Origin of the sequence: Oceanospirillum sanctuarii (genome assembly GCF_002150805.1) — a bacterium.
Classification (GTDB): domain Bacteria; phylum Pseudomonadota; class Gammaproteobacteria; order Pseudomonadales; family Halomonadaceae; genus Oceanospirillum; species Oceanospirillum sanctuarii.
In genome coordinates, this window is sequence record NZ_MTBA01000010.1 from 1 (window position 1) to 57,671 (window position 57,671).

Annotated in this window: 46 protein-coding genes and 1 pseudogene (1 of these 47 running past the window's edge); 30 read left to right on the forward strand and 17 right to left on the reverse strand. The window is 49.5% G+C overall.

Going from position 1 to position 57,671, the window contains the following annotated elements; all coding sequences use genetic code 11:
* Window positions 1-177 precede the first annotated feature (177 nt).
* The 3 genes and pseudogenes from BV405_RS14780 to epmB form a co-directional block, all read right to left on the reverse strand.
* Window positions 178-1,250 (reverse strand): annotated as a pseudogene (locus BV405_RS14780) (IS3 family transposase).
* A gap of 79 nt (window positions 1,251-1,329) precedes the next feature.
* Entirely contained in the window at window positions 1,330-2,442 is a 1,113-nt protein-coding gene (locus tag BV405_RS14785) for a hypothetical protein (RefSeq protein WP_086481669.1), read from the reverse strand.
* A gap of 12 nt (window positions 2,443-2,454) precedes the next feature.
* A complete protein-coding gene (epmB, locus tag BV405_RS14790; RefSeq protein WP_245832347.1) occupies window positions 2,455-3,438 on the reverse strand; it encodes an EF-P beta-lysylation protein EpmB in 984 nt (327 codons plus the stop codon).
* Window positions 3,439-3,571: 133 nt separating this feature from the next.
* Between epmB and efp the strand changes: the two genes are divergently transcribed.
* Together efp and epmA are read left to right on the forward strand one after the other, a co-directional pair.
* On the forward strand, window positions 3,572-4,138 hold the full coding sequence (efp, locus tag BV405_RS14795; RefSeq protein WP_086481671.1) for an elongation factor P: 567 nt from the start codon (window positions 3,572-3,574) through the stop codon (window positions 4,136-4,138).
* Between the two features lie 90 nt (window positions 4,139-4,228).
* Window positions 4,229-5,209 carry an EF-P lysine aminoacylase EpmA gene (epmA, locus tag BV405_RS14800; RefSeq protein ID WP_086481672.1) on the forward strand — a complete coding sequence of 327 codons (981 nt, stop codon included), beginning with the start codon at window positions 4,229-4,231 and terminating at the stop codon, window positions 5,207-5,209.
* An 82-nt stretch (window positions 5,210-5,291) separates the two neighbouring features.
* On the opposite strand, the gene asd is transcribed toward epmA, so the two are convergent.
* The gene (gene asd / locus BV405_RS14805) at window positions 5,292-6,206 is read right to left on the reverse strand and encodes an archaetidylserine decarboxylase (RefSeq protein ID WP_086481673.1); all 915 of its coding nucleotides are present in this window, start codon (window positions 6,204-6,206) and stop codon (window positions 5,292-5,294) included.
* Window positions 6,207-6,215: 9 nt separating this feature from the next.
* Window positions 6,216-7,046, reverse strand: a complete 831-nt coding sequence (locus tag BV405_RS14810; protein ID WP_086481674.1) for a sulfurtransferase — start codon at window positions 7,044-7,046, stop codon at window positions 6,216-6,218.
* A gap of 257 nt (window positions 7,047-7,303) precedes the next feature.
* On the opposite strand from BV405_RS14810, the gene motA reads away from it, so the two are divergent.
* The gene (gene motA / locus BV405_RS14815) at window positions 7,304-8,155 is read left to right on the forward strand and encodes a flagellar motor stator protein MotA (protein ID WP_086481675.1); all 852 of its coding nucleotides are present in this window, start codon (window positions 7,304-7,306) and stop codon (window positions 8,153-8,155) included.
* Between the two features lie 11 nt (window positions 8,156-8,166).
* Complete coding sequence (motB, locus tag BV405_RS14820) at window positions 8,167-9,345, forward strand: flagellar motor protein MotB (protein WP_086481676.1); 1,179 nt, start codon at window positions 8,167-8,169, stop codon at window positions 9,343-9,345.
* Between the two features lie 111 nt (window positions 9,346-9,456).
* Here the strand turns inward: motB and BV405_RS14825 are convergent, their stop codons facing one another.
* From BV405_RS14825 to BV405_RS14835, 3 genes are all read right to left on the reverse strand, one after another.
* A complete protein-coding gene (locus BV405_RS14825) occupies window positions 9,457-10,296 on the reverse strand; it encodes an NAD-dependent protein deacetylase (protein ID WP_086481677.1) in 840 nt (279 codons plus the stop codon).
* A 21-nt stretch (window positions 10,297-10,317) separates the two neighbouring features.
* Entirely contained in the window at window positions 10,318-11,343 is a 1,026-nt protein-coding gene (gene rsgA / locus BV405_RS14830) for a small ribosomal subunit biogenesis GTPase RsgA (RefSeq protein ID WP_086481678.1), read from the reverse strand.
* 123 nt (window positions 11,344-11,466) lie between these two features.
* Window positions 11,467-11,994: a hypothetical protein gene (locus BV405_RS14835; protein WP_086481679.1), complete on the reverse strand. Its 528-nt coding sequence runs from the start codon at window positions 11,992-11,994 to the stop codon at window positions 11,467-11,469.
* Between the two features lie 411 nt (window positions 11,995-12,405).
* On the opposite strand from BV405_RS14835, the gene BV405_RS14840 reads away from it, so the two are divergent.
* The 4 genes from BV405_RS14840 to orn all read left to right on the forward strand — a co-directional run bounded on the left by BV405_RS14840 (window position 12,406) and on the right by orn (window position 22,719).
* Window positions 12,406-17,931, forward strand: a complete 5,526-nt coding sequence (locus BV405_RS14840; RefSeq protein WP_140054632.1) for a DUF7151 family protein — start codon at window positions 12,406-12,408, stop codon at window positions 17,929-17,931.
* A gap of 60 nt (window positions 17,932-17,991) precedes the next feature.
* Window positions 17,992-20,586 carry a DUF7151 family protein gene (locus BV405_RS14845; RefSeq protein ID WP_086481681.1) on the forward strand — a complete coding sequence of 865 codons (2,595 nt, stop codon included), beginning with the start codon at window positions 17,992-17,994 and terminating at the stop codon, window positions 20,584-20,586.
* 40 nt (window positions 20,587-20,626) lie between these two features.
* Window positions 20,627-21,991: a hypothetical protein gene (locus BV405_RS14850; protein WP_086481682.1), complete on the forward strand. Its 1,365-nt coding sequence runs from the start codon at window positions 20,627-20,629 to the stop codon at window positions 21,989-21,991.
* A gap of 170 nt (window positions 21,992-22,161) precedes the next feature.
* Window positions 22,162-22,719 carry an oligoribonuclease gene (gene orn, locus BV405_RS14855; RefSeq protein ID WP_086481683.1) on the forward strand — a complete coding sequence of 186 codons (558 nt, stop codon included), beginning with the start codon at window positions 22,162-22,164 and terminating at the stop codon, window positions 22,717-22,719.
* Window positions 22,720-22,762: 43 nt separating this feature from the next.
* On the opposite strand, the gene BV405_RS14860 is transcribed toward orn, so the two are convergent.
* The 5 genes from BV405_RS14860 to BV405_RS14880 all read right to left on the reverse strand — a co-directional run bounded on the left by BV405_RS14860 (window position 22,763) and on the right by BV405_RS14880 (window position 28,185).
* Entirely contained in the window at window positions 22,763-23,332 is a 570-nt protein-coding gene (locus BV405_RS14860; protein WP_086481684.1) for a hypothetical protein, read from the reverse strand.
* 213 nt (window positions 23,333-23,545) lie between these two features.
* Window positions 23,546-23,926, reverse strand: coding sequence for a RidA family protein (locus BV405_RS14865; RefSeq protein WP_086481685.1), 381 nt, complete (start codon window positions 23,924-23,926; stop codon window positions 23,546-23,548).
* Window positions 23,927-24,007: 81 nt separating this feature from the next.
* Window positions 24,008-25,570 (reverse strand): BCCT family transporter, encoded by a 1,563-nt coding sequence (locus tag BV405_RS14870; protein ID WP_086481686.1) that lies wholly within the window; start codon window positions 25,568-25,570, stop codon window positions 24,008-24,010.
* A 137-nt stretch (window positions 25,571-25,707) separates the two neighbouring features.
* On the reverse strand, window positions 25,708-26,724 hold the full coding sequence (locus BV405_RS14875) for a dipeptidase (protein WP_425435141.1): 1,017 nt from the start codon (window positions 26,722-26,724) through the stop codon (window positions 25,708-25,710).
* Window positions 26,725-26,739: 15 nt separating this feature from the next.
* A complete protein-coding gene (locus tag BV405_RS14880) occupies window positions 26,740-28,185 on the reverse strand; it encodes an aldehyde dehydrogenase family protein (RefSeq protein WP_086481687.1) in 1,446 nt (481 codons plus the stop codon).
* Window positions 28,186-28,314: 129 nt separating this feature from the next.
* Between BV405_RS14880 and BV405_RS14885 the strand changes: the two genes are divergently transcribed.
* The 4 genes from BV405_RS14885 to BV405_RS14900 all read left to right on the forward strand — a co-directional run bounded on the left by BV405_RS14885 (window position 28,315) and on the right by BV405_RS14900 (window position 32,979).
* Window positions 28,315-29,211: a LysR family transcriptional regulator gene (locus BV405_RS14885; protein WP_086481688.1), complete on the forward strand. Its 897-nt coding sequence runs from the start codon at window positions 28,315-28,317 to the stop codon at window positions 29,209-29,211.
* A 407-nt stretch (window positions 29,212-29,618) separates the two neighbouring features.
* Window positions 29,619-31,361: a hypothetical protein gene (locus BV405_RS14890; RefSeq protein WP_086481689.1), complete on the forward strand. Its 1,743-nt coding sequence runs from the start codon at window positions 29,619-29,621 to the stop codon at window positions 31,359-31,361.
* 13 nt (window positions 31,362-31,374) lie between these two features.
* Complete coding sequence (locus BV405_RS14895) at window positions 31,375-32,118, forward strand: DUF3726 domain-containing protein (RefSeq protein WP_086481690.1); 744 nt, start codon at window positions 31,375-31,377, stop codon at window positions 32,116-32,118.
* A 132-nt stretch (window positions 32,119-32,250) separates the two neighbouring features.
* The gene (locus BV405_RS14900) at window positions 32,251-32,979 is read left to right on the forward strand and encodes a sulfite exporter TauE/SafE family protein (protein ID WP_086481691.1); all 729 of its coding nucleotides are present in this window, start codon (window positions 32,251-32,253) and stop codon (window positions 32,977-32,979) included.
* Between the two features lie 14 nt (window positions 32,980-32,993).
* Here the strand turns inward: BV405_RS14900 and ohr are convergent, their stop codons facing one another.
* Window positions 32,994-33,416 carry an organic hydroperoxide reductase Ohr gene (gene ohr / locus BV405_RS14905; RefSeq protein ID WP_086481692.1) on the reverse strand — a complete coding sequence of 141 codons (423 nt, stop codon included), beginning with the start codon at window positions 33,414-33,416 and terminating at the stop codon, window positions 32,994-32,996.
* A gap of 129 nt (window positions 33,417-33,545) precedes the next feature.
* On the opposite strand from ohr, the gene ohrR reads away from it, so the two are divergent.
* Window positions 33,546-34,001, forward strand: a complete 456-nt coding sequence (ohrR, locus tag BV405_RS14910) for a transcriptional regulator OhrR (RefSeq protein ID WP_086481693.1) — start codon at window positions 33,546-33,548, stop codon at window positions 33,999-34,001.
* Window positions 34,002-34,144: 143 nt separating this feature from the next.
* A complete protein-coding gene (trhO, locus tag BV405_RS14915) occupies window positions 34,145-35,131 on the forward strand; it encodes an oxygen-dependent tRNA uridine(34) hydroxylase TrhO (protein WP_086481694.1) in 987 nt (328 codons plus the stop codon).
* Between the two features lie 30 nt (window positions 35,132-35,161).
* Here trhO and BV405_RS14920 read toward each other — a convergent pair whose 3' ends face one another.
* The 3 genes from BV405_RS14920 to queG form a co-directional block, all read right to left on the reverse strand.
* The gene (locus tag BV405_RS14920) at window positions 35,162-35,809 is read right to left on the reverse strand and encodes a DNA-3-methyladenine glycosylase I (RefSeq protein ID WP_086481695.1); all 648 of its coding nucleotides are present in this window, start codon (window positions 35,807-35,809) and stop codon (window positions 35,162-35,164) included.
* A gap of 51 nt (window positions 35,810-35,860) precedes the next feature.
* The gene (locus BV405_RS14925) at window positions 35,861-37,762 is read right to left on the reverse strand and encodes a FecR family protein (RefSeq protein WP_140054634.1); all 1,902 of its coding nucleotides are present in this window, start codon (window positions 37,760-37,762) and stop codon (window positions 35,861-35,863) included.
* A gap of 94 nt (window positions 37,763-37,856) precedes the next feature.
* On the reverse strand, window positions 37,857-39,005 hold the full coding sequence (queG, locus tag BV405_RS14930) for a tRNA epoxyqueuosine(34) reductase QueG (RefSeq protein WP_425435142.1): 1,149 nt from the start codon (window positions 39,003-39,005) through the stop codon (window positions 37,857-37,859).
* Window positions 39,006-39,218: 213 nt separating this feature from the next.
* On the opposite strand from queG, the gene BV405_RS14935 reads away from it, so the two are divergent.
* The 16 genes from BV405_RS14935 to BV405_RS15010 all read left to right on the forward strand — a co-directional run.
* Window positions 39,219-40,739, forward strand: a complete 1,521-nt coding sequence (locus BV405_RS14935; RefSeq protein WP_086481697.1) for an NAD(P)H-hydrate dehydratase — start codon at window positions 39,219-39,221, stop codon at window positions 40,737-40,739.
* Window positions 40,729-41,238: a tRNA (adenosine(37)-N6)-threonylcarbamoyltransferase complex ATPase subunit type 1 TsaE gene (gene tsaE, locus BV405_RS14940; RefSeq protein ID WP_086481698.1), complete on the forward strand. Its 510-nt coding sequence runs from the start codon at window positions 40,729-40,731 to the stop codon at window positions 41,236-41,238. The genes BV405_RS14935 and tsaE overlap by 11 nt, the downstream gene beginning before the upstream one ends.
* Window positions 41,239-41,289: 51 nt before the next feature.
* Window positions 41,290-42,675, forward strand: a complete 1,386-nt coding sequence (locus tag BV405_RS14945) for an N-acetylmuramoyl-L-alanine amidase (protein ID WP_281251701.1) — start codon at window positions 41,290-41,292, stop codon at window positions 42,673-42,675.
* Window positions 42,676-42,834: 159 nt separating this feature from the next.
* On the forward strand, window positions 42,835-44,829 hold the full coding sequence (gene mutL, locus BV405_RS14950; protein WP_086481699.1) for a DNA mismatch repair endonuclease MutL: 1,995 nt from the start codon (window positions 42,835-42,837) through the stop codon (window positions 44,827-44,829).
* Window positions 44,830-44,931: 102 nt separating this feature from the next.
* A complete protein-coding gene (gene miaA, locus BV405_RS14955; protein ID WP_086481700.1) occupies window positions 44,932-45,906 on the forward strand; it encodes a tRNA (adenosine(37)-N6)-dimethylallyltransferase MiaA in 975 nt (324 codons plus the stop codon).
* Between the two features lie 169 nt (window positions 45,907-46,075).
* Complete coding sequence (hfq, locus tag BV405_RS14960) at window positions 46,076-46,327, forward strand: RNA chaperone Hfq (protein WP_086481701.1); 252 nt, start codon at window positions 46,076-46,078, stop codon at window positions 46,325-46,327.
* A gap of 15 nt (window positions 46,328-46,342) precedes the next feature.
* Window positions 46,343-47,677: a ribosome rescue GTPase HflX gene (gene hflX / locus BV405_RS14965; RefSeq protein WP_086481702.1), complete on the forward strand. Its 1,335-nt coding sequence runs from the start codon at window positions 46,343-46,345 to the stop codon at window positions 47,675-47,677.
* A 126-nt stretch (window positions 47,678-47,803) separates the two neighbouring features.
* Window positions 47,804-49,054 (forward strand): FtsH protease activity modulator HflK, encoded by a 1,251-nt coding sequence (gene hflK / locus BV405_RS14970; RefSeq protein ID WP_086481703.1) that lies wholly within the window; start codon window positions 47,804-47,806, stop codon window positions 49,052-49,054.
* The gene (hflC, locus tag BV405_RS14975) at window positions 49,054-49,920 is read left to right on the forward strand and encodes a protease modulator HflC (RefSeq protein WP_086481704.1); all 867 of its coding nucleotides are present in this window, start codon (window positions 49,054-49,056) and stop codon (window positions 49,918-49,920) included. Before hflK ends, hflC begins: the two co-directional genes overlap by 1 nt.
* Window positions 49,921-50,161: 241 nt before the next feature.
* Window positions 50,162-50,353 carry a DUF2065 domain-containing protein gene (locus tag BV405_RS14980; protein WP_086481705.1) on the forward strand — a complete coding sequence of 64 codons (192 nt, stop codon included), beginning with the start codon at window positions 50,162-50,164 and terminating at the stop codon, window positions 50,351-50,353.
* 150 nt (window positions 50,354-50,503) lie between these two features.
* Complete coding sequence (locus BV405_RS14985; RefSeq protein WP_086481706.1) at window positions 50,504-51,703, forward strand: ATP phosphoribosyltransferase regulatory subunit; 1,200 nt, start codon at window positions 50,504-50,506, stop codon at window positions 51,701-51,703.
* A gap of 58 nt (window positions 51,704-51,761) precedes the next feature.
* Window positions 51,762-53,057, forward strand: a complete 1,296-nt coding sequence (locus tag BV405_RS14990; protein ID WP_086481707.1) for an adenylosuccinate synthase — start codon at window positions 51,762-51,764, stop codon at window positions 53,055-53,057.
* A gap of 167 nt (window positions 53,058-53,224) precedes the next feature.
* Window positions 53,225-54,169 carry a LysR substrate-binding domain-containing protein gene (locus tag BV405_RS14995; RefSeq protein WP_086481708.1) on the forward strand — a complete coding sequence of 315 codons (945 nt, stop codon included), beginning with the start codon at window positions 53,225-53,227 and terminating at the stop codon, window positions 54,167-54,169.
* 199 nt (window positions 54,170-54,368) lie between these two features.
* Window positions 54,369-55,196: a DUF1338 domain-containing protein gene (locus BV405_RS15000; RefSeq protein WP_086481709.1), complete on the forward strand. Its 828-nt coding sequence runs from the start codon at window positions 54,369-54,371 to the stop codon at window positions 55,194-55,196.
* Between the two features lie 229 nt (window positions 55,197-55,425).
* A complete protein-coding gene (locus tag BV405_RS15005; RefSeq protein WP_086481710.1) occupies window positions 55,426-55,989 on the forward strand; it encodes a hypothetical protein in 564 nt (187 codons plus the stop codon).
* A 167-nt stretch (window positions 55,990-56,156) separates the two neighbouring features.
* Window positions 56,157-57,671, forward strand: partial view of a GMC family oxidoreductase gene (locus BV405_RS15010; RefSeq protein ID WP_245832348.1) — the 5' portion only. It continues 123 nt past the right edge of the window; only the first 1,515 of its 1,638 coding nucleotides appear in the window; it begins with the start codon at window positions 56,157-56,159; its stop codon lies beyond the right edge, outside the window.

The following is a 57,671-nucleotide window of genomic DNA, read 5'->3' on the forward strand; positions in this document are numbered from 1 at the left end:
ATGTGAGAGTAGGACATCGTCAAGCGCCTAATACGAAAACCCCGCTTCTAACGAAGCGGGGTTTTTTTATGCATGAAATTTGCGAAAACCCAGTCTTCTTATGAGAAATGGAATGAATCTAGCGTTAGCGTTTACTGATTGTAATCCCCCATTTTTAGTCGGAGCTAAAAGTAGAGATTAGGCAGCCTTCATAGGTGGGCGACCTCCATTTGCTTTGTGGGGGCGCTCATGATTGTAAAACAAAGCCAGCGTGTTGCATAATCCGTACCTCTTCTAAAGTCTCAAACAGATGTTTGCTGACCCAGCTGTATCGTGCCGTCCTGTTAAAACGCCCGATATAAGCATTCTGTTGAGGCTTTACTGGTTGAATATACTCAATGCGGATTGAGTGCTTATGAGCCCACGCCGTAAACTCACGACTGATGAACTCAGGGCCGTTGTCACAGCGGATAACACTCGGCTTGCCTCGCCACTCGATGAGTTGGCTCAGAGCCCTGATCACTCTTATCGTCGGCAGTGAAAAGCCTGCTTCCATTGCTAAGCCTTCGCGTCTGTAATCATCAAGTACATTGAAAAGGCGGTATGTCCGCCCATCCGATAGCTGATCATGCATAAAGTCCATCGACCACACTTGATTCTGTCGCAGAGGTTGTTTCAGCGGTTCAGGCTTATGTCGCTTCAATCGTCTACGAGGCCGTATCCTGAGGTTTAGCGACAGTTCACAATAAATCCGATAGACGCGCTTGTGGTTCCAGGTAAACCCCTTCTCATTGCGAAGATAATCAAAACACAGTCCAAAGCCCCAGTCTGACTCCTCTTCCGTCAGCAGGATCAGCCAGTTCACGATCTCCTCATTCTCAGAATGAAGTCTTGGTTAATATCGGTAACAAGTCTCACTGATTCCAAAGGCTGGCAGGCCAGTTTGATGCTCACCCTTTGTGTGGCGACGGCTTGCTGTGCCATCTCTTTACGGCGAGACGGCTTTACCACTTTTTTTGCAAGGCCTCTTGGACGATCTCGGCCTTCAGTCGCTCTTCAGCGTACATCTTCTTTAAACGGCGATTTTCTTCCTCAAGCTCCTTCATACGAGCCATCAAAGAGGCATCCATCCCACCATATTTAGCCCGCCATTTATAAAATGAAGCAGAACTCATGCCATGCTCACGGCATAGTTCAGGAACGGGCGTACCCGCTTCAGCTTGTTTCAAAATCGCCATAATCTGGCTATCGGAATAACGTGACTTTTTCATGCAAAATCTCCTGCGTATAGATTACGAGAAAATTCTACTTTTGAGCACCGCTAATTTTCGGGGGGGATTACCTGATAATTTATGCATTATAGATTTTTTCTAATACAGAGTATTTCTCTTTGAATCGCTTGTTCATGATATCTTTATTATTTTCTAGGTCTAAACTTGATCTTTTAAAGTTTTTAGCAAGTTTTTCGAAACTGTCATAACTCAAAACATCTACTCTTTCCGCTTCTGTTAGTTCAATGTGGTTTGGTGAACCGGCTTTAACATGAACAGCTCCTCTCCCCATGGCTATATAGCTTCTTGCGGTAGACATACTGCCTCTGCCCTGCAATATAAGGTTGTTGCAGGACATAATAATCGCATTGTACGTAAATACATTTGATGTAGTTGGATATGCTGCATCGATATTTTTTTTCTTAATGTGCCTGAGGTAGCCGAGGTATATATCAATGAAAACCCTAAAATATTTCTTTCTTTTATTAGTAAATATCAATATCTTATGTTCCGGTATAACATTTTCAGAAACAAGCGCTTTAATAATATTCAAAGTATCTTTTAGCCCAATTGCTCCTTGTTTTGCACCTATACAAATTGTTCTCTCAGCTCGTGACTCGTTTTTGTTTTTTTGGTATATGCTTGCTACTTGATCCCAAAGTTGGCTTTTCATAGACTTAAACGCATCCCTGCAGTCATGAAAAACAAAGTTTTGATCTGGTACCAATTTTTCCAGCGCGTTTGAAAAGTATGGTTTCGGTGCGATAATATTTTTTACCTTATGTAGAGCATAGATACAATTTTCATCTAAAAAATTATTTTTCGCAGGAATTAAATTGCCGTATTTATTTTTCGTTTTTAGCCATCTATCTACCTCATCATCTGTTAGATGGATATACGTCCTATCCTGAATGCCATAGTTATCTATTAAGTATCGTAAGGCTGCTGAATTCTTGTTATGTAGTGATATAATGGTAATGGTGTTACATTTTTGAATTTCACTAGGTTCTATATCTTTGTAATGAATAGCCTTAACTGATAACTTTTTTTCTGCAATCAAATTTTGATCATCAAAAGAGGCAACTATGATATTTTCAGAATCAATGCCGCACTTTTTTGTAAGGGTGTCGATATATAGTTCGGTAAATATGTTTTCTACTGAGGCAATGATAATATTTTTCATATTGTTCATATTTATTCCTTTTTAATACAACAGCATTGTTTTATGTTCTCGCTTTGGCTCTTCCCGAACCAGCTTAGGCACGAGAAAACCGGGGAGCTCTTTCTGAAGTTCATGCCAGAGTTCAATCGCTTCCTGATCACTCACGTCAAAATGGCTTGCACCCTTTACTGGGTCAAAAGCATGCAGATAGTAAGGAAGGATTCCGGTATCAAAAAGAGTTTCGCTCAATTGAGTTAAAGCGCTCAACGAATCGTTTACGCCTTTTAAAATGACAGATTGGTTTAATACTGTCATGCCTTGTTCTGTAAGCTGTTTTACTGCATTCTGAACTGCAGTATCAATCTCATTAGCATGATTGATATGCATAACCCATATCACTTTGAAACGGGATTCAGAAAGCATCTCAAGAAGTTCGTCGGTAATGCGTTGTGGAATTACAACGGGCAGACGCGTGTGGATGCGTAGCCGCTTGAGGTGGCGAACCTCGGCAAGTTTCCCGATAAGATTACGTAAACGGTTGTCTGGAGTTGCTAGAGGATCTCCACCGCTAAGGATGACCTCGTTAATTGCAGGTTGTCCCTGTAGGTACTCAACAACCTGTTCAATTCGCTCGTTAGAGAGCCCGTTATCAGCGTATGGAAAGTGTCTTCTAAAGCAATAACGGCAGTTAATAGCACAGGCCCCTGATCCAACCAAAAGAACCCGGCTTTTATATTTGTGAATAAGGCCGGGGATCGGGTTACTTCCACTTTCTTCCAATGGATCCTGTACATACCCTGGAACATCAAGGGTTTCCTGCTGGAGAGGCAGTACCTGCATCAGAAGAGGGTCATATGGATTACCTTTCTGCATACGGTCGCGGTAAGGCTTGGGTACTCGAAGGCTAAACAGCTGATGCCCTGCTTTTGCACCTTCCAGATACGTTTCCGGCAGTTCCAGCTCTTTGATCAAAGCTTCTGGAGAGATCTGACTCTCCTTTAGTAAAATCTGCCAGCTGTTTTCCATAGAGTTTTCGTGTGTTTTATCGGCAGGTAACTGCACAGAGGATTCAGAAACAGGTATCATTGGCAACCAGATATTGTTGATCAGGAAAGGTCGTTTGCCTTTCCGACTAATTAAGAGATATTGGTGATATTTTATGGCGAACTATTCTACCAACGAATTCAAGTCGGGTCTTAAGGTAATGCTTGAGGGCGACCCTTGCTCCATTCTGGAGAACGAATACGTTAAGCCTGGTAAAGGTCAGGCCTTTAACCGCGTTAAGCTGCGTAACCTGAACACCGGCCGTGTTTGGGAACGTACCTTTAAGTCCGGTGAAAGCCTGGAAGGTGCTGATGTTATGGAATATGACATGGAGTATCTGTACACCGATGGTGAGTTCTGGCACTTCATGTCTACTGACGGTTCTTTCGAACAGCACGCTGCAGACGAGAAGGCTGTAGGTGAAACCGTTAAGTGGCTGAAAGAGCAGGAAACTTATGCTGTGACTCTGTTCAATGGTTCTCCTATTTCTGTTACTCCACCGAACTTCATCGTTCTGGAAGTGACTGAAACGGACCCAGGTCTGAAAGGTGATACTGCTCAGGGTGGTTCTAAGCCAGCAACTCTGACAACAGGTGCTATGGTTCGTGTTCCTCTGTTCGTGAACATTGGCGATAACCTGAAAATTGATACCCGTACTGGTGACTACGTAAGCCGCGCTTAAGTCGCTTACCTCTCCAGTTAAAAGAACCGGCTCAGGCCGGTTTTTTTCTTTCTGTTTATAGCGTTGAGAGAATGATTCTCGAGGTTAAGCATGTCCCTTGATAAAGACCTTTGGTGCCCTTCAGCCAGTATAGAAAACCTCAGGCTAAGGGCTGAATTGCTCAAGCAAGTTCGAAACTTTTTTGACGAGTGCGGCGTTCTTGAGGTGCAGACGCCAGTGTTGGGCCGGGCAGGGAGCACAGATGCTTACCTGAACTCTATGACAAGTCACTGCTCTGGCGGAGGTGTCAGCGAACCATTAGACCTTTATCTTCAGACATCGCCTGAATTTCATATGAAGCGTCTTTTGGCGGCGGGTAGTGGCGCTATATGGCAGCTGGCTATAAGTTTTCGCAATGGTGAATACAGTGAACGCCATAATCCTGAGTTTGCCATGCTGGAGTGGTATCAGCCAGGTTACGATCTTAATGATTTGATGGCGGAAGTGCAGTCGCTGATTTCAGAGGTGCTTGAAGTCGATAACTTTAGCTGTCAAAGCTACCGCTCTCTGTTCAGGGCGCATCTGGATGTTGATCCTTTCAGCTCCGAATTGTCAGAGCTACAAGCGTTATCCCATACAAAAACCGGGATTACGGCTGATGATCTGGATCGTGATGGTTGCTGTGATCTGTTAATGAGTGCCTGTATTGAGCCATTACTGGGCAGGGATGAAATTACCTTTGTAATCGACTACCCGGCTTCACAGGCGGCTCTTGCCAAGGTAAAGCAGGATTATGAGGGCGATCTTGTTGCAGCGCGTTTTGAATGCTATTACCGAGGGATAGAGTTAGCTAACGGCTATCATGAGCTGACTGATGCAGAGGAACAGGCTAAGCGCTTTGCCGCTGATAATGAGCAAAGGCGAGAGCTTGGTTTACCTGAAGTAGCGGCAGATCAGCATCTTGTAAACGCATTGGCATCGGGTATTCCTGAATGTGCGGGTGTCGCGCTGGGTTTTGACCGTTTACTGATGCTTAAAGCGGGTGCTGATCGCTTATCCGATGTGATCAGTTTTAGTATTGATAGGGCGTAAAAGTCTTATCAATAATGATGCGTAAGCATAAAAAAAGCGTAGCCGATGCTACGCTTTTTTGTCTTTCACTCAAAGCTTCGGATCATTCTTCTTCAGAAGCTTTTGTTTCTGCGTTTTCACCTGATGAGTCATCAGTATCGGTCAGAAACTGACCAAAGTACTCACCCATACGGGTCGGAGAGCCGGCTTCAAAGCGATCCAGAAACTCAGCCATCTCAGGGCCATACAACATAACGATGGTTGAACCCAGTTTGAAGCGACCCAGTTCCGCACCCTTCTCGAGAGTAATCGCCTGAGGCTGCTCAGAATAGTTGCTGACAGCGACTTCACGATTCAGAGGCGTTACCTGACCACTCCAGACGGTTTCAATACTGGCAACGATCATCGCACCGACAAGAACCATCGCCATAGGGCCATGTTCAGTGTCGAAAATGGCGACAACGCGTTCGTTACGGGCAAACAGACCATCAACGTTTTCTGTGGTTGCCGGATTCACCGAGAACAGGCGACCCGGAACATGGATCATCTGACGCAGGGTGCCCGTCACTGGCATGTGAATGCGGTGATAGTCCTTAGGCGACAGATAGATGGTTGCAAACTGACCGCCCATAAAAGGCGCAGCACGCTCAACATCGCCACCCAGTAGTTCCAGTACCGAGTAGCTGTGCCCTTTAGCCTGAAAAATTCGACCGTAATCAATCGGCCCCAGTTGGCTAACGGTACCGTCTACCGGGCAAGCCATGCTGTTTTCCAGAGAAACAACCGGGCGCACGCCTTCTTTCAGCGGGCGGGTGAAGAACTCATTAAAGTTCTCATACGCCTTAGGGTTTGGCTGTGCAGCCTCTTCCATGTCGACTTTGAATGCTTTAATAAACTGGCCAATCAGCAAATTTTTCAGCCAGCCAATGCGGCTTTGGGCCAGAAAGCCCACCAGTCTGGAGATCAGATGGTGGGGGAGTGGATACTGTATCGCTGCAAACAGCTTCTTTTTATTCACGTATGAACCTTAGGTTTCAATCGGTGTGTCGGAGCGGTTGCCCCATTCGTTCCAGGAACCGTCATAAGCGCGAACCTGCTTAAAGCCGAGTATTTTACCTAATAACCAGGTAAAACCCGAGCGGTGATGAGACTGACAGTAGGTTGCAATCTCCTGATCCATTGTCAGGCCCTTCGTTTGCAGCTCTGTGATGATCTCAGCCATGTCGCGAATACGCAGTTCGTTCTCTTTATCCATCGCTTCAGTCCACTCATAGTGAACTGCCGTTGGGATATGACCGGCACGCTCTGCTTTAGAAGCCGTACCTTCATACTCGCCACGGGAGCGGGAATCCCAAACGGCAAAGTTCTCAGTGCTGATTTTAGACTTCAGCTCATCCATCTCAATGCGCTCATTAAGATTGATATGGTCGGCCTTGTAGTCTGTTACAACAGGTAGGGCTTCTTCCTGCTGTTGAGGTTTGCCATCCGCACGCCAGGCCAGAATACCGCCATTCAGATAGGAGTAACGGGAATGCCCCATCACTTCTAACGTCCACATCAAACGACCTGCCCAACCGCCACCTTCATCATCGTAGGCCACGACATGGGTATCACGACTCAGACCTAGCTCAGAGAACAAGGTGGTCAGCTGTTCAGTGGTTGGTAACTTGTTAGGTACAGGCGCTGAGCCGGTAAACAGACGACGGTAGTCCAGAAAGATTGCCCCGGGCACATGTCCCTGGTCATAACACTCACGGGTGCAGGATACATCGATAATCAGCAGGTCTTCGCTGCCGAGCTTGGCCTCCAGCTGATCAGAGTCGATCAGCAGAGGTAACAGGTTGTTTTCAGAGCTCATTTTCTTCTCCCAAGAGGAAGTGACATTAGTGCCTTGATACCACTCCGGTTACAAAAAATAAAGTTTCATAAAAAATGTTTCTTTAATCTCAAAGCTACGGGGTGCACAATAAATTTCAACTTCTCTGAATATAGAATAAACAGAAAATCAGGCTGTTGCCCTGAGTCAGGGGGATTACACTGCTTAAAGTAATTGCCCTTGCGGACGATAGTTAAAGGCAGACTGCAGCAGTAAACACCAAGTTTAAGGATATCGATATGTTATTGATTATTGGTGCATTAATCGTTTTAGCCAGTGTCGGGGGCGGTTATGTACTGTCTCACGGTTACCTACCGATGCTTTGGCAGCCCTATGAGCTGATCATTATCTGTGGTGCGGCTTTTGGTGCCTTTGTTATCGCCAACAGCAAGCACACTATTGTTGAAGTTCTGAAGAGCGCGCCGAAACTGATCGCAGGTTCTGGCATTAACCGCGCTTTTTACATGGATCTGCTCAGCCTAATGCACGATCTTTTCGCCAAGATCCGTAAGGAAGGCATCATTGCCATTGAAGAGGATATTGAAGACCCGGAGCAAAGTCCGATCTTTACCGGGTACCCTGCTATTGCCAAGCATAAAGAACTGGTGGAGTTTATCTGTGATTACGTTCGCCTGATCAGTTCCGGCAATATGCAATCCCATGAACTGGAAAGTTTGATGGATGCTGAAATTGAAACCATTCAGCATGAGATGGCTGAGCCTGCACATGCGGTGACCAGTGTTGGTGACGCTTTACCGGGTTTTGGTATTGTTGCTGCGGTACTGGGTATCACCATTACCATGAAAGATATTGCCGCTCCGCCCGAAGTCCTTGGGTTGCACATTGCAGCGGCGCTTGTAGGCACCTTCCTAGGTATTTTGCTTTCTTATGGTTTTGTGGGGCCTATGGCAAATGCCATGAACAATGAAGTACATGAGAAGATTAAAGCATTCGAATGTATTAAGGCGTGTCTGATCGCCAACATGAATGGTCTGGCACCTCAGATGTCTATCGAATTTGGCCGTAAGATGTTGTTTTCCAGTGTTCGTCCAAGCTTTAACGAGCTGGAAGAACATGTACGTTCCCGCTAACGGAGTCCGGCATGGAAGAAAAAAATAACATCGTCATTAAGCGGGTTAAAAAGGTCGCAGCAGGTCACCATGGCGGTTCCTGGAAGATTGCTATGGCGGACTTTGCCATTGCCATGATGGCTTTCTTTCTGTTGATGTGGCTGTTGGCAAATACCACCAAAGAGCAAAAAATCGAGCTGGAACAGTTCTTTTCTGATCCTGTTGGCTATATGGATAAGGTTGGGCGATTAAACCCGATTGATCTGGGTGGTTCACCATCTCTGATCCGTCAGATGAATACCAGTGCGGACTCGGATCAGATTGAGCAGGCACAGATGCTAAATAAGGATGATCCAGAACAACTGGCGGCCAGTGTTGAAACTAACAAAGAGGTGATGGACTCGCTGCAAAGTACCCTGATTCAGACCATCAGTCAGAGTGAAACCCTGCAGCAGTTTAAAGATCAGCTTTCCATCGATATTCGCCCGGACGGTCTGCATATCCAGATTGTGGATAACAAGCTACGGCCTATGTTTGATCCGGGCAGCGATAAGATCAAAAACTACTTTGCGGAGATCCTGTTGCAGCTGGCACCGGTTATCTCACAGGTGAACAATAAGATCAGTGTCAGCGGTCATACCGATGCCCAGGCCTTTGGTGATACCGACTATTACAGCAACTGGGAGCTTTCCTCTGAGCGGGCAAATGCCGCACGCCGTATGCTGATCGAAGGAGGTTTACCGGAGAACCATGTGGCGCAGGTGGTTGGTTATGCCAGCTCTCAGCTTTATCAGCCGGAAAACCCTTTTGATCCGATTAACCGCCGGATTGAGATTGTAGTGCTGAATAAACCCGCTGAGCGTGAACTTGCCCCGGATGCTGCTCCGGCTTCTTCTGAGCTAAGCGTGGAAGATGAAGCGGCGCTGGATGAAGCAGAAAAGCTTTTAAACCAGAAACCATCAGAGGAGAGTTCTCCTTACAATCCGCTGGATACCAATACTCGGGTGAAAAGTGGCAGAGCTGAAAGTAGCTATGGCACTGAGCGGCTAGGTCCGGGAGGAGAGCCTGTTACGCAGGAACAGAAGCGACGTGCATCTTCTCAGCCAGAACCAACGCCTGAAAATGTTGCCCCGAAAGAGGTTCTGAACTCGCTGGAGAACCTACTGAAAACGCCGGAGTCTCCCTACGTACCTCCGCCGGAAGTTCAGTAACGTCGGCTCCAACTTGGTGATATAGAAACGTTTTGATAAAGAAAAAGCCCGAGGGTTTATTGCTTAGGCAGCAATCCGCGGGCTTTCTTGTTAGTGTAGGGCCGTAAAGCGCTACTTCATCATCTCAATCAGTGAGGATAAGGTCGAACCAATTGGCGCATCCAGCTTGAGTTGCAATAGCTCATCAGCCCGTGTCTTGCCAAGGGTCAGGGCTGCAACGGGCTTCCCTCGTTGCTCGGCATAACGACAGAAGCGGAAGCCGGAGAAAACCATCAGTGAAGAGCCAATAACCAGTAAAGCGTCGGATCGATCCAGTGCCTCGGAGACTCTCTCAACCCGTTCCTTCGGGACATTGTCGCCAAAGAATACCACATCGGGTTTCAGGATCCCTGAACAGGAAGGACAGCTTGGAACTTTGAAACCGGTGAAATCCACTTCAAGATCCGCATCGCCATCGGGAGCTGTTTCAGCGGTAAAGCGAGTGAATTCCGGATTAAGGCGCGCGCTTTCGGCATGAACCTGATCCCGTTTGACCCGGTAATCACAGTTCATGCAGATCACTTCATCGGATCGGCCATGGAGGTCGACCACCTGCTGACTACCGGATTGCTGATGCAGGCGATCCACGTTCTGAGTCACCAGAAGCTCCACATGCCCCATAGCTTCAAGCTCCGCTAAGGCTCCATGGGCCTGATTGGGCTCGGCATCACGAATTACCGGCCAACCGATCAGGCTCCGTCCCCAGTAGCGCTGGCGCACCAGTTCACTTTTCATAAAGTCGCCGTGTTGCACTGGCTGTTTACGCTTCCACTGGCCTTCCTGATCCCGATAGTCCGGGATACCGGAGTCGGTGCTCATACCGGCACCGGTCAGGATCAGAAGTCGGGGGTGCTGTTTAATAAACTCAAACAGAGCGAGTGATGGATCTTGGGTGGGCGGTTGTCCGGTCATCAGTACTCCGAATTCGGTCGATTAAAATTCGTCCAGAGAATCGATAATACGGTGATAACTCTCAAAGCGTTCAGGGCTGATATCACCCGCTTCAAGCGCGTCTCTCAGGGCGCATCCGGGTTCTTGGCGATGTCGGCAGTCGCGGAACTTACAGGCACCCAGCAGGCCATCAAATTCGCGGAAGCCCTCTGCAACCTGACGTTCATTAATATGCCAGAGACCAAATTCACGAATCCCCGGAGAGTCGATCAGATCGCCGCCATCGGGCAGGTGGAACAGCATCGCAGTTGTAGTGGTGTGCATACCCTTGCGGGTTTGCTCGGAAAGTTCACCGACGCGCAGATTGATACCCGGTAGCAGCACGTTCACCAGAGAGGACTTACCTACACCGGACTGGCCAACAAACACACTCACTTTGTTATCCAGCAGTTGATTCAGCACGGTAAGGCCGTCTTCCTCAACCGTTGAAGCGGTCAGTACCTTATAGCCGATCTGTTGATAACGTTCTGCCATCTCCAGCAGACGTGGCGCGTTGTCAGCATTTAGCAAGTCAGTTTTGTTCAGCAGCAGAACCGGCTCAATACCTGTGCTTTCTGCTGCCACAATATAGCGGTCGATCAGGTTGGCGTGAGCATAAGGTTCAGGAGCAAATACGATAACGATATAATCGATGTTGGCCGCAACCGGTTTCAGCTGGCCACGGGTATCCGGGCGCATCAGCGCATTGAAGCGATCAAGGCGGGCAACTACAACACCATCATTATCCGGCCCCGGACGCCAAACCACTTTATCGCCGGTTACCAGTGCATCAATATTGGCGCGCATGTAGCAACGATGCACCTTACCTCTTGATTCACCAGCAGTGCCTTCCACATCCACCTGACGACCGTAGTGGGCAATGATCTGACCTTCCTGTTCTGCGCCTAATTCACCGGCAGACAGTTGCTCATCAATCTCCTGATCTTTACGGCTGACCCGGGATGCCCGCTCTTTCTGAATCTTTTCAACGCGCCATTTCTGACGACGATTTAATTTACGTTTGCTCATGAATGTCGGTTATCGCTATGTGATGAGATGCTGCAAAATTAACCGGAGATTCTAGCATAAGGTCTGTAGCCCGCTCACTGCTTACTTGGCGCGAAGTGAACAGGCTGTAATGGCAGTAGGGGGTTACTGACTGTCCGAAAAGTAGAGGCTGGTGCTCTGGTGATCTACTGTGTTGTTTTTATTGAATAACTGTTTATCGATGTAGCGGATAGTCATTGAGAATGAAGAAGTGGGTGCGTGTGCTATAACGTAGTGATCTTTGTTCTTAACTATGATTTCTCGATCACCAACAAATGGAGTATTCCTGCTCACTAACTCATAATCTTTTAAAAGTCTTTCAACCCACTCATTGAACTCGCTTTGAGGTCTTAATACTTCCAATGCAATGAGCTTATTTCTGCTGTTGAATAAGCCTTTTATGCTTTTCAGCCTGTATTCTCCAAAGAAGCCATGCCTGAAGCTTTTAGAGTAAAGGCTGCCATATTTTAATACTTTTTTCTGAACGTCATCATTGGGTGATATTTTATGGATGAAGTCTCTGGGGCTCGTGTTGCCTAGGGTTATCCCTAACCCTAGGTTCTGTCCATATGAGTGACTAATAGAAGCAAAAGGGGCGAACAGAGTAAGTAAAATTGCTATTCCTTTAAGCATATCACATTCCGTAATTGATACTTTTTTAATAACTGGCTGTATTTGATCTGTAAAATTAATCAAATAAGATGTGCGGATTATGCCTTTTTTTTATGGGGTGTCAATTAAGTTGTCATTTTGATGTAGGTCAACAATAAAGTTGAAGGTCGCATTTTCACTATGTTGGTATCTGTTTTTGATGAAAGGTGTATTGACTCTTAGCTTTCTAAGTGAGTGAATTAAGGGTTACAAAGATTGCTATTTTTTAGATTTTTAAACTTAAGTTTGCGCTGATGGGCGACGTGTTTAAACTCAGCCTGTATTGATGGAGATTCAGTCATCTACTGCTCTGTATAGCGATATGTTGCGATACAGTTTTTGTCGGCCGTTTTTGCGTGAAATATATTTCAGGGAACATGGAGTAAGGACGAAATGCGCTACTCATTGAAAAACCCTTTCTATAAATCGTCGCTTGCGATTGCGGTCACAGGGGCAATATTGTCCGGCTGTGGCGGCGGCAGCGATGGGGGCTCAAGTGCGAGTGGTGGTCAAACCACCTCGAGTGTAGCTCTGTCAGGTCTTGTAACGGGGCGTGTTGCTGATGGTTATATCATGGGGGCTACAGCATTCCTTGATATTGACGGTGATAAGCAGCTTGATAGCTGGGAACCAAGCCAGAAAACTGAAGTGCTGGATACTACAGACGCAAGTAACACAGCAAACTTGGGGAAGTTTGAGGTTGATCTGGCAACATGGTTCGATGAGCTTAGTGCAGATAACAAAGCCTTGGTACTCGGATATCTGCAGGATGCAGGTCTTTCAACCGCAGATGGCACAGTATTAACTGCAGGTGACCTGATGTCAGCCTTCTCGGTTGTGGTGGATATCCCTGCTGAAGCGATTGATGCGGATAAGCCTACAGAGACGATCGGCTCTGCTATTAAACTGGCAGCACCGCCAAAGCCCAAAACTTCGGGCTCAACTGAAACAGATGCTGAGACCTTTATCAGCCCGATTACCACGGTACTGGACCAGAAAGTAACTGCTAAGAAGAAAGAGCTGAAAGAGAAAGAAGCGCTGGGACTGCCAGTAACAGAAGATGAAAAAGACGTTACCCTGCTGGTTTCAGCTGCAAAGAAAGAGGTTAAAACCGATCTTGGCCTAGCGGATGATGAGACCTCTGATCAGTTGCTGACTGGAGACTATATCGATGCTAAAGCCGATGCTACAAAATCAGAATTAGCTAAAAAGCTGCATACCGTTGCTAAAGTCACTACGACGCTATTGGCTAAAGGTGTGGAAGATACCACTGGTGGCAGCACGTCAGCTACTCAGCTGGATGAAGCGACCCGGCAGGCGATTATTGATGCGGTAACTGAGAAGGTTCTGGCTCAGCTGAAAACCATCGCAGCCGTTTCAGATAAAATTGTTGCCGCAGATACTTCTGGCACGGGTGATGTCAGCTCAATTGATATCAATCAGATCAGTGAAAAAGCTCAGGAAGTTGCTGCAGAAGATTCCTCCGATGACAGCGATGCGGCATCCCTGACCGAAGTGACTGTGGATCAGGATGAGATTGAAGCTGCAAAAGCAGCAACCGAAGAAGCTCAGCAGGAAGAGCCAGCAGAGGAACCAGTCGACTCTGTTTTAACGGCATTCCTGAATGATGCTCCGAAACAGATTGTAAGGGGCACTGCTGATAATACCTTAACCTATCGTGATTTTGCTCTGGCGCGAGCTACAGCGACATGGGGAGGTATTTTTGGTGTAGAGGATAATACCGCCACTATCTGGGATACAGATAGTCAGCAGTGGGTTGATGTTACGGTTAGTGCTGCGTTGTCCGGAACGGAACAAACCCTGACCTTTACCCCAACAACAATATCCACATCTGAAACTCCAGTTGCAGAAAGTGAAGAAACTGTACAAGCGCCGGCAGCCATTACTGCAGATACTCCGCTGACGTTGACGCGTACACTATCTGGTACCGTAACTGATCTAGCTGATAAGTCCATCCGATCTCAGGTCAGTGCAGCAAACTGGAAAAATAAAATTACCATCGGTAGTACCTTTACCAATGGCGACGCTAACCCTCAGCGAGCCCGTCTTGTCGCTCAATCCAATTCTTCAGTAACCGTTAAACTGGCTGATAGTTTAAGTTATAACGGCCTGAATGTTCAGATTGCTGCTGATGGAACTGTAAGCTTTACCGATTCGGCTAATAGCTCCATTACCTCCTTTATTACCGATACGGTAACCGCTACAAATGGTGCCTTTACTGTACCTGCGGATATTGCTGCCCGCTTTAATATCCCCGCCGATCAGCGAGATTGGATAGATGTTGCCGGTGTGCTGGGTTATCAGCTGGGTAAAAATCCGGTTATTTTTGATTGGTTTAACGATACCGCATTTGACCAGATAGCAACGCAGGCGCTTAGTACTGATGGTCTGGTCAGCAGTCCGAATCTGGTTGCCAGCCTTTCCGGCGATACGGTAACGGTCAATGCTGCCAGCCTCCTGATTCCTGAAGGTTATACCTTAAACTCTGCTGAAGCGGTTATTCCAGCCCTTTATGGTAATGGAGACGTTCTTGCCGTTACCGGTAATACGTTTACCTTGGATATCCTGGGTGAAACCGCACGTGTAACACTGAGCTATACCAGTACCACAGAGGGTGCTGAAGATATCATCCAAACAGGTTATATCCATCGTGGTAAAAACACTGCTGGGAACTTAGTTGCAGGCCGTGATTATAAAATACGCTCTAAAGTGCAGTGGAACCCAGCGGCCAATGAAGGCACAGGTGCCTATGAACATGCGCTGGAAGTCCTGCTGCGAGAGTCCCGCTTTGCAGATCTGAAAGCTGCGACATTAGACGGCCAGCCAATTATCGGCACTTCAGAAACTCCGGCCGATTATCAGGTAGAAGGTATCTACCGGGTTTATGGTCCGAAAACTGTTGCCGCAGGTGCCACTCCGGCATTTGATCGGGATGGTGCTGGTGCTACCGAAACCGCAAATATCAGCTTGCCGACAGTACCAACCACCAATCCTGCTGTTCTGAGTTCTGTGACTGCCGGGAATATTGCTTTTGATGGCCAGAAACTGACGTTCACGTCTCTTAAAGCTGCTGACGCTCCAAACGCAGCGGATATCTGCTTCGAGCTGAGCCTGACGGCAGGCACAGATACGTTGAAAAAGCTGGATTGTGCAGGTAAACCAAGTGATACCGGCAGTTACACGATTGATATGACCGCCTTAGGCGTTAACCTGCGTGCCTTTGATAATATTTCAATCACGGGTCTAACTCTTAATGAGTCAATCGACAGTGTAGAGGTTTCCCAGTCTCAGGCGCTGAGTAATGCTAACGTACTGGAAAAAGACAGTCTGGCACAAAAAGCTCTGATGGGAGAAAACCTCTATCTGACGACCCATGCAGCTGACGGCAGCTATACCTACCTGACGGTTAGTTATAACCCGGATACCGGACTTTGGAATATTATCCGTAAGAGTTCCGATGGATCTGATAATACAGATGCACCGGTAACAAGCGCGGTAGTTTCCGGTGGTAAGTTGATTTTCACTTTAGATGGTGTGGAATCAACGTTGGAGCTGAATGCAGTAACGACGGGAGACCTTACAGATGTTAACTGGCTGTTAGGTGGCACACCATCATCATTGACACTGCAAGCTGACGAAGCGGCCTTTATCACCTGGAAAAGTGAGCATGCGGAGAAAGTGCTCTACTCCAGCCTGTTCCGAAGCACACCGTTTACAGCTGACGAAAGTACTAGTTGCTCCGGTAGTGGCTACTTTATCGAATCCGGCTTTGATCTGAACGGCAATAAGCTGCTGGATGAAAATGAGATTGATACAACAGTCAAACATGAAGTCTGTGATGGCTCTGCCAGCATTAACGTCGTGCGTTTGGATGGTTCGACCAACGAGTGTGCTGACGTGGGGGGCACACGTCTGGAAATCGGCGCCGAATCCATTCTCCTTTGTAACAGTGATGGTACGCCGCGTAACTATCCGCAGGCTAAGTCTCTGGCACTGGGCTTTGGTAGCTGGGTGAATGCACTGGAAAGCCATGCAGTTAAAGTCTCAGCTTCCGTGGAAGCTCAGACCGCAGAGTTGGACGCATTGGTATCTAACGATGGTATCGATACATCCATGATGGGACTGCAGTTTGCTATTCATGCGCTTGATGCTGCCCATCGTCAGTTTGTGCAGACCGCCAGCACCACAGAGCAAACCTATGAAGTGGCGACTCTGATCCCTGAACTGGATCGTCCATCTGATTTAGTCTCGTTAGCAGGTACGGTAACCGTGGGTGTTGATGTTGATGGTCAGCCAAGTACTCTGACTCTGACTGGCTTCAGTGCTGGTATTGACACTGACCTGCTGGATGAGACCAACGTGCCGGTGACCACCACGGTAACCATGGACCCAATGTCGGTACCGGCGTTGATGGCAGCGAGTTCCTTCAGTTGGACCATGGCTAATGTGATCGCTACTGCCAACGATGGCACTCAGGATATCGGTCAGGTAACCGCGGCTTCAGTGCAGGCAACTCTGACGACCACAAATGATATCGCTTTGGTAGGGCAGACAGCTGAAGCTGGCCTGTCGAGCGTAAGTTTGGACCTCGGTTCTGAAACGAACCCGATTCGTATTGAAACGCTGAACAGTCCTGCTGGCATTGCCTCTGAACGCGTCTTTACCGGTTCCCTGACATTGAATGCTGATCTTCAGCAGGTCGGTTATCTGCCAAGTCGGAAAATATCGCCGCAGACGATTAACCTCAGTTTCAATGGGCAGCTTGAGTATAACGGTCAGACGCTTGATATTAATTTAGGGCTGAATGCACCTCAGATATATCAGATGGACCTGAGTGGCTTTGATATTGCTCTGGATGAACTGAATACCGGTGAGGTGCTGACGGGGTGGAAGTCAGTAACGGCCATCAATGGTATTGATGAGTATTACTACAATGCTCCTTACTACAGCGGAACTCTGCAAAGCCTGACTCGTTATGAGTTTACCGACCTCTCAGGTGATAGTCGCAGTTATGCGTTGGCGGTAACAGGTACTGGCAGTTATCAGGTATGGCGTGTTCAGAGTACCGCGTGGGGGCAGGTTGAGTATGACCGGTATGGTTATCAAACCTTCAGCAGCTTGGCGGACGCACAAAAAGCTGTGCTTGCCAGTGGCCTGAGCGGTTATTCCTATAACGGCAGTAACTCTGAAACTCAGATCTGGGCTTATCAGCGTGTTTATTCAGCAAGTAATCAATGGGACTCATTAGCTATTGGTGGTTACTATGATCTGAGCGTCGTTAGTCTGCCGGAGGTAGGCGCGGCAGCTACAAGTTACGACCTGAAAGTAGACTATGTAGAATATGATCAAGCACCTTCAACACGTTTTGATAACCACAGCCTCTACACAGCAACAGCGGGTTTCAGTCTGAAAAACCTGAAAGGTTACGATGCAGGTGGAGCACCTACGGTACTGCCTGATGTCGCGCTGACAGTGGAAGCTTCGCGTACCAGTTATACCCAAGGTGATGCCAAGTTCACCCTAAACTTTGGCGGTGAAGAGCTGACGGCTCGTTATCATCATTGGGATCTGTTCGCTGATGGTGGAAGCGATGATATTACCGGTTCGCTCATGGACTTCAGTTTCACCGATAATAATGGTGGCCTGATTGTGATGGAGCCAACAAACTCAGTTGAGTGTGGTTGGGAGTTTGATGAGTACGGCAACTATATCTATCAGGAAAACAGCGAGCTGGCCTGTACCTTAGGTGCATCCCGTTTCCGGCTGATGGTCAATGGTGTTGATCACGGTAAAGTTTGGCAGGATATGAATGGCCAATGGATAGCGGTTCTGGGGGACGGCGATCCAAATATCGACGAAAAACAACAGGACGAGTTTGTGGTGTACACCCCGCAGTAAGCGGGCTGTACCCATTCCCAAATTGAGATATTTGAACCGAATTTTTAAGGATTAGAAAAGATGAAACACTATCCAGCGACGAAAAACGCTTTACCAATGTTTAAGAAAACTCTGCTGGCACTTTCAGTAGGTGCCCTGCTGACCGGTTGCTATGGTGACCAGAATGAAGATCAGGCGGCAGTGAACTCCGGTGCAGAAGAGCGTCAGGTGAGTTCTGAGAAACTATGGAAAGCGAGCCGTTTCCAATCTTCTGTGACAGCTCAGGCTGAAAGCTGTGCTAATGGTGGGATTACCATTAATGCCGGTTTTGACCTCAACAATAACGGCGCTCTTGATGCGGATGAAATTGATCAGACTCAGCAACTTTGTAATGGTGCTGATGCAAGCATCAGTTCAGAAGTGATCGCAGTAGGTGATACGACTGCCTGTAACGCTGCTGGTGGTACGCGCCTGATCGTCGGTACAGAAACCGTCGATATCTGTAATGCCGGTCAGGGCGTTCCGGCCTACGACTATGTAGCGGCTAAAAGCTTAGCAAATGGTTTTGGTACCTGGGTAAGTAGTCTTGAAACCTATGCTGATGATCTGGCGATGAGTATCGAGGAGCAAAGTACTCAGATCAACATGCTGATTGATAGTCAGGGTGTGGATACTTCTCTGGCAGCAGTCGACTTCCTGATTAAGACGGTTGAAGAAGCGGAAAAACAAAGTTTCGCAAATGCGGATATCTCTGTTGTTTGGGGGGAGATGTTGCCTTCCAATATCAGCAGTGTAACTGGCACCATCGCTTATGATGCTACAACCCGTATTGCAACGGTCCAGAACTTTTCTGCCGTGATTATCACGGACTATGACTACAGCAATTACGATTATATGGATCCTGCCAGTTCTCCAGCCCCTATTACTGATGAGGCAACAGTTACGACGGACGGTATTGAGCTTCCTGTCGTATCGGGTGCGGAATTTCAGGTTCAGCTGATGAATGTCGTCGCCAGCACTCAAACGGGTAAGGTGACGATTCCTTCGGGTACGGCAACTGTTGTTACGACCAACAGTGTTGATCGTCAGGCCACAACGGATCAGAATCCGGGTCCGATGAACGTCGTGTTCAATTTTGGTTCTGAGGCTGCACCGGTTCGTCTGGAAAGCATCAATACAGACTACAGTACTGAAACCACTGATCGAGGTGAGATCGTTTTTGAAGGTAACCTTAAGGCAACGGTTCAGACCTATGAATATGGTTTGGCTGGAGTTCGAACAGAGCAGAGCATAGCCTCAATCACAGGGGCAGCGTTTAACGGTCAGCTAAGCTATGACGGCCAAACGGCTGATGTTGCAGTGACTGCTGAAGTAGATCAGGTTACTCAAAACGATACCTCTGAGTTGGAAGCTCAGTTTCCAAGTTTGACTGAAGGAAATATCCTCGCAGGTGCATTTAATGTAAATGTATCAGATCAAACAAGTCTCCTATTGGACTCACGCCCAGAGTTTTCTGATCAGATTGATCTATCTGGTAATGTTACCGAAAGAGTAGTGTCTATTACGGAATATAGTTATCAGAATCCTGATTACCTTTATGATTATCCAGAATGGCGTGGTCAAATTTTTCTTGTCGCCTTTGATACTCCTTCAGGTGGTGTATTTGAGGAAATGCGTTACCGCGTTGATGATGACTTTGCTGGAACATATATAGAAAGGGTTGATTATTCTTCCGGAGAATATGTTCTCAATTATTATGAGTCATTTACCTATCTAAATTCAGAAGTTTATGATCAGGCTGGAGTAATGCTCAGTACAGATAATAGTGAACCCGATCTGTCGACCCTTCCTGACTTTGATGGTGTGGCTGATGAAATTAAAGCATATGAACTATATACGTATTTTGATGGCTCCCAATACCTAGGTAATGTCTACGTTGCTTCTTACTCTACTCTAGATGAGGAGTTGCATGACCGTATTTTTGGTTGGTCAAACTATTACGACGAAAACAACGATATTACTCATGTTGAAGTGTATGGCAATTCGGGGGCTCTGAGAGGGGTTGTAACTGGAGCTCTATCAGTGCCGATTATCCCGGATGGTGAAAGTGCAATAACTAGTAGCTTTGATATTACGGTTGAAGAAGTAGATTTCTATGATGAGAGTAAAAGAAGCTTCGACAATCATGGCCGTTATGTGGTTACCGCGCAGCTTGATCTAAATGCGATTAAAGCACCGAGCACGAGTACAGGCACTCTCGCTGATACTTCTATTGGCGTTAAAGCCGAACGCTTTGGCTACAGTGGATCACTGGGGGATCTGCAATTTAAGCTGGACCACGGTGGCGAGAGCTTTGTTGCCAACTATTACCATGGCGATATTACCGGCCCATGGGGTGACGAAGACTTCCGTTGGGAGCCTAAAGGCTTCAGCTTCACTGATGCTAACGGTGGTCTGATCACGATGGATGATATGGATGATCAGTTCTGGTGGAACTGCCAATATGGTGATTATTACTATGGTGCTAACTCCGAAGCTGCGTGTGCTTTGGGGGCCAGAAGCTTCGATATCAATGTTAATGGTGTCACTCATGGCCGCATGTGGCAGGACAATAATGGTGACTGGATCGTAAAATACAAAGATGGCACTGAAGAGCGTGTATACACCAACCAATAATGGTTATGTATGCATTTGAAGGACTATCTATAAATAATCTATGAATATAAATTCAACCTACTCTTCAGCAGCCTTCGGGCTGCTGTTTTTTTTGGCCTCGGTTAAAGCAGAGGCATTTGAACCCACGCAGCTTTTTTTCAATTTATCCAAGTCAGATATGGCATTGCACACACCGAATCAGATGATTGCTGGTAAGCAGGGGCTAGAGCTGTTTTTGGATTATGAGCATTTGCGGGAAAAAACGGGACAGGAGCATCATCAATACTGGATTGAAGAGTCACAGTCAGCTGCTGTGCGTAAACGCGGTGAGCTAGCAAATAGCCGTCTGGGTTTTTACGGCCAGATGTCATGGCAAAAGGAGGATATTCGCCATCAGGATAAGGATTGGCAGGTAGCTTTACCTCAAGCAACTCAGCAATCACATAATTATGCGGCGTCAGTCGGGATGGGACCTTTTCTTATTGCGACCAGCCAATATAAGAATCAGGAAACTCTGAGTATCGGTGTAGACTCTAGAGAGGGCCTACAGCTCTCTTTTGTAACGGGGGAGAGGGACTTTAATACAGAACTGACAGGCAATCTAAAAGGGCCGGATTTTATTCTTCAGGATCACCAGCGCTATGCTGTAAGAGGCTTAGAGTTGAACCTACAGCATGAACTTTTTGATGCTTACTTTTTAAGTCTCAGCGATAAAAATGAGCTTTACAGTACAAGGTCGTTAAGAATCAGTAGTAGTGACTATTTTGTTGAGTATAGCTATCAGAAAGCTCACTCCCCTGCCCCCCCCGCTGATATGTCATGTAGTGCAAAGCTCAATGCATATCAGCCAACATTGCGCACCTTAACCAAAGAGTTCTGGTTGGGATTTAGTGATATTCAGTCAAAGCAGGAGCAGTTGCTCTTTGGCGGACAATTGACACCTGATACACGGCTTTCCTTTGCACTTAGCTCAAGTAACTTTGTTACTGATATATCGGCTTGTGGCATCCAAAAGACCGCTTATGGCAATGCTTTTGTCACCTTGAATACAACAGCACTACGGCTAAGGCAGAGCTATAGTCTTGCCTCGTTTAATTTGATTCCAGAGCTGGGTTTGGGCCGTGCCACATTTGAGGGGACTTCAGAGGGGCTATTGAACTCGGTTTTTCTTGTGCCTCTTAAAGAGTTTTCAGAGTTACCCTACAAGCATATGGATTATCTGAGCTTTGATTTTCCAGTAAGGTGGCAGTCAGGCGCGCTGACACTTGAATATAGAATGCAGCAGTTGATCCCTCTTAGTATTAAGTATCAAGAAGGCTATGGTGACAGATCGGGATCGGGATCGGGATCGGGATCGGGATCTCCAGACTTCAGCCGCTTACCGGATATGAACCTGCAGAGCTTAACAATGCATATCGCGTTCTAGGATATTTGGGAACTTTCGAAGACACAATTGGGTTTGTCTGATAAATATCCTTATACTTTGCAGTAACTCAAAGCTAACTTTAAACACATTATTCTCTGACCGACGAGGATACTCAGGTTTACCTGGGATTTCAGTCGCTTCACAAGCAAGAGAAAGGAGCCCCGGGCGTTATGACACAGGCAACCGAATCGAATAAAGCGAACAACCTGATCTGGATCGATCTGGAGATGACAGGCCTTGAACCTGAGCGCGATACTATTATTGAGATCGCAACGGTTGTTACGGACTCCGAGCTGAATATTCTGGCGGAAGGCCCGACCTTTGCCATCGCCAAACCTAAAGCCGTGATGGATGAGATGGGGGAGTGGTGCACTAAGCAGCATGGTTCATCCGGCCTGACTCAGCGCGTACTGGACAGCAAAGTCACCATGCAAGAAGCCGAGCAGAAAACCATCGAGTTTCTGCTGCAGTATGTTGAGCCGGGCAAATCGCCGATGTGTGGCAACAGTATTCAGCAGGATCGTCGTTTTCTGGTGAAAGAGATGCCGCGTTTAGAGAAATTCTTTAACTACCGTCATCTCGACGTTAGCTCACTGAAGATTCTGGCGAAGAACTGGTATCCCGATGTGGCCAAAAGTGTTCAGAAAGGCGGTTCGCATCTGGCGATGGACGATATCAAAGACTCCATCAACGAGCTGAAGCATTACCGCGAGCATATGCTGAAGTGATTTTTGGCAAGGCAGTATGGAAATGCTGCCTTGCCTAGTTTGTTCAGAAGCCGAAGTTGTAGCCCACCGTCATTTGAAATGTGGTATCAATTTCTGCTTCGCTACTGTAGCTATAGCCGTAAGAGTTGCCTCTGATTTCGACGGTTGAACCATTAATAACACGGTATTTCGCACTAATATCCAACTTGTCATCAAGCAAAAGTAGTCCTGCACTTAGTCCTAGTGAGAAGCCGCTAAAGTCTAGCTCTAAGCTAGAATTAGGATCTTTGCTGACCCAATTGAAATACCCGCCAAAAGCCCCAGCATATAAATTATCAGAAAGCATCATTTGTGAACTGCCTTCAAGCATGAAGGCATCGTCATCTGTGTTCGGAATATACAGATGAAACCCTGAATAGAGATCATTTTTTAGCGTTATAAACCCCAAGCCTAATATACCGCCACTATCAGATGCTGTTGTTGAATAGGAATAACTTAAAGATGGGATAGAGCTGCTAATAGCCATATCATATGAAAGATTGCCTACGGAGAGTTGAAATCCATCCTTAGCTGATACGGTTGATGCAGAAAGTGATAACGCAGATACGGCGAGTATTTTTTTAACCTTATTCATCCTGAATTTCCTTGGTTATTTTAAAGCGCCTACTCTAATGTATCTTGTTGATCATCATTATTAGACTAACGTATTGTTATTCAAATAAAAAAAGCGAGTCCGGCACGGGACTCGCTTTGTTGCCGGAGGCAACCGTTTACCAACACTTTTTAAACGGTGGCGAAAGCCGATAGGGTCATCTCAGTGGGTAAACAAAACGGAAGACGAATTCTGTCATGCCTGTGGCACGGCTGCGTAGGCCACCACTTCACACAACATCTCTTCGCGGGCTAAGCCTGCAACAATCATCGCCGCACGGTTTGGATAGGGGGCGTTGAAATACTCACCATAAACCTTATTGAATACCGGAAGTTGCTCGCGCGCGGTGACGTAGATTAGCACCTGAGTGATGTGATCCATGGTCAGTTCAGCGGCTTCCATGGTGTGCTTCAGGTTTTCCATAGTCTGACGCGCCTGAGCCTCAATACCTCCTGTCACCACCTGACCTTCTTTATCAATCGGAATTTGAGCAGTTGATAGCTGCCCATTGGCAATAATGGCCCATTCCAGTGGTGCTTTAGAGGCAAAAAGATCTGTCTTTACAGCGTGTTTCATAGCGTTTCTATCCAAAAACTGTGGGTGTTTGTGCCACCTCATACCTGAGGAACAAGGCGGCTTCAGGTTTGTTGAGAAGACCTATAGCCCCTGCTCATCTGCCATCTTTCGGGCGATCTGAGGAGCAGTCCAAAGGGAGGGCAGCAATACCAGAGATACAGGCACTGCGGTAATCACAATAAAGGATTGCAGGGCGCTGATACCGCCCGAGCCAATAGATATCAGCAGAGCTGCTACCAGCCCCATCATTACTCCCCAGAAAACCCGGATACTGGATTGAGGATGATCCGTACCTGTCATCACCATCGAAACCGCATAGGTCATGGAGTCGCCCGTGGTGGCAACAAAAATGGTGGTCAGAATCAGGAACATCACCGAGATCAGACCGCCAAGGGGCAGTTGTTCGGTAATAGCCAGTAGCGCAGCAGGAAGATTAAAGCCTGTAAAAGGGCCGGAGATAACACCAGGATTTTCCAGTTCGAATGCCAGACCGCTGCCGCCCACAATCGTGAACCAGAAGCAGGTGATGACAGGTGCAACAATTGAGATCAGCAGAATCATTTCTCGGATAGTGCGGCCACGGGATATACGGGCGACAAACATGGCCATCAGCGGACCGTACCCGAGGAACCAGCCCCAGAAGAATACCGTCCACCAGTCCAGCCAGCCTGGATCTGCGCGGAAGGTTGCCATAGGAATAAACTGGTCAATGTAGATGCCGAATGAGTGCAGGTAGCTGTCGAAAATGAAGCTTGTTGGGCCAAAAAGCAGGATAAATCCCATCAGGATCGCAGCCAGAATGACATTTGCACTACTCAGCAGCTGAATACCCTTTGTAACCCCGCTGACTGCAGACAGAGTATAGATAGCGATCAGGGTAATCAGAATCGTGACCTGAGTGGCATAGATATTTGGAATTCCGAATAGTTTTTCCAGACCAAAGCTGACCTGCAGACCCAGGAAGCCAATTGGGCCAACGGTTCCGGCAACTACCGCCAGAACACAGGCCGCATCAACTACAGCTCCCAGCGGTCCCTTCATTACGCGGTCACCCAAAACAGGGTATAGCAATGTACGGGGTTTCAGCGGCAGACCTTTTTCGTAATGCAGGTACATAAATACCACACCGGTCAGACTGCCCAGAATGGCCCAAGCAAGAAAGCCCCAGTGCATAAAGCTCTGTGCGAGAGCATTGTAAGCGGCATCGACCGTTCCGGTTTCACCGCCAAAGAGTGGTGGTGGAGAGGTGAAGTGGGCCATAGGCTCTGCCGCTGCCCAGAACACGCCGCCACCAGCCAGCAGTGTGCACATGATGACGGATATCCACTTGAAACGGCTCATCTCAGGACGCTTGATACCGCCCAGTACTACAGATCCTGTGCGGCCTACGGTTAGGGCTAATCCGATAATAAAAGTCAGTAACAGCAGTACCTGCCAATAGGCTCCAAAGTACTTGGTGGAAGTCGCGAAGCCAGCGTTGACCCAGCCTGAAACCATCTCGATATCATATAGGGCGAAAATGGCGAACAGGCTGAGGATGCCTCCGCTGATCAAAAAGACCGGCATATCGACACCGTCGAAGAGTTTTGATTTGCTCATAACGGTCTCGTCCTCATGGTTTTGAACCAGGGTTGTATCGTTCATTATAAGTCTCCTGACGTTCTTTTATTGTTGTCGCTATCAGGGCTCGTCTGCCTAGGCTTCAGAGCAATAGGGGTTGTCCTGTCTTTTGAGAGATGAAGCGCCAATCCCAGGTAGAGTCGGGCTGGCGCTTATCGGTATCAGGCAGGTTTTAGGGCATCTTCGAGGAAGTTGAGCCAGTTACGGCCCATGATTTTGGCCACTTCATCCGGGCTGAAGCCTCGGTTAAGCAAGCCTGCTGTAAGGTTGGGAAAATCCCGGCTGTCACGGAACCAAGACAATGGGCGTGGCCAGTCGGCATTGGATTTGGAGCCTTCACCATAATCCATCTGTTTCGACCATCGGCCGTTGCGCATCCACTCAAGAATTGACAGCGGCTGGTCCTGACAGAGATCGGTACCGATACCGATATAGTCGACCCCCATCAGGTCCGCGGTGCTGGCGACCATGTCGCAGAAATCTTCCAGGGTGCAGTCCGAACCGTTTTTCAGATGGAACGGATACAGACTGAAACCCAAAAGACCACCGGATTCACCCAGCGCCTTCAGTACCATGTCTGACTTGTTTCGCTTGGCTTCGTGGAAGCTCAGCGGGTTGGCATGAGAGATCACAATCGGACGCTGGGATATTTCAATCGCATCCAAAGTGCTGCGCTCGCCGCTGTGGCTCATATCCACCACCATACCGACCCGGTTCATCTCCTGAATCGCTTGACGGCCAAAGCGGGTTACGCCGCTGTCTTCAGCCTCGTAACAACCGCACGCTAGCAGGCTCTGATTGTTGTAGGTCAGCTGCATAATCATCAGGTTTAGCTCGCGCATCACCTCGATCATGCCGATATCGTCCTCAATCGGTGAGCAGTTCTGAGCGCCGAACATCACGCCGACCTTACCCAGTTGCTTAGCCAGGCGGATATCCCCGGCGGATTTCACCGGCATGATCAGATCACTGTTCTGTTCAAACAGACGGTTCCATTCAGCGATCCGCAGCAGTGTCTCGCGGATCTGTTCGTGGTAGACGATGGTGGCGTGCACCATGGTCACACCACCTTCACGCAGCTGTTCAAAGATGGTCCGGTTCCAGTTGGAATACTGCAGACCATCGATCACAATCAGATCCTTATGCAGCGTGTTGTTGTTATTAGGCTGTGATGTCATAAGACCTGTTCTCCGTTATGGGCGGATGTAGGTGGTTTTTACAACGGTGTAGAACTCTTTTGCGTAGGTGCCCTGCTCGCGGGGACCAAAGCTTGAGTCTTTACGACCACCGAACGGTACGTGGTAATCGGTGCCCGCTGTTGGCAGGTTCACCATCACGCAGCCGGTTTTGGCGTTGCGTTTGAAGTGGGATGCGTACTTCAGGGACTCGGTGCAGATACCGCCGGTCAGGCCGAAGTTGGTATCGTTCAGAGTGGCCAGCGCCTCGTCGTAGTCTTTCACCTTGATCACGCAGGCGATCGGAGCAAAGGCTTCTTCGCGATTGATGGTCATTTCGTTGGTGGTTTCAGTGAACAGCGCAGGCTGCATGTAGTAGCCTTCGGTGTCTTCATTCAGTACTTCACCGCCATAGACCAGCTTGCCGCCTTCAGATTTAGCCAGTTCCAGATATTTCAGGTTCTGTTCCATCTGACGGGCATCGGCGACAGCCCCGATATGTACGCCTTCTTTCAGTGGGTGACCGATCACCAGCTTCTTCATGCGCTCAACCACAGCGTCAACAAAGCGGTCGTGAATACCTTCGGTAACGATCAGTCGGGAGGAGGCGGTACATTTCTGGCCGGTGCCACCAAAGGCACCGTTTACGGCGCACTCTACAGCGTTATCCAGATCGGCATCGTCCAGTACTACCAGTGCGTTCTTAGAACCCATCTCCAGCTGGCACTTCACCAGATTCACTGCAGTAGCGGCGGCGACTTTGCGGCCGGTTTCCAGAGAACCTGTGAAGGTCAGGGCGTTGATCTTGCGGGAGTTAATCAGCACATCGCCCACTTCAGCACCCGGCCCCATCACCAGGTTGAAGGTGCCTGCAGGCAGGTTCTGGCGGGAGATAATTTCAGTCAGTGCCCATGCAGACGCAGGAACCTGATTGGCCGGTTTCCAGACTACTGCGTTACCAAAGGCCAGCGCTGGCGCGATCTTCCAGGCACCGGTTGCCGTCGGGAAGTTCCATGGGGTGATAATGCCGACAACACCGACCGGCTCACGGCGGGTTTCAATTTCGATACCCGGACGAACCGATTCAGCGGTTTCGCCCATCTGGCGCAGCACTTCTGCAGCGTAGTAGTGGAAGAACTGACCAGAGCGATAGGTTTCACCCACACCTTCGGCCAGAGTTTTACCCTCTTCACGGGCCAGAATTTCACCCAGCTCATCTTTACGGGCGATCAGTTCGTCACCAATCGCCATCAGAACTGAGTAACGCTGCTCCAGACCGGAAAGCGCCCACTCCTGTTGACCTTTTTCAGCTGCCGCTATCGCAGCCTCGGTCTGTGCCTGATCCGCCTGAGCGTAGTGGCCGATGGTGTCGCTGGTATCCGCCGGGCTGATGTTTGCTACTGTGCCTTTGGCACCGTCTACCCACTCACCTGCGATATAGTTCTTGAATACGTTGTCGGACATTTTGGGTCACCTCCTGAATAGTTGCTTGCATCTTAGGAGGTGTGCCTAAATAATAAAAATTAATAAATAATATTTATTGATAAGTTTTTCTTACCAGTTTGAGTCTGCCTGTTACGTCGGAGCGCTGCCATGTTACCCGAGCTTAAAATTGCCCAATTACGTCACTTTGTCTGGGTTGCCGAGTTAAAGGGCTTTCATGCCGCCGCAGAAAAAGCCCACCGCACCCAGCCTGCTATTTCCCTCTCTATCCGGGATCTGGAAACCAAGTTGGGGGAAAGCCTGTTTGAGAAGCGCAATGCCAAAACCGCGAAAACAGAACTGACGCCTTTTGGTCAGTATTTTCTGCCCAAAGCGAAAGAGTTGATCACCCATCATGATCGGGTTGCTGAAGACATGACCTTGCTGGCGGAGCATCGGACGGGACATCTGCGCATCGCCTCTATCCCTTCTATTGCCACACGGATTCTGCCGGAGCTGCTGCTGCAATTTATGGAGGATTCCCCGGAGCTGCATATCAGCTTTTATGACGGTAACTCCGATGCGGTACTGAATATGGTAGAAAGCCAGGAAGTGGATTTTGGTATCGCCAGTTTGTTTTATCAACAGGAGCACAGCGATAAAACCTTTACCCCTATCTGGGACGATCAGGTAGGCGTGGTCTGCCCGTTTGATCATCCTCTGGCAGATCGTGATGCCATTGATTGGCAGGAGCTGCAGGGTCACCGCCTTATCGGTAACGGTACATCCCGTTTATTGGAGGAGACAGAAGCCAAGTCTCTGATTGGTCAGTCTCAGTTCTATGTTTCTAATATGTTGTCGCTGATTGCGATGTTAGAAGCGGGCTTCGGGGTCACGACTCTGCCCTGGTATGCGGTACCCAGAGACAATCAGAAGCTTAAGTTTATCCCCCTAAGCAGCCCCAAGGTGGTGCGCCAGATCGGTATCGTGCAGATGAATAACAAAACTCTGTCGCCACCGGCAGAAGCACTGATGAACTACATTATCCAACACAGCAGCAACCACTGAGTTGCTGCTCCCTTCTTTAACCTCCCCTGCTATTACTTGTCCGGCCCCGCAAGTCCACTTATTGCGCCAAATCAAACTTACGCATATTTTGTGACCGGGCATTCACTCGGTTTACAGAGCCACTAAACTAAAGGGGCAGATGGCGGTAAGCCCTGAGTATTTAAGGTTTTCTATCTGATTCTGGTCTTAGAAAAAATAATGGTATGTATGGTTTTGATAAGTTTGGCTTATCGGTTGATAGAACCTTTTGATTTGTTCCTTTTGCCGGGTTTAGACCAAGATTGCCTCACCGCGAAAGCGTAGCAACGACTGAAGTCTAGAGACGAGCTAAGCCTGCCGCTTATCTGAGCAGCTCCCCCTATAAGAAAGACTGCCGGTAAGTGCTAAACCATTAGAGGACAACAATAATGACAACCTTGACCACGATTCAAAATTCCCTGCGTGGTGAACATGCGCTGCCGCTCCGGCCGGCAGAACAGGTGATGAAGCTTGAGCGCCTGGGCGCTCTCCACCAGAGCCGCCTCAGTTTTATGCGCAGCATTGTGCGTCGGATGATGCGGGAACGCTGGCAGATCAGCTTTCGCCGTTTCGATCTGGACGATCAGGGTTATGGCACCGCGATCTATGAAATTAAAGCGGCTCACGGCCTGTTCAACTTTGTCATCTTTTCCAACTACCTGTCTGATGAAGCCCGCAACGATCGTGTGGTTGCGACCCAGTGGGATCTGACCATGGCGCTGGTTGATGGTGAGGTGGACGACCTTTATCTGGAAAAACTGCGCCAGAACGTGCCGAAACAGGAAGCCGGTCGTGTGGACTCCCGGGTCTTTGTTCTCTCCCGCGCCAATCGCAGTGCCCGTAACTTCAATTATGTGGTGGATCAGCTTGCTCAGGGTGAGCAGCCGGATGTTCAGAAAATTGCCGAAGTAGGCTACCTGTATCGCACAACAGCCGTTTATGGCAGTGGCAAGCTGGGCATGGCGGATTGGGAAAAAGTACAAACCCGCTACCCTGACTTTGCCCGGCCTTTTGCCGCTGAGATGTTTGTGTGCCTGATGCTGCGTAACTTCAGCCTGACTCAGGCCGAGCATATTGCCCGTCATCGCACCCCTGATACTTTTCAGCCGATGCGTGATGATATTAAGCGTTATTTTGGTATCGGTAACTCCACCGGTTTGGGGATGGCTCCTTATCTGGTGAACCACCCGCACCTGATCAATCAATGGGTTGAGATGCGTGAGCTGGCCTTAGCCCGTGTTCGTGTGCTGGGTCAGATTGACTCGCGGATCAGAGAGCGCTTTGATCAGCTGCTGCAGCGCTGCAGACGTCACACCGAACAGACGGTAACGGAAGACAGCTGGCAGAGCGACAATAACCAACAAGTGCTGGACGATATTCAGGCGCTGTGCCATCAGACTGAAGCAGGAATCAATAGCTGGAATAAGCTGATCGAATGGTCTGAAAACCACTGCTCCCTGCAAGGGCAGGAGCTGCTGGTATCCGTCATTCTGGAGTTGTATCCCGAGCTGGTCGATGATCTTGAAGATTATCAGGCAGCTGAAGAGTTTATGGATCTGGATCCGCTGATGCCGCTGGAGCAGCTGAAAGTGCAGATTGAAACCTGCTACGGCTGGGCGCTGGATATCGATTTTTCAGCACCGGGAGCCAAGGATATTTTCTGGTATCGCTCAGAAGAGAAGATGGAGCCTCGTTTAGGGGAGAGTGCAGCAGATCAGGGACAGGAAAAACAGATGGCATTGGGTGTCGGTTATGCGGTGCGTCGCTGCTATGACCAGCTCTGCGAATACATTGAGCAGAACCCGAATCACACCACCGCCCGCTTTATGGTTGCCTGTCCGAAGCGACGCGGTATTGTGCGTCGTATTCAGAGCATGTGTCGCTGCCTATACGGTGATATTCAGGCCAATCTGCTGGATCGTGACATTTTGCCGATGCACCTGCTACGAGCCAAGCTGGCGTTCTTCGGTGTCAGTAAGTTTGATCCTAAATCGAAACTTTGGGTGCGTAATACCATGTTCCAGGGGGCACCGCTGCTGGAAGATATTGGCAAGCCTTTTAATGATGACTGGTTTATGCCGTTAGCACCGGAGCAGGATTCCGGTTCAGACAACCTTTCAGCCAACCGATAACAGGAGCGCCCTCATGAATATCTCAATGAACGAACTGAAAGCGGCGCTGCGCCGTTGTTTTGAAGCCAGTGGCTACTATGTCGGCAACTATGAAGATGCTGCCAATATGATTCTCTGGCTGGAAAAGCATGGCCTGAACGGGTTGAAAGAGCTGGAACATGCGCTGCCTTTTATTACGGCGGATCAGGATAAACCCCTGAGTGAAGTGGTGTATGAGGACAGTACCTCCGCCATTATCGACAGTAAAAACCGCAGTGCGCTGAACTGCATCGCCGCCTCGGTGGATCTGGCTCATGCCAAAGCTCTGGAAAGCGGTATTGCCACGGTGACGGTACATAACTGCCATAACCGCATGTTTATCCTGAAGGCGCTGACAGACTGTGGTCGTCGCGGCATCAGTGTGGCGGCTTACTGGCGCAATGGCTCTCAGTCGGTGACTGAACATACGGTAGCGATTAAGGCGGGAGAGCGTTATCCGAGCTACTCAAAAGCGGAGACGAGTCTGCCTTCAACACCGGAAGATAAGCAGGCGCTGACGATTATCTGCAGCTCCCGTGTTGACCTGGCGACCTCGTTGCAGAACTCAAAAGGTAACCAGTATGTGCTGCATATCAGTGAGGAAGAGATTCAGCGCAACAAAGAGTTCACCATTGATAATGGCATTGAGATCGATGATCTGCTCTGGCAAAAGATCAACGAAATCGGCGCAAATATTCTGGTTGAAAACAGTGATCGTTCTCGCTTAGGGGCGGGTTGATCCGGGATTTGTCTACCAACAGGGACGTTAAGCTGGCTTGATTATCTTGGTCGGGTATCAAGCTTTGCCATGTCGTAGGAGTACCCCTTGCCCTCAGTTTTGACTGAGGGCTTTTTTGTTTGAGGGCGGAAAGTGGAGCTATCAACGCTGTTAGCAATTTTAGCGGTATCTTTGGGAATTGGTATTCAGGCTTGGGTCGGGATAGGGTTTGGCCTTGTCTCGGCACCCTTGCTTTACTGGATCTCTCCGGACTATGTTCCCGGCCCTATATTAGTTTTAGGGTTTGTACTGTCTGCTTTGGTGACGTTTAAACATTACCGTGAGATTTGCTGGCAAAGGGTGGTTACGGCCTCTATCGCTCGTATCCCTGGAGCATGGCTTGGAGCTATGTTGCTGATAAGCGTGCCTTCCGGGTGGCTGGGACTGATATTAGGAAGTTGTCTGCTCCTGGCTCTGTTGGTAACCCGATATCGTTTCACGGTTAAAATCTCTCCTGTCACTTTGAGGTTTGCTGGTTTTAGTTCAGGGGTAATGGGAACAGCTACATCTGTAGGGGGGCCGCCAATGGCGATGCTCTATCGGGGAATCGAAACACAGATAGCCAGAAATGAGTTGGCGCTATTCTTTTTACTGACCACACCAATATCGATTGTAATGCTAGCGGTTAATGGTTTGTTCAATGCCTCTACACTTGTGATGACATTGCCGCTTTTGCCTGGAGTGTTTTTGGGATATCAGCTGGCAAACGCTTTCAACCACTATCTGGATGAACAAAGCGCAAAAGGAATCCTTTTTGCGCTTTGTTTGCTGGCAGCCCTGAGCGTTCTTGCAAAGGCTGCTATCGACCTTGCGTCGCCGTGACACAATTTCAGAACTTAGATAGCGGCTCCGTTAACACTAACCTGAACGTCGATATTGCCCCGGGTCGCGTTGGAATATGGGCAAACCTGATGCGCGGTGCGTACCAGATTGAGGGCTGTTTCCTGCTCCAGATCCAGGGTTACGGCTAGCGAAACTGTCAGGGCAAAACCACCGTCACTATTCGGGCCGATACCCACTTCAGCTGTAACCGGTGCTTCGCTCAGTTTAACTTTAGCTTCACGGGCAACGTGCAGAACTGCGTTAGAAAAGCAGGCTGCATATCCTGCTGCAAACAGTTGTTCCGGGTTCGTGGCGTTACCGGCACCGCCCATCTCTTTTGGATAAGCCAGACTGACATTCAGCAGGCCATCATCTGTTTTCACCTGACCATTACGACCGGCGGATGCTGTGGCTGATGTGTTGTAGATTGTTTGCATGATGATCTCCTGAAAAAATATTTAAAATTAAGTTGCGTACAATGTAATTGCTGGCAATGTTATTTCGACTGTAGGGTTGTTTGCAAGTATATTGTGTGCAATTTAATTGGTCAGTTTGAGAGTTCTGATATGTCTTCAGGTCATAATTCAAAGAAAAACAAAGAGTTACTTCAGCTCGATAATCAGCTGTGTTTTTCACTCTACAGCGCAGCTAACGCTATGACCCGGGCATATCGCCCGCTGTTAGATGCATTGGATCTGACCTATCTGCAATACATGGCGATGATGGTGCTTTGGGAGGAACAGAGTGTCAGCGTTAAACGGTTGGGTGAGCGCCTGCATCTTGATTCAGGCACCTTAACGCCACTACTGAAAAGGCTGGAAGCTAAAGGTCTGGTTAGCAGGGGGCGCAGCCCGGATGATGAGCGGGTGCGTGTGATCACACTGACTGATGCTGGGCAGGCTTTGAAAATACAGGCCGTTGAAGTTCCGGAACAGATTCTGTGTCAGACCTGTATGCCACTGGATGAACTGAAGCAGATAAAGCAGCTATGTGATCAGCTGTTGAAAAACCTTTCCAGCTGATTGCTCCCTGAGCTTCCAGTTTTGCGCCAGATCATTACAATGCTCCCCTGCTGAAATACCCGACTAAAACCATTGGTTTTTCGTGGGTATTGTTCGATTGAATTGATGCGACGGATTTACGATCCGTTTAGCGGGAGAAACCAATGATTACCGTTTGTGCGCTTTACAAGTTTGTTCGTCTCGACCACTTTGAATCCCTGCGAGAGCCTCTGCATCAGGTGATGCTTGATAATGATGTTAAGGGCACTCTGCTGCTGGCCTCTGAAGGTATTAATGGAACTATTGCAGGCCCAGCGGAAGGTATCAAAGCGGTTCTGAACTGGCTGGCACAGGAACCGGTTCTGGCAGAGATCGTCACCAAAGAATCTTTCCACGAAGAAAACCCGTTTAACCGCACCAAGGTGAAACTCAAAAAAGAGATCGTCACCATGGGGGTTGAAGGTATCGACCCTCGCCACGTAGTGGGTACTTACGTTAAGCCGAAAGACTGGAACGCTCTGATCTCTGATCCGGAAGTTTTACTGGTGGATACCCGTAACGACTACGAAGTTGAAATCGGCACCTTTAAAAATGCCTTGAACCCGGATACGGAGACTTTCCGTGAGTTTCCGGATTACGTAAAAGAAAATCTCGACCCTTCGAAACATAAAAAAGTGGCGATGTTCTGCACCGGTGGTATCCGCTGCGAAAAGTCCACGGCCTATATGAAAGAGCAGGGTTTTGACGAGGTTTACCACCTTGAAGGCGGGATTCTGAAATATCTGGAAGAGGTGCCGGAGGAAGAGTCTCTATGGGAAGGTGAATGCTATGTGTTTGACGGTCGGGTCTCCGTGAATCATCAGCTGGAGAAGGGACAGTACGATATGTGTAACGCCTGTCGTCTGCCGATTACCGAAGAAGATAAAGCCTCAGAGAAATATGAAGCGGGTGTTACCTGTCCGAAATGTTACGGTACTCATACCGAGGAGCAGCTGAAGCGTTTCCGTGATCGGGAAAAACAGATCCAGCTGGCGCGTGCTCGTGGTATCGAACACGTGGGTGGCGAAGCGAAAACCCATGCCGAGTTGAACCGGGAACTGAAGCTGAAACAAAAACAGCAGCAGAAAGAGAAACAGGCAGCGGCTAAATAAGCGGCTACCTGCTAACGGATCGTTAAAGCCCTAGCTCTGTTTTAGCTGGGGCTTTTTCAGTTTGGCCCGAGCGTTAAGAACTTCTTCCCGCTTAAAACAGCCGTCCAGGTGATCATTTACTAACCCCATCGCCTGCATAAAGGCGTAACAGGTCGTTGGCCCAACGAACTTCCAGCCGCGCTTTTTCAGATCCTTACTCATCTGTTTCGAGAGATCTGTCTGGCCAATCTGGCTCAGCGTTTCATAATTCAGCTGATCCGGGCGCTGATCCGCAGTTGGCTCAAAATGCCAGAAATAAGCCGCCAGAGAGCCAAACTCCTTTTGCAGTTCGATAGCACGTTTGGCGTTATTGATGGTAGCTTCTATCTTTCCGCGATGACGGATAATCCCCGCATCCTGCACCAGACGTTCAACGTCCTCTTCAGTGAAGTGCGCGACCTTATGGAAATCAAAACCGGCAAACGCCGCCCGGAAGTTTTCCCGTTTACGCAGAATCGTGATCCAGCTTAAACCGGACTGGAAACCTTCCAGACAGATCTTTTCAAACAGACGAATATCATCCGTAACCGGAAAACCCCATTCGGTGTCGTGGTAGTTGCGATAAAGCTCATCGTCTTCACCACACCACCAGCAGCGGTGTTGTCCGTCTGATGCTGTTATCAGTCCTTTTTCTGTCATTTTGCAGCCTTTTTGAAGCCTTTTCCCTATTGGTCTTTAAAGTGAACAGCTTTATAACTCAATTCTTAATCTTAGCTCTGTCGCCAGCGAATCCTGTTCATCGTCCTCATATGGATAGGTTTCAATATCGGAGCGACTGTTGATGTGTTGAGCCAGAGCCTGGATTTTAACGTGTTTAGTAACCTGGACTTCTGCCCCCATAGCAACATTGCGGATTGTCTGATCAATTTTGAAATTTTTCTGGGTTTCATAGCCAAGGCCTGAGTCATGCCAGTTTTGATCACCATCGCCTTTCAACTGTAACAGGGTCAGGTTGAAATACGCGCTTACGATCCCGTCGTCATTAAAAATGGCTTTACCCCGGAGTCCCCGAAGGTCGCCATCGTAGTGTTTATGGTAGTCATCGCCATCGGAGCCAAAGCTACCGGCCAGTGCTGAAGCATAAAAATCGATCGGTATCAAAATAGGATTAAAGCGAACGCCAGCCTCAGCGAGATTGGTATAGAGCCCTGAACGAATATGCCTTAGGTCGTACCGGTACTGATCTCCATCGTAATAGTGATCGCTGTAATAGCTATCCCACTGATTTTTGTTAGCCTGAATGCTGCCAAAAACGCCGATTAAAGGACCGACATCCAGTGAAGCACCGACCTGGAAACGGTCTCCCTCATAACCCGGTGCTGCTGCTAGTTTTAAGCCGCCGTAATTGGCTGCATAATAGTTTGAGTAACCAGCATTTCGCTGATAAAGATCGTAGCCGTTGTAGAAATTGCCATTATCGTTGCCGTAACCGGCGTGTTGAATATTCGCCCAGGCTTTTAATACATCACTGATATTGAGTCTGGCACCTAGGTTAACCTTGCCGCCGGATATATCCGTATTGGTATCGGTTGCTTCAATATCGATATCGGTATCAATGGCAGTAGTTCTGAACTCGACATTGGCGTATGCCTCAAGAAACCCGGAAAACTGATAGTTGGCACCAATACCTGCAGCTAGATTTGTAATATCGCCGGAGCTTTCATAAGGGGTTTCCTGCAGAGCGAACATGGGTGCGTAGCTGATATCTGTCTGAGTATCTGCCAGGTCGTAGTTGTGCAGGAAATGGTCTGAGCTGCCGACTCCCAGATAAGCATGGGCGTTAAAACTAAATTTACTTTCTTCCTTGTCGTCTTGTTTAGCTTCTTCCTGCTTCTCATCTTTTTTAGGTTGTTCCTCAACCTCTTCTTTGCTTTCTTCTGCGGACTGGTTTTTATCCTTATCAGAGGAGTCGTTAATCCCCGGAATCAACTGTTCGAAGGTTGGTAAGCTGAATATTCCGGGAAGCTGGCTAATTGAAACCGGTATTGCCGTGGCGCTTGCGGTAAAAGCCGCCTGACCGGGTTGAAGAATTTGCATACCGGCACTGTTTTGTAAAAAGCCTCCGCCACTTTCAATGGCAAGGTAAGAACCTTGCTCCCCAAGGGCAGGCGATGCCATTTCAGGTGTGATATAGAAGGCGGTCAGGTCTGTTCCGCGGATACCGATAGTGGCCACAGGTGTTCGAACGATGAAGGCTTTCTTGTTTTTCTGCCCAATTGCGCCGGTAATGGAGCGAAGCCCGCCACGAATAATAGAGGTTTCTACCCGATCCTGATTGCTGTTTTTGAACTGATAGTCATCAAGTGAAATTACGCTATTCGGGCGAACGGCAAAGTAGCCTTTATCCGACATTTGAATCTGTAGGCTGCTGGCATCCTTAGCAACTATCTTGTCGCCCTTGAAAACCTGTTCTCCTTTTACGGCTAATCTTTGTTGGCCACTAACATCGATGATCTCAATCGTGCCATGTACAAACAGGATTTTGCCAATGGGGTCTGCCGCTTTTGCTGCCAGAGAAAAGCACATTAGAATAAGGAGTGTCAGAAGCAGATGCTGCCATTGACGGATTGGGAGTGGGGTCGGGAAGGTCACAGTTCGCTCGCTTTATTAACTTAGAGATTAATTTAACTTTAGAACAAATTAATCTGTGAGCGAAGCTTGAAAATAGAAGTTCAGGTTCAGCCCCTTATTCTGAAATTGCCTTTTGTCCTGAAATCGTTGCATGCCTTTCCAATGCCCAAACCACATGCTCTCTGACCATGTCAGAGTCATCCTGCTCTCGGTTTTTCAGGGCGGTAAGAATCCCTTGCGTTGACGTGGCGTTGCCCAGGGCGACGGCGATATTTCTCAGCCAGCGTTCGTAACCGGCGCGACGTATCGGTGTGCCTTCGGTTTTGCTAAGGAAGGTGCTTTCATCCCATGAAAACAGCTCTACAAGATCGGCGCTGTCGAGGCTGTGTCTCGGGCTGAAGTCGGTTTCCTGAGTGGGTTTGGTGAAGCGGTTCCAGGGACAGACCAGCTGGCAGTCGTCGCAACCAAAGATACGGTTGCCGATACCGGGGCGGAGTTCTTCCGGAATCGAGCCTTTCAGTTCGATGGTCAGGTAGGAGATGCAGCGGCGGCCATCAACAATTTTGTTATCCACGATGGCGTCGGTCGGGCAGGCAACCTGACAGGCGTTGCAGGAGCCGCAGTGGTCTTTGGGATATGCCGGATCTTTTGGCAGATCCAGCTCCACCATGACCTCTCCCAGAAAAAAGAAAGAACCTGCTTTGGGGTGAATTACCATGGCATTTTTGCCGATCCAGCCGAGGCCAGATCTGAGTGCTAATGCCCTCTCAAGAACCGGTGCGCTATCGACAAAAGCCCGATAGCCGTAGGCACCAATCTCGTCTTCAATTTTCTTTGCCAGTTGGGTCAGGCGTTTTCGGATCAGTTTGTGATAGTCACGCCCTAACGCATAACGGGAAATGTAGGCTTTCTCTCCCTGACTTAACAGGCGCGTGGTTTCCACATCGGCTGGCAGATAATCCATGCGGGCGGTGATTACAGTTCGCGTGCCTTCAACCAACTCTTCCGGACGGCTGCGCTTGTTGCCGTGACTCGCCATGTAATCCATTTCACCGTGATAACCGGCTTCCAGCCAGTCTTTAAGATGTGCTTCATGCTCACCTAGATCCGGATCGGCAAACCCTATCTGCTGAAAACCCAGTTCACGTCCCCACTGACGAATCTGATCCCGCAACTGCTGGCGCTGCATATCTGATAAAGGCGCTGGAGTCTGAGGCGCATCGCTTGTTTGAGAAAGGTTGTGAGAGGAGCTTTGATCAGACATGAGGATACGCTGCAGAGGGATATAGGTGATGGTGATCTCAATCCGAGCATTCCGGTGAAAAATATCCACAGGGAGTCGGGAAACGGCTTTGGCAGTTATTGCGCTCGGGCTATAATTTAACCATTATCTGCTGCCGCCTTTTCAGGCGCACAAGCTTAACTTATTCCCCCGGCAAAACAAGCCGGTCACCTGCTGCCACAGGAATGCTACTGAATGATTGTCTGGCCATCCCATGAACGCCTTTATCGTGCCGAACAGGTCCGTGAACTCGACCGCTTAACGATTGCTGCAGGAACCACAGGTTTTGACCTGATGCAGCAGGCGGGGCGAACGGCATTCCGTCACCTGACCCGTCAGTGGCCAGAGTGTCGTTCTGTTACCGTGGTATGCGGTGGCGGTAATAATGGTGGCGATGGCTATGTGATTGCGGCACTGGCTCAGCGCAATATGCGGGTGCAGGTACTGGCAGTAACGGACCCTGACAAGTTGACCGGAGAAGCGGCAGAGGCCTATCAGTGGGCTTTGCAGCACGGTGTAAAAATCGAACCTTGGGCGTCCGATTCTGTAATTACCGGTCAGATCGTGGTGGATGCGCTGTTGGGTATCGGCCTGACAGGTCAGGTGAAAGCGCCTTTCGATGCGGTGATTGAACAGATCAATCGCTCCGGCAAACCCGTGCTCTCGGTTGATGTACCATCAGGCCTGTGCGCGGATCGAGGTATTCCGCTGGGTTGTGCGGTGCAGGCGGATCTGACGGTGACCTTTATTGGCAAGAAAATCGGTCTTTGGACAGGACAGGGGCCTGCATTAGCGGGTGTTCGTCGCTTTGAGCCTCTGCTGGTGCCAGAGTCGGTTCGTGCTCAGGTCAGCGAAACCGCGGAGATGATCTCCCGTGAGGATATCGCTCGTCTGATCAAGCCCCGTCGTCGCACCGCCCATAAAGGTGACTGTGGTCGTATTCTGGTCGTCGGTGGTGATCTGGGATACGCCGGAGCTGTGATTCTTGCGGCGCAAACGGCAGCCCGTTCCGGTGCCGGGTTGGTTAAGGTGATGACCCGTCCTGAGCATGTTGCGGCTTTGGTCAGTCGTCAGCCCGAGCTGATGGTCAGTGGTCTGACTTCCATGCATCAGCTGGATGAGTGGCTAGAGTGGTGTGATGTTGTCGTTCTTGGCCCGGGTCTTGGTCAGGAAGGTTGGGGACAGCAGCTTTGGCAGAAGGTGATGCTGGCGGAATGCGCCAAGGTCATCGATGCGGATGCGCTGAATCTGATGGCGACTAAGCCTGCCTTTATGCAGCAGCTTTCCGAAGCCGCGAAGAACTGGGTACTGACGCCTCATCCCGGTGAAGCAGCTCGTCTGCTGGGTTCCAGTGTCGAAGCGGTAGAGCAGGATCGCCCGGCAGCTGTCCGTGCTATTCAGCAAAAGTTTGGCGGTTCCGTGTTGTTGAAAGGTGCTGGTACGCTGATCTTTAACGGCGAGTTGTTGTCTGTAAACAACAGCGGTAATCCCGGCATGGCCAGTGGTGGCATGGGGGATGTGCTGGCAGGGTTGATTGGTGCGCTGATGGCTCAGGGGTTATCCGGCTATGATGCGGCTTGCCTGGGGACTCAGGTTCATGGTCTGGCGGCAGATCAACTGGCGAAGAAATTTGGCGAACGCGGCCTTCTGGCTGCCGATCTGATTCGCCCGATACGTGTGTTACTGAATCCGGAGTGTGCAAAAAATGACATCTGACGCTTTTGTGTCCGCAGGACAATCCCTACAGGCTGATCCTGTACAAATACAGCTGGCGGATGAAGTGGCTCAGGTTGCTTTTGGTGAGCAGCTGGGTAGAGCCTGCAATGGCGAGGGTGTGCTTTTCCTTCAGGGAACTCTGGGGATGGGCAAAACAACCATGACCCGAGGCATTTTGTCGGCCTATGGCCATCAGGGTGCAGTAAAAAGCCCGACTTATACACTGGTAGAGCCCTACGAAACCGAAACCGCTCGGGTGTACCATTTTGATCTGTATCGTCTGGCGGATGCAGAAGAACTCGAATATATGGGGATTCGGGATTATTTTGATGAGAAAGCGCTTTGCGTTATTGAGTGGCCGGATAAGGGCGCTGGTGTGCTGCCAACGCCAGATATTGAACTGACCTTAACCAAAGAAGGTGACGGCAGAGCCGCGTCACTCGTGGCCTTTACGGTAAAAGGGGCTGAAATTTTGGCTCAGCTCCGTACAATGCTGTAATCTTCCGTCATTACGGAAAACAGAAACTCTTACCGCCTCTGATTGATGCTTATGACTGCCTGTAAAACACATTCTAAAGAGTTCTTTGGCTCAAATCGCCGGATGATTCGCTACGCCGCACAGTTTTGTCTTCTGCTGTTGAGCTGTCTTTTGGCGGCGACACAGGCTTTGGCGGCAAAAATCGAAAATGTCCGTATCTGGCCAGCACCGGACCACACCCGAATTGTGTTTGATCTGGATAAGCCGGTTGGTCATAAGGTGTTCAGCCTTACTGGCCCTGATCGTTTGGTGATCGACCTGGATAATGCCTCTACTAAGGCGGATATCGAGTCTCTGTCTCTAAACGATACCCCAATTGGCAAAATTCGGACGGCGGTCAAAAACGGTTCCGATATGCGTGTTGTTCTGGATTTGAGCAGTAAGGTTCAGCCCCGTAGTTTCCTGTTGAAACCGAACAAACAGTACGGTGATCGCTTGGTTATTGACCTGGTTTACAAAGAGAAAACCAGTAAGCCGAAAGCGGTCACTCAGCCCGCTGCGAACCCAACGGGCGCGCGGGATATTATTATCGCCATCGATGCCGGTCATGGTGGTGAAGACCCCGGTGCGATTGGCCCTGGACGGGTCAGAGAAAAGACCGTTGTTTTAGCTATCGCCAAGAAGGTGCAGTCATTGCTGCAGAAAGAGCGTGGTTTTGCTCCGGCGATGATACGTACCGGTGATTATTATGTCGGTTTGCGTGCCCGTACGGAGCGTGCCCGTAAATTCCGTTCTGATCTTCTGGTATCGATCCATGCGGATGCGTTTAAAGATCACCGCCCACGTGGCTCCTCGGTTTTTGCATTGTCACAGCGTGGCGCAACCTCTGAAACAGCTCGCTGGCTGGCAGACTCCGAAAACAGTGCCGACCTTATTGGTGGTGTTGAAGGTTCTCTGAAGCTGGATGATAAGGACAAGGTGCTGGCGGAGGTGTTGCTGGATCTGACCATGACAGCGACTCTGTCGGACAGTCTGAAGGTTGGTCAAAGTGTGCTGCGTTCCATGGGAACGGTAAACAAACTCCATAAGAGTGATGTGGAACAGGCTGCGTTTCTGGTGCTGAAGTCGCCGGATATTCCCTCGATTCTGATCGAAACAGGCTTTATCTCTAACCCGAGGGAAGCGAAGAACCTGCAAAGTTCAAGCTACCAGTGGAAGATGGCGCGCTCCATCGTCAAAGGCATCAAAGAGCATTTCAGCAAAAACCCGCCGCCGGGTACTTTGCTGGCCTATCAGAAAAGCCAGCGAGATGCCCGTCATTACGTGGTGGCCCGTGGCGATACCTTGTCAGCTATTGCTAACCGCAACAAGGTGTCTGTGGGTAGTCTGAGAAAAGCAAATAAGCTGCGCTCGGATACCCTTTATGTTGGTCAGCGGCTGCAAATTCCACGTTCCTGAGTAACGCGCGGTTAGTACCTGTTGCCTTCGCTACAGGAAAGAAATAATCAGGCCTGAGCCGGTTACCGGCTCGGGCTGTTTTTTTATGCTCAATCCGGTTTTTGATTGAGCGAGAAAGCGTTAACCCGAACCGATCTGAGAGACACGAACAGAGTCCCTATGAGTAAAATCCATATCCTAAGTCCACGTCTGGCTAACCAGATCGCCGCAGGTGAGGTGGTTGAGCGCCCATCTTCGGTGATCAAAGAGCTGGTAGAAAATGCGATTGATGCGGGCGCGACCCGCATCGACATCGAGGTGGAGAAGGGCGGCACCAAGCTGATCCGTATTCGGGATAATGGTTCGGGTATTGAGCCGGACGATCTGCCGCTGGCACTTAGTCGTCACGCCACCAGTAAGATTGTGACTCTGGATGATCTTGAGGGAGTGCACAGCTTAGGGTTTCGTGGCGAGGCATTGGCTTCCATCAGCTCGGTATCGCGACTGGATCTGGTGTCCAGCACTCAGGATACAGGCGAAGGCTGGCGGGTGATTGCGGAAGGTCGTGATATGGCGACTCAGGTAACGCCTGCGCCTCACCCCAAAGGCACCAGTGTTCAGGTTAAAGATCTCTTCTTTAATACCCCTGCCCGTCGCAAGTTTATGCGTACGGAGAAAACCGAGTTCAGTCATATCGAAGAGACCTTCCGTCGTCTGGCGTTGAGTCGTCCCGATATCGCATTAAGCTTGCGTCACAATCAGAAGCCGGTGCATCAGCTACCTGCTGGCACCCGACAGGCGGAGCAGGAGAAGCGTCTGGCTTCGTTGTTGGGCAAAAATCTGATGGATCAGTCTCTCTACATCGATGTGGAAGCGACTGGCCTGCGTTTATGGGGCTGGGTCGGTTTGCCGACCCATTCCCGTAGTCAGGCGGATCAGCAGTATTTCTTTGTGAACCGCCGTGTGGTGAAAGACAAGCTGGTGGTGCACGCCATTCGTCAGGCTTATCGGGATGTTCTTTTCCATGGCCGCCATCCGGTCTTTGTGCTTTATCTTGAACTGGATCCGACGGTGGTGGATGTCAACGTTCACCCGACCAAACACGAAGTTCGCTTCCGGGATGGCCGTCTGGTGCATGACTTCCTGTTCCGGTCTCTGCACCGCGCGCTGGCAGAGGTTCGCCCTGATGCAGAGGGTGCTACTGCTCCGACCAATATGGCTCATGCGGGTATGACGATGCCGGAAGGTTCGCAGGAACAACCGATGCGTGATCAGACAGCGATCGCCTTTAGTGAGGCTCCTGCCTCCGGAGGCTATGGTGGCGGATTTGCAGGCTCTAATGGATTTGGAGGTGCTGTCAGTGGCGCTGCACCTTATCGTTCCAATCCTCAGTCGGATGCCGGAGGAGTATCGGATTATCTGAACAGCTACCAACAGCTGTCTGATCAGGCGCGAGCGATGCCGATTACGGGGCAGGCTGGCTCTGATGAGGCCAATGCGCCTTGGAATAGTGCTTCTTCAGCCTCAATAGCAACTGCTGGCGCTCGACAGGAGATGCCGGAGGATGACCCGACCGGCGCACCGCCATTGGGCTTTGCGATAGCTCAGCTGCATGGCGTCTATATTCTATCTGAGGCGAAAGATGGCCTGATTCTGGTGGATATGCACGCTGCTCACGAGCGTATTACCTATGAGCGTCTGAAGGCGTCTTATCAGGCTGCTGCTGAGGGTGGCGGTCTGAAATCCCAGCCTTTGTTGGTGCCGCTTTCGATGGCGGTCAGCCGAAAAGAGACCGACTGTGCGGAAGAGCATCAGGAAGTTTTCCAGCAGTTAGGGGTTGAATTGCAGGTAATGGGGCCGGAGTCTCTGGTGGTACGTCAGTTGCCAGTCATGCTGATGGAGTCTGATGTTGAGCCTTTGATTCGGGATATGTTGTCTGATCTTTTGCAGTACGGAAGCAGTGATCGCATTCAGGCGCATATCAACGAGATCTTTGCCACCATGGCCTGCCATGGTTCTGTTCGTGCAAATCGTAAGCTGACCTTGCCGGAGATGAATGCCCTGTTAAGGGATATGGAGCGCACCGAGCGCAGCGGACAATGTAACCATGGCCGTCCGACCTGGACTCGGTTGAGTATGAATGAGCTGGATAAGCTCTTCCTGCGTGGGCAATAGATGAGCTCGCTTGCCACTCTTATTTGTGGCTGAACTGATTTTTAGATTTTGAATAGCTTTTGAACACTGGCAAATGCCGAGTAGTGGAATATAACGAATTTTATGACCCAAGTTTCTGATCTACTTTCTTCCGCTGAGAAGGATAAGCCACTGGCGATCTTTCTGATGGGGCCAACCGCCGCAGGCAAAACCGATCTGGCGGTTCATCTGAGTGAAGAGCATAACTGCGATATTATCAGTGTCGATTCTGCGCTTATCTATCGCGGCATGGATATCGGTACTGCCAAGCCGGATGCTGAAACGCTGGCCCGGGCACCACATCGTCTGATTGATATTAAAGATCCGACTGAATCTTACTCTGCGGCAGAGTTCCGTGATGATGCCCTTCGCGAGATGGCTGAGATTCAGCAGGCAGGGAAAATTCCGCTGCTGACTGGCGGAACTATGATGTATTACAAGCGTCTATACGATGGCGTTGCTGATCTGCCTTCTGCGGATGCTGACGTTCGTGCCCGTCTTGATGCCTGGGCGGAGAAGGATGGCTTAAAAGCGCTGCATGATCGTTTGAAAGAGATTGATCCTGTTTCCGCTGAGCGTATTCACCCTAATGATCCGCAGCGTCTTCAGCGGGCTTTAGAAGTGTATGAGTTAAGCGGTAAGAGTCTGACTCAGCACTGGCTTGAGCAAAAAGAGAGTCGGGATAGTTTTCCGTTTCGTATTTTGTCACTGGCGGTCAATCCGACAGACCGTAGGTTGCTGCATGAACGTATCGAGCAGCGTTTCCATCTGATGCTGGAGCAGAACTTTATCGCCGAGGTTGAGGCGTTGCGTGCCCGTGGCGATCTCGATCTGACGCTGCCTTCCATGCGATCTGTTGGCTATCGTCAGGTTTGGGAATATCTGGATGGCCAGTACGATTACGATACGATGATTCACAAAGGTGTGGTGGCAACCCGTCAGCTTGCTAAGCGTCAGGTGACCTGGTTGAGAAGCTGGCCTGAGCTGAATTGGTTGCCGACAGAAGCCCCGAATCTGCGGGATTTGGCCTTGAAAAAATTAGAGTCAAGCCTTATTTAAACTGGTATGATAAAAATTGCTGCAAGTCCGGTTTTGGTAAATACTGAATTACGAAATCCGCAATAGTAGCGCTTGGTGGTTTTGTTAAGGCTTTGCTTTGAAGCTGTATTGTTGATCACCTCAAAAAAACTAAATCTAATAATCAAAAATGAAAATTAGGGAGAGCGGTATGTCAAAAGGGCAGTCTCTACAAGACCCTTACCTGAACATCCTTCGTAAAGAACGTGTGCCGGTATCTATCTTTTTGGTCAACGGTATTAAGCTGCAAGGTCAGATTGAGTCTTTCGATCAGTTTGTTATTCTGCTGCGCAATACAGTAAGCCAAATGGTCTACAAACACGCCATTTCAACAGTAGTACCTTCCCGTAATGTTCGTCTGCCGGCGCAAGAAAAAGCCCCGGGCGAAGCGGGTGCTGAATAAGCTTCGGAGTAATAATTGTTTTTTGAACGTCCTGATTCTGGTGAAGTAGCTGTTCTTGTCCATATTCACTTACCGGATGAGAAAGACCGGGAAGACCCGGGTGAGTTTCTGGAGCTGGTGCGTTCAGCAGGTGCTGATCCGGTTGCCTTGATCGAAGGCAGCCGGCCGCAGCCCAGCCCCAAGTATTTTGTTGGTGACGGTAAACTCGAAGAGATTCGGGATGCTGTTGTCTCCCATGAAGCAGAAATTGTTCTCTTCAATCACGCCTTATCCCCATCCCAGCAACGTAATGTCGAACAGGCACTTCAGTGTCGTGTGCTCGACCGTACCGGTCTGATTCTGGATATTTTTGCCCAACGCGCACGAACTCATGAAGGTAAACTTCAGGTTGAGCTGGCTCAGCTGGAGTATATGTCTACCCGTCTGATTCGTGGCTGGACGCACCTTGAGCGTCAGAAAGGTGGTATCGGTCTGCGTGGTCCGGGTGAAACTCAGCTGGAAACCGACCGTCGTTTGCTGCGTGAACGTATTCGTCAGATCCATAAGCGTCTGGCAAAGGTTCGTACCCAGCGTGACCAGAACCGTCGGGCCCGTCGCCGTGCGGATATTCCGTCTGTTTCATTGGTGGGTTATACCAACGCCGGTAAGTCGACGCTGTTTAATGCGCTGACCGAATCTGAGGTTTACGCGGCGGATCAGTTGTTCGCAACCCTTGATCCGACCTTACGTCGCATTGTTATGCCGGATATCGGACCGGTAGTCTTGGCGGATACCGTAGGTTTTATCCGCCACCTGCCGCACAAGCTGGTTGAAGCTTTTCGCGCAACCTTGCAGGAAGCTCAGGAAGCGACCTTGCTGGTGCATGTGATTGATGCTGCCGATGAAGACCGCGATGGCAATATCCGCGAAGTGGATAGTGTGCTTGAAGAAATTCAGGCGGATGATATCCCTCGCCTGCTGGTCTATAACAAAATTGATCGTATGCCGGGTTATGAACCTCGAATTGAGCGAAATGATCAGGGCGAACCGGAACGGGTTTGGATTTCTGCGGTCAATGGAGACGGTCTGGATCTGGTGCTGCAGGCGATTGGTGAGCGACTGTGTGATGATATCTTCAAAGGTGAATTGATTCTTGAACCTTCAGAAGGTCGTTTACGCGCGCTTTTATACCAACAGGGCGCTATTATCGAAGAGACGGTCAGTGATCGGGGCCAGTTTGTACTTCAGGTGCGATTGCCTGAAGCAGACTTTATTCAGATGCTGTGTCGGGTGGGCGTTGATCCAAAACGCTATTTCCCGAATTATGGTGTCGAAGACTTCATGTTGGATTCAGATACAGAGGTTTCCTGAGCCTCTGTGTCATCGGTAAGCCATTTTTGCGCGCAGGGAAGCTGATCTGAATTTCCGGGCGCGCCATAAACAATTCATAACTTTAACGGAAGCTGGTAACAGTTTTCTCGGAGAGTGGAGATAGGTATGGCTTGGAATGAGCCGGGTGGCAATAAAGATAATAATCGTGACCCTTGGGGCAACGATAATAAAAATGGTGGCCGCAACGATCAGGGACCACCAGATCTTGATGAAGCCCTGAAAAAGTTTAATGACCGTCTGAGCGGCATTCTGGGCGGTAAGAAAGGTGGCTCCGGTGGTTCCGGCGGCGGTGGTGGCGGTGGTAACTCGTCGTCATCTGCAAGCTTTGGTCTGCTGGGTATTATTCTGGTGATCGCTGCCGGTGTTTGGGCTGTATCCGGTTTCTATCGTGTGGATCAGGCTGAGCAGGCCGTTGTTCTTCGTTTTGGTGAGTACCACGATACGGTGGGTGCGGGTCTGAACTGGAACCCAACCATGATCGATTCGGTACAGACGGTAAACGTAACTAAGGTTCGTTCCCTGAGCCGTCGGGCACTGATGCTGACCGAAGATGAAAACATCGTTCAGGTTAACCTGTCGGTTCAGTACCGTGTCGGTAGCCCTAAAGATTTCCTGCTGAATGTGCGTAACCCTGAACAGAGTCTGGAAAACGCAACCGATTCCGCTCTGCGTCACGAAGTGGGTTCATCTGAGATGAACGACATTCTGACCGAAGGTCGTGAAGCGCTGGCGCAACGTGTTCGTGCGCGTCTGCAGCAGTATCTGGACAGCTACGATGTAGGTCTGGAAGTACGTTCCGTGAACGTTGAGAGCACATCGGCTCCTGATGAAGTTCAGGCGGCATTCGATGACGTGATCAAGGCGCGTGAAGACGAGCAGCGTGTGAAGAACCAGGCTGAAGCCTACTCCAACGGCATCATCCCTGAGGCTCGTGGTAAAGCTCAGCGTATTATCGAAGAAGCTAACGGTTATAAATCCGAAATCATCGCTCGTGCAGAGGGTGAGGCGGATCGTTTTGTGAAGCTTCTCACCGAGTATGAAAAAGCACCTGCGGTGACCCGTGATCGTCTCTACCTGCAGACCATGGAAGAGGTGATGGCTAATACCAGCAAGGTACTGGTTGATGTCGAAGGCGGCAACAACATGATGTACATCCCGCTGGATAAGATGGTTGGTGGCAATGTTGCAAACAATTCATCCCGTGGTAGCGGTATGAGCTCTACCGATCAGAGCCGTTTCTCCAGCGCTCCGTCTCTGAGTTCTGATACTGAGATTGATGAGCTGGCTGATCGTGTATTGCAACGTCTGCGCGAGAAAAGTGCCAATTCAACTGCACCACGTAGGGAGGGTCGATAATGCAATCTAAGTCTTTTCCGGCACTGATTCTGATCGCCATTCTGGCTCTGGTGGGTGCAAACAGTATCTACATTGTTAATGAGACTGAACGTGCGATTAAGCTGAAGTTTGGTCAGATTATTGATTCGGATATCAAACCAGGTCTGCACTTTAAGATTCCTGTGCTGCATACCATCCGTAAGTTTGATGCGCGTATGCTGACCATGGATTCGCGCCCTCAGCGTTACCTGACGCTGGAGAAAAAAGCAGTAATCGTAGATTCTTTCATCAAATGGCGTATTGCCGATGTTCAGAAGTACTACGAAGCGACTTCCGGTGATGAACTACAGGCAGCACGTCTGCTGGCACCTCGTATGGATGAAGGTCTGCGTAACCAGTTTGGTGAGCGCACCATGTACGAAGTAATCTCCGGTGAGCGTGATGAGCTGATGGATGAGCTGACGGTTAAACTGAATACCATTACTCAGGATGAACTGGGTATTGAGATTCGTGATATCCGTGTGAAGCGAATCGATCTGCCGCCAGAAGTAAGTCATGCGGTTTATGAGCGTATGAATACTGAGCGTCAGCGTGAAGCTCGTGAGCACCGTTCCGAAGGTAAAGAGATTGCTGAAGGTATCCGTGCAGATGCGGATCGTCAGCGTCAGATTATTCTGGCAGAAGCTTTCCGTGAATCGGAGCGTATCCGAGGTGAAGGTGATGCGATTGCTGCGGCAACTTATGCCGGTGCATATCAGAAAAATCCGGAGTTTTACTCCTTCATCCGTAGTCTGGAAGCGTATCGTAACAGCTTCTCCAGTAAGGATGATGTCATGGTAATCAAGCCTGAAAGTGAGTTCTTCAACTATATGAAGAACTCACAGTAAGACTGATTCCTGATCAAAGATACCCCGTAGCCTATGGCTCCGGGGTATTTTTTTGTCATTAAAAAGGCGGTTTTGAGGTCACTTTTTTTGTAAAAGCCCCTTCAAACCATGGCCGTAAATCCTAATCGTGGTAGAATGTGTCGAACCGGGTTCGCCCCGGTTTTTTTGTGTGCAGATTCCGGCAAATGGGTGAATTAGCAGGAAAAGACTGCTGAATTACGTTAGCCCATGGAGAGACCTGTTGGATTGGCAAGTTTTATTAAGTGCGTTAGCGCTGGTCTTTGTAATTGAGGGTATCATCCCTTTTGCAAACCCTGCCCGCTGGCGCAAGCTGGTAGCAACGATGGCTCAGGTGTCGGACCAGCAACTCAGAGTAATGGGGATGATCAGTATGGTGATCGGCCTGATTATTCTGTATCTGGCACGGGGTTAATAGTCAGCTTTTATCCTGCTGGCCCCTGTTGAAAAAACAGAGATCATTAACCCGAAAGTCATTGTTTTAGACTAGGATTAACCTGGGTCGGTAAGGCAGAGTTTCGCCGGGCCGATGATGGATAGAGACAGATAAAGAACAGGCTGAATTATGACCATTGCAGATCGTTGGTTACTTCCAGATGGCATGGAAGAGGTACTGCCACCGCAGGCGCGGCAGATTGAAGAGCTTCGTCGTGAATTGCTGGACCTGTTCCATACCTGGGGATATGACCTGGTATTCCCGCCACCAGCAGAATATTTAGAGTCGCTGCTGACGGGTAGTGGCAACGATCTTGACCTGCAAACCTTCAAAGTTACAGACCAGATGACCGGTCGCATGATGGGTATTGCAGCAGATATCACACCTCAGGTTGCCCGTATGGATGCTCACTCGATGAAGCGTCAGGGACCAGCCCGTTTCTGCTACTGTGCAAATGTACTGCGTACGAAAGCGGGCAGCATGTTGGGTTCCCGTAGCCCGATGCAGGTTGGTGCAGAACTCTTTGGTGATGATGGCCTGGAAAGCGATACTGAAATTCTGGGTCTTATGATCTCCGCTCTGGCGACAGCCGGTGCCGGAAAAGTTTATCTCGATATGGGCCATGTCGGCATTTATCGGGCATTAATTCGTGAAGCAGACCTCACAGCAGATCAGGAAAAAACACTGTTTGATGCCATCCTGCACAAGGCGTATGGCGAAATTGATCAAATAGTCGCAAGAGATATTGCTAATGAGTCTGTGAGAGGTATGATTTCACGTCTTGCGCGTTTGAACGGTGGCGCAGATATTCTGGCTCAGGCACAGGTGGAACTGGCGGATGCTCCGGCATCAGTTAAAGAAGCTCTGAACAGTCTGGAACAGATTGCCAACGTCATTAAAAACCAATATCCGAACGTTGAGATCAACTTTGATCTGGCGGAACTGCGTGGTTATAACTACCACACAGGGATGGTGTTTGCGGCATATATTCCGGGATATTCCCATGCGGTTGCCCAGGGTGGCCGTTACGATGAAACCGGAAAGGTATTTGGACGCGCGCGGCCTGCAACAGGCTTTAGTGCTGACCTGAAAATTCTGGCAAAACTCTTACAAAAAAATGATCCCGTATCCGGTGTTTTTGCACCGGCAGGTTACAGCGATGATCAGGAGCTTCTGTCTACAATTCGGGCTTTACGCAGTGAAGGAACCCGTGTGGTAAATGGTTTGCCTGATCAGGATGTCAGTGCACTTGAGATGGGTTGTGACAGCGAACTGGTCCTCAAAGAAGATGGCCAGTGGGTTGTTGAACCAATTAACCGAATTTTTTAATCAGCCTGCATAGGCGAGACTGTTTACAGTCTGAGTTCGAGTGAATGAGAAAGCAGTAATGGGTAAAAACGTCGTAGTACTGGGCACCCAATGGGGTGACGAAGGTAAGGGTAAGGTAGTTGATCTGCTGACAGAATCAGCTGCTGCAGTTGTCCGTTTTCAGGGCGGCCACAACGCCGGCCACACTCTGGTGGTAAATGGCGAAAAAACCGCGCTGCACCTGATTCCTTCAGGCATCCTGCGTGACAATGTGAATTGCATTATCGGCAATGGCGTTGTTCTGGCCCCGGATGCTCTGCTGAAAGAGATCCGCATGCTGGAAGAGCGTGGTGTACCGGTACGTGAGCGTCTGCGTCTGAGCTCTGCCTGCCCACTGATTCTTGAGTATCACGTTCGTCTGGATCAGGCGCGTGAAACCGCTCGTGGTGCTAACAAAATCGGTACTACCGGTCGTGGTATCGGTCCTGCTTACGAAGACAAAGTAGCCCGTCGCGGTCTGCGTCTTGGCGACATGATGAACGCTGAGGTTTTCGAAGCGAAAGTGCGTGAAATCGTTGCTTACCACAACTTCATGCTGGAAAACTTCTACAAAGAAGAGCCGGTTGATGCTGAGAAAGTAATCGCTGACTGCGCTGCGATGGCTGAAGAACTGCGTCCTATGGTTTGCGACTCCACCAGCGAGCTGCACGCTTACCGTAAAAACGGTGACAACATCATGTTCGAAGGTGCACAGGGTTCCCTGCTGGACATCGACCACGGTACCTACCCATTCGTAACCAGCTCTAACACCACTGCTGGTGGTGCAGCAACGGGTTCCGGTTTCGGTCCTCTGTATCTGGATTACATTCTGGGTATCACCAAAGCCTACACCACCCGTGTTGGTTCCGGTCCTTTCCCGACTGAATTGTTCGACGAAGTAGGCGAACACCTGGGTACTGTAGGTCGTGAGTTCGGTACTACTACCGGCCGTTCCCGTCGTTGTGGTTGGTTCGATGCCGTTGCCCTGCGTTATTCTGTTCAGGTGAACTCTATTTCCGGTATCTGCCTGACTAAACTGGACGTTCTGGATGGCCTGGAAACCATCAAAGTTTGTACTCACTACAAACTGAAAGACGGTACTCTGGTTGATCTGCCGGTTGATGCTTCTGCATTCGGTGACGTTGAGCCGGTATACGTAGAGCTGCCAGGCTGGAGCGAGTCTACTGTTGGTGCTAAGAGCATGGACCAACTGCCACAGGCGGCACGTGACTACGTAGCCTTCCTGGAAGAGCAGGTTGGTGCACCAGTTGATATCGTTTCTACCGGCCCAGACCGTGAAGAAACGATCGTACTGCGCGACCCGTACAAAGCTTAATTCCAAAGCTTTATCGCGAGACCGCAAAAACCCGATGTGAAAACATCGGGTTTTTTATTACCTGCGATTTCTATAGCAGGTTAATCGGGTGAAGAGAGGCTTTGTTGTTTTTGTTGGTCGGTTTTATCGGGATGGTAAACTGACATAAATCCTCTGGAATTCTGTTTATGCCTCATCATCCGCCTTCCTTACGTGCCCTTCAGATCTTTGCCGTTGCAGCCCGCTTAGGCAGTTTTAAGTATGCCGCTGAGCAGCTTTTTATTACTCCTCAGGCGGTAAGTTTGCAGATCAAATCCCTTGAGGATCAGCTGGGGTTGGTGCTGTTTGAACGCAAACCTTGCGGGATCGAAATTACCCCTTCCGGTCAGCAGCTGCTGGATTATGTCGAGCGAGGCCTGGCGTTAATTCAGCGGGGCGTGGATGAGGTTTGCGATCAGCATCAGAGACCATCGATCAGTATCAGCTCATCACCCTGGTTTGCGGTGAACTGCCTGTTGCCTCGTCTGCCGGAGTTCGAAGCGGCTCATCCTGAGTGGCACATTCAAGTATCGACCTCTGTACCCTTTCCTGACTTTGACGGGGAAAATCTCGACTTAGCGATCCAATGGGGATTTGGCGATAAGGGTGGCAGGGATTGGGGGTTGGAAGCGCATCTGCTGCTGACCGACGACAAGCTTATCGTCTGTGCACCTGATCTGCTGGAGCGTGTTGCACTGGATCAGGCGGATGATCTTATTCACCATCGCCTGCTGTGTACGCCTCTATCGGTACCTCTCTGGGAGCGTGTATTGGATACCCTGAAGGTCGATGCAGCGGTTGATCAGCAGGTTTTACCTCTGGATAGCCATGCCGGTTTGCTGGAGGCAGCCAACAGAGGCCTTGGGGTTGCTATGATCTCCACCGGCGATGCGTTTGATGGTATTGCCGCAGGACGTTTGGTTGCCCCTTTGGGTGAGCAGCCGATCAGTCGATTGAACCCGGCGTTAATGCCGGGATATTGGCTGGTACATAAAGAGATCGTGCCAGAAAATGCCAGATTAAAGGCCTTTATTGACTGGATGCAGAGCTGGCTGAAAGACCATCCGCGAGCGGTCAGGGCTAGTCTTTCCTGATTCTTGGGCGGTCCATTTTTGATTGTTATGTAAGTTATTTTTGCCCTTGGGGTTAAGTTTTTTTGTTTGTCGGCGGTTGGTTTCATCACCAGAATAGCACTTAGCAGAAAGTTGCTGAGCAACGTAATCTGCCAATACGCTATGTTTAAAACGGCATCTATAACAAAAAGGCTTTCAGCCGTACGACTCCAGGTGACTTATGAATCCGGTACAGTTTTTTGACAATCTTTGGCAGGACTACATCTCCATCACACCTCAGGCAGAAGTGATCCGTAAAGTGTTTGCAGCACCAGAGGAAAGTGCCAACGGTGAAGTGATCAATGATCACGTTGCTTTCCGTACCTTTGCTCATACCCCGCTACAGCTGGATAATCTGGAGCCGCTGGTACTGGCAATGGGCTACAGCCTGCAGGATGAATACAACTTCACCGCTAAAAAACTGCGTGCCCGCAGCTATATCCACCCGGATACCTCGGTGCCAAAAATCTTTATCTCTGAGCTGCTGACAGAGCAGCTGAGTGAAGCAGCACAAAAGATTCTGGCGAAATACACTGCCGAAATCACCGACAAGCCAGCGGATCAGAGTGTGTTCTGGTCAGCCTGTCACTGGAGCGCACCAAGCTTCGAGGACTACAAAACCCTGATGCAGGAAACCGAATACGGTGCCTGGTTACTGGCGATCGGCATTCGTGTGAACCACTTTACGGTCAGCATCAACCATCTGAATGGCGTTGAAGGTCAGGAAGCGACGACTCAGATTCAGCGTGTACTGGATCGTGTTAAAGAATCGGGATATGCGGTCAACACAGTCGGTGGCGAAGTGAAAGGCACTCCTGAAGCTCTTCTGGAGCAGGGTTCCACCATGGCGGATCGTCAGCAGATCGAATTTGCCGGTGGCGAGCGACATGAAATCCCAACCTGCTTTTATGAATTCGCCCTGCGCTACCCGAATGCGGAAGGCGAGGTTTATCAGGGCTTTATCGAAGCTAACGCAGATAAAATCTTCGAATCCACTAACGCTGCCTGATGCATTCTATAAGATGAGTGCTCAGCCTTTTTAAGGTTAAGCGCATGCTGACAAAAGCCGGATCCTAGGATTCGGCTTTTTGGTTTAAAGGCTGCTCAAAGGCTCAGGTAAAAGCCGTCGGTTTTCGATTGTTAAGAAAAGTGTTTTTGTGGAGCATTTACTCTTTTCTGGTGGATGATGCTGTTATAGTGCCTGTTCTCTTATTCCCATACTTTAAAAGGACTTAGATATGGCGCTATTTAAGCATCGTCTGCATGACCTTCCGGCCCGGATTCAGATTGAGATTCCGGAAGCTTCTTCCGGCCCCGGTATTCTTACGGTTATCGGTATTATCATTGGTGTGATCGGCGGTGGCTTTATCATCTTTGGCCCTGAAACCATCTACTACAACCGTTATGAGGGCATGAATCTTCTGCAGATGTTGCAGGCCTATCCGGGGCCGATTGCCAGTGTCGGTTTTCTGTTGGTGACGCTGGGTGGTCTCTGGTCGAGTAATGAAGAGAAAGAGCGTTTGAAAAAGATTGAAGAGTGTCTCTACAGTCAGCTGGCGTTTTCGCCGGAAGATATTCCCGATGGCAAGATGTTGGATTTTGAGCGCAACGAGGATGGTTCTTTCACTGTCAGTCTGGTGGATTTTACGCCGGAAATGCTGGAAGAAGCGGATACTGTGACCCGCCGAACGATCGAGGATGATACTGATGGCTTTGTTGCAGATCGCCCGAAAGATGCTGAACCGGCTTTTGTAAAAGTCGAAGCAGATAGCCAAAAGACTTCCGCGACTGAGCGTGTTTGATCGCTATCCGAATCAAGCCGGGTATTTAGAAGAACCGTTCACTGAACGGTTTTTTTTCGCCTGCCGTTAATTCAAACAACTGTTTGATGTTTTCTTGCGCTTTGTCTAATCTGACGGGATAACCCGAATTTGCTCGGATTCAACGGGCAGACAAAACAAAAACAATAATGACGCAAGAGACCAAACAAACCATGACGGATTATGCCATTGTCGGTGGTGGAGCCGCTGGCTGTCTGCTGGCTGAGCGCCTGAGCCGCGACCCTGCCTGTCAGGTAACCCTTCTGGAAGCGGGGGCGGCCGATACCAGCCCGCTTATTCATATCCCTGCCGGTATTCTGGCGCTGATGCGTAGCAAGCGTCTGAACTGGGCGCTCTATACCGAATCTCAGAAAGAGCTGAATCAGCGTCGTCTGTTCTGGCCGCGAGGCAAAACTCTTGGTGGCAGCAGCTCCATTAATGCGATGTGTTATACCCGTGGCCAGCCGGAAGATTTTGACCTCTGGGCTGAGAGTTTCTCTGGTGTGGGTCAGCATGGCTGGCACTATCGGGGACTGCTACCGCACTTTAAAGCGATGGAAGATTTTGAAGCGGGGGCAAATCCCTGGCATGGGGAAGGCGGCGAATTGTCGGTGCAGTCACTGCGCAGTTTTAACCCACTTTCCGAAGCCTATCTTAGGGCCGGTCAGCAACTGGGGTTGCCCTTGAACCATGATTTTAACGGTCAGGATCAGTGGGGTATCGGCCCCTATCAAGTGATGCAGCGTGATGGCAGTCGTTGCAGTAGTGCCAAAGCCTTTCTCGACCCGGCCCGTGAACGCAGCAACCTTACGGTGATAACCAAAGCTCAGGTACAGCGGCTGAAGCTGAGAAACAATCGGGTGTGCGGTGTGCATTATCAGGTGGCGGGGCAGGAGCTGTATCTGCCGGTCAGCGGCGAGGTGATTCTGTCTGCGGGAGCTTTGCACACCCCCCAGCTACTGATGGTGTCCGGTATTGGTCCTGAAGAGGAGCTTGGCCGGCAGGGCATTCCGCTTCGTCATCAGCTGGAAGGCGTAGGTCGCAATCTGCAGGATCATCTGGATATCAGTGTTAGCTGGCTGGAAAAGGGTTGTCGCGGGATCTCGCTGAATCCTCTGTTCTGGCCAAGGGGCATCAAAGGCATGCTGGATTACCCGAAGCGAAAAGGCGTTTTAACCTCCAACTTTGCTGAAGCGGGAGCTTTTGTTGCCACTGATCCTGATCAGTCCCGACCGGATGTGCAGCATCATTTTCTGCCTGCGCTGGAAGTGGATCATGGCCTCAACCTGACTCCAACTATCCGGCATTTTGGTTACACCCTGCGGGCTTGTTTACTGCGTCCCAAAAGTCGCGGCTATGTGGGGCTTCGCTCCGACCGGCCACAGGATGCACCTCTGCTGCAACCCAACTATCTCAGTGATGCGGAAGGTGAAGATCTGAAAGGTATGGTGCGTGCTCTGGACAGTGCCCGTGAGCTACTCAATCAACCTGTGATCAGCCGCTTAGGTCAGGCGGAGTGGCGACCGGGCAAGGGTTGCCACACTCAGGCAGAGAAAGAAGCCTATATCCGACAGTATGCAGAAAGTATCTATCATCCGGTCGGCACCTGCCGGATGGGGGATGGTGACGATGCTGTCGTGGATCAGCAACTCCGGGTTCATGGC

Excerpts from the sequence above, each read along its gene's own strand:
- motA (WP_086481675.1), top strand. The coding sequence starts at position 7,304 with ATGTTATTGATTATTGGTGCATTAATCGTTTTAGCCAGTGTCGGGGGC.
- ohr (WP_086481692.1), bottom strand. The coding sequence starts at position 33,416 with ATGCAAACAATCTACAACACATCAGCCACAGCATCCGCCGGTCGTAAT.
- BV405_RS14895 (WP_086481690.1), top strand. The coding sequence starts at position 31,375 with ATGAATATCTCAATGAACGAACTGAAAGCGGCGCTGCGCCGTTGTTTT.
- BV405_RS14985 (WP_086481706.1), top strand. The coding sequence starts at position 50,504 with ATGACCATTGCAGATCGTTGGTTACTTCCAGATGGCATGGAAGAGGTA.
- hfq (WP_086481701.1), top strand. The coding sequence starts at position 46,076 with ATGTCAAAAGGGCAGTCTCTACAAGACCCTTACCTGAACATCCTTCGT.
- miaA (WP_086481700.1), top strand. The coding sequence starts at position 44,932 with ATGACCCAAGTTTCTGATCTACTTTCTTCCGCTGAGAAGGATAAGCCA.
- BV405_RS14835 (WP_086481679.1), bottom strand. The coding sequence starts at position 11,994 with ATGCTTAAAGGAATAGCAATTTTACTTACTCTGTTCGCCCCTTTTGCT.
- BV405_RS14935 (WP_086481697.1), top strand. The coding sequence starts at position 39,219 with ATGATTGTCTGGCCATCCCATGAACGCCTTTATCGTGCCGAACAGGTC.
- BV405_RS14850 (WP_086481682.1), top strand. The coding sequence starts at position 20,627 with ATGAATATAAATTCAACCTACTCTTCAGCAGCCTTCGGGCTGCTGTTT.
- motB (WP_086481676.1), top strand. The coding sequence starts at position 8,167 with ATGGAAGAAAAAAATAACATCGTCATTAAGCGGGTTAAAAAGGTCGCA.
- queG (WP_425435142.1), bottom strand. The coding sequence starts at position 39,005 with ATGTCTGATCAAAGCTCCTCTCACAACCTTTCTCAAACAAGCGATGCG.
- hflK (WP_086481703.1), top strand. The coding sequence starts at position 47,804 with ATGGCTTGGAATGAGCCGGGTGGCAATAAAGATAATAATCGTGACCCT.
- BV405_RS14865 (WP_086481685.1), bottom strand. The coding sequence starts at position 23,926 with ATGAAACACGCTGTAAAGACAGATCTTTTTGCCTCTAAAGCACCACTG.
- BV405_RS14890 (WP_086481689.1), top strand. The coding sequence starts at position 29,619 with ATGACAACCTTGACCACGATTCAAAATTCCCTGCGTGGTGAACATGCG.
- BV405_RS14825 (WP_086481677.1), bottom strand. The coding sequence starts at position 10,296 with ATGACCGGACAACCGCCCACCCAAGATCCATCACTCGCTCTGTTTGAG.
- BV405_RS14785 (WP_086481669.1), bottom strand. The coding sequence starts at position 2,442 with ATGAACAATATGAAAAATATTATCATTGCCTCAGTAGAAAACATATTT.
- BV405_RS14875 (WP_425435141.1), bottom strand. The coding sequence starts at position 26,724 with ATGACATCACAGCCTAATAACAACAACACGCTGCATAAGGATCTGATT.
- BV405_RS14870 (WP_086481686.1), bottom strand. The coding sequence starts at position 25,570 with ATGAACGATACAACCCTGGTTCAAAACCATGAGGACGAGACCGTTATG.
- BV405_RS14860 (WP_086481684.1), bottom strand. The coding sequence starts at position 23,332 with ATGAATAAGGTTAAAAAAATACTCGCCGTATCTGCGTTATCACTTTCT.
- trhO (WP_086481694.1), top strand. The coding sequence starts at position 34,145 with ATGATTACCGTTTGTGCGCTTTACAAGTTTGTTCGTCTCGACCACTTT.
- BV405_RS14995 (WP_086481708.1), top strand. The coding sequence starts at position 53,225 with ATGCCTCATCATCCGCCTTCCTTACGTGCCCTTCAGATCTTTGCCGTT.
- BV405_RS15005 (WP_086481710.1), top strand. The coding sequence starts at position 55,426 with ATGGCGCTATTTAAGCATCGTCTGCATGACCTTCCGGCCCGGATTCAG.
- mutL (WP_086481699.1), top strand. The coding sequence starts at position 42,835 with ATGAGTAAAATCCATATCCTAAGTCCACGTCTGGCTAACCAGATCGCC.
- epmB (WP_245832347.1), bottom strand. The coding sequence starts at position 3,438 with ATGGAAAACAGCTGGCAGATTTTACTAAAGGAGAGTCAGATCTCTCCA.
- BV405_RS14885 (WP_086481688.1), top strand. The coding sequence starts at position 28,315 with ATGTTACCCGAGCTTAAAATTGCCCAATTACGTCACTTTGTCTGGGTT.
- BV405_RS15000 (WP_086481709.1), top strand. The coding sequence starts at position 54,369 with ATGAATCCGGTACAGTTTTTTGACAATCTTTGGCAGGACTACATCTCC.
- efp (WP_086481671.1), top strand. The coding sequence starts at position 3,572 with ATGGCGAACTATTCTACCAACGAATTCAAGTCGGGTCTTAAGGTAATG.
- BV405_RS14880 (WP_086481687.1), bottom strand. The coding sequence starts at position 28,185 with ATGTCCGACAACGTATTCAAGAACTATATCGCAGGTGAGTGGGTAGAC.
- tsaE (WP_086481698.1), top strand. The coding sequence starts at position 40,729 with ATGACATCTGACGCTTTTGTGTCCGCAGGACAATCCCTACAGGCTGAT.
- ohrR (WP_086481693.1), top strand. The coding sequence starts at position 33,546 with ATGTCTTCAGGTCATAATTCAAAGAAAAACAAAGAGTTACTTCAGCTC.
- BV405_RS14840 (WP_140054632.1), top strand. The coding sequence starts at position 12,406 with ATGCGCTACTCATTGAAAAACCCTTTCTATAAATCGTCGCTTGCGATT.
- epmA (WP_086481672.1), top strand. The coding sequence starts at position 4,229 with ATGTCCCTTGATAAAGACCTTTGGTGCCCTTCAGCCAGTATAGAAAAC.
- BV405_RS14810 (WP_086481674.1), bottom strand. The coding sequence starts at position 7,046 with ATGAGCTCTGAAAACAACCTGTTACCTCTGCTGATCGACTCTGATCAG.
- orn (WP_086481683.1), top strand. The coding sequence starts at position 22,162 with ATGACACAGGCAACCGAATCGAATAAAGCGAACAACCTGATCTGGATC.
- BV405_RS14990 (WP_086481707.1), top strand. The coding sequence starts at position 51,762 with ATGGGTAAAAACGTCGTAGTACTGGGCACCCAATGGGGTGACGAAGGT.
- hflC (WP_086481704.1), top strand. The coding sequence starts at position 49,054 with ATGCAATCTAAGTCTTTTCCGGCACTGATTCTGATCGCCATTCTGGCT.
- rsgA (WP_086481678.1), bottom strand. The coding sequence starts at position 11,343 with ATGAGCAAACGTAAATTAAATCGTCGTCAGAAATGGCGCGTTGAAAAG.
- BV405_RS14945 (WP_281251701.1), top strand. The coding sequence starts at position 41,290 with ATGACTGCCTGTAAAACACATTCTAAAGAGTTCTTTGGCTCAAATCGC.
- BV405_RS14920 (WP_086481695.1), bottom strand. The coding sequence starts at position 35,809 with ATGACAGAAAAAGGACTGATAACAGCATCAGACGGACAACACCGCTGC.
- BV405_RS14845 (WP_086481681.1), top strand. The coding sequence starts at position 17,992 with ATGAAACACTATCCAGCGACGAAAAACGCTTTACCAATGTTTAAGAAA.